General features: G+C 41.8%; 52 protein-coding genes, 1 pseudogene and 1 riboswitch (2 of these 54 cut by a window edge). Of the genes and pseudogenes, 42 read left to right on the top strand and 11 right to left on the bottom strand.

Features of this window, described 5'->3' with window-relative positions:
• A protein-coding gene (locus tag DXB43_RS06995; protein WP_117947172.1) for an ATP-binding protein crosses the window boundary here: on the bottom strand, positions 1 to 875 show its 5' portion. Its footprint begins 1,318 nt before the window's first position; only the first 875 of its 2,193 coding nucleotides appear in the window; the start codon lies at positions 873 to 875; its stop codon lies off the left edge, out of view.
• Entirely contained in the window at positions 862 to 1,692 is an 831-nt protein-coding gene (locus DXB43_RS06990) for a substrate-binding periplasmic protein (protein WP_117947171.1), read from the bottom strand. The genes DXB43_RS06995 and DXB43_RS06990 overlap by 14 nt, the downstream gene beginning before the upstream one ends.
• A 215-nt stretch (positions 1,693 to 1,907) precedes the next feature.
• Between DXB43_RS06990 and DXB43_RS06985 the strand changes: the two genes are divergently transcribed.
• Positions 1,908 to 2,204: a hypothetical protein gene (locus tag DXB43_RS06985; protein WP_117697786.1), complete on the top strand. Its 297-nt coding sequence runs from the start codon at positions 1,908 to 1,910 to the stop codon at positions 2,202 to 2,204.
• 208 nt (positions 2,205 to 2,412) lie between these two features.
• Here DXB43_RS06985 and DXB43_RS06975 read toward each other — a convergent pair whose 3' ends face one another.
• The 3 genes and pseudogenes from DXB43_RS06975 to DXB43_RS06965 form a co-directional block, all read right to left on the bottom strand.
• Positions 2,413 to 2,841: a hypothetical protein gene (locus DXB43_RS06975; RefSeq protein WP_334294239.1), complete on the bottom strand. Its 429-nt coding sequence runs from the start codon at positions 2,839 to 2,841 to the stop codon at positions 2,413 to 2,415.
• Positions 2,838 to 3,296: pseudogene (locus DXB43_RS06970) on the bottom strand (DUF3990 domain-containing protein); the annotation flags it as partial. The pseudogene DXB43_RS06970 and the gene DXB43_RS06975, both read right to left, overlap by 4 nt.
• Positions 3,297 to 3,366: 70 nt before the next feature.
• A complete protein-coding gene (locus DXB43_RS06965) occupies positions 3,367 to 4,227 on the bottom strand; it encodes a class I SAM-dependent methyltransferase (protein ID WP_117947169.1) in 861 nt (286 codons plus the stop codon).
• 312 nt (positions 4,228 to 4,539) lie between these two features.
• Here DXB43_RS06965 and DXB43_RS06960 point away from each other — a divergent pair, with 312 nt between their 5' ends.
• Positions 4,540 to 4,767 (top strand): hypothetical protein, encoded by a 228-nt coding sequence (locus DXB43_RS06960; protein WP_147343672.1) that lies wholly within the window; start codon positions 4,540 to 4,542, stop codon positions 4,765 to 4,767.
• 100 nt (positions 4,768 to 4,867) lie between these two features.
• Here the strand turns inward: DXB43_RS06960 and DXB43_RS06955 are convergent, their stop codons facing one another.
• Together DXB43_RS06955 and DXB43_RS06945 are read right to left on the bottom strand one after the other, a co-directional pair.
• Entirely contained in the window at positions 4,868 to 6,046 is a 1,179-nt protein-coding gene (locus DXB43_RS06955) for an SLC13 family permease (protein WP_117947167.1), read from the bottom strand.
• Positions 6,047 to 6,583: 537 nt separating this feature from the next.
• Positions 6,584 to 7,417 (bottom strand): AraC family transcriptional regulator, encoded by an 834-nt coding sequence (locus tag DXB43_RS06945; RefSeq protein ID WP_117947165.1) that lies wholly within the window; start codon positions 7,415 to 7,417, stop codon positions 6,584 to 6,586.
• 207 nt (positions 7,418 to 7,624) lie between these two features.
• Between DXB43_RS06945 and DXB43_RS06940 the strand changes: the two genes are divergently transcribed.
• From DXB43_RS06940 to nrdD, 5 genes are all read left to right on the top strand, one after another.
• Positions 7,625 to 8,809 (top strand): trans-sulfuration enzyme family protein, encoded by a 1,185-nt coding sequence (locus DXB43_RS06940; protein ID WP_117947164.1) that lies wholly within the window; start codon positions 7,625 to 7,627, stop codon positions 8,807 to 8,809.
• Positions 8,810 to 8,845: 36 nt separating this feature from the next.
• Positions 8,846 to 9,706: a diaminopimelate epimerase gene (gene dapF / locus DXB43_RS06935; RefSeq protein ID WP_117841586.1), complete on the top strand. Its 861-nt coding sequence runs from the start codon at positions 8,846 to 8,848 to the stop codon at positions 9,704 to 9,706.
• Between the two features lie 17 nt (positions 9,707 to 9,723).
• Complete coding sequence (locus tag DXB43_RS06930) at positions 9,724 to 11,193, top strand: UDP-N-acetylmuramoyl-L-alanyl-D-glutamate--2,6-diaminopimelate ligase (protein ID WP_117947163.1); 1,470 nt, start codon at positions 9,724 to 9,726, stop codon at positions 11,191 to 11,193.
• Between the two features lie 88 nt (positions 11,194 to 11,281).
• A riboswitch (cyclic di-GMP riboswitch) is annotated at positions 11,282 to 11,357 on the top strand.
• A 108-nt stretch (positions 11,358 to 11,465) separates the two neighbouring features.
• On the top strand, positions 11,466 to 13,388 hold the full coding sequence (gene pulA, locus DXB43_RS06925) for a type I pullulanase (RefSeq protein WP_117947162.1): 1,923 nt from the start codon (positions 11,466 to 11,468) through the stop codon (positions 13,386 to 13,388).
• Positions 13,389 to 13,482: 94 nt separating this feature from the next.
• A complete protein-coding gene (gene nrdD, locus DXB43_RS06920; RefSeq protein ID WP_117947161.1) occupies positions 13,483 to 15,645 on the top strand; it encodes an anaerobic ribonucleoside-triphosphate reductase in 2,163 nt (720 codons plus the stop codon).
• A 111-nt stretch (positions 15,646 to 15,756) separates the two neighbouring features.
• Here the strand turns inward: nrdD and DXB43_RS06915 are convergent, their stop codons facing one another.
• Positions 15,757 to 17,115 carry an MATE family efflux transporter gene (locus DXB43_RS06915; RefSeq protein WP_243006649.1) on the bottom strand — a complete coding sequence of 453 codons (1,359 nt, stop codon included), beginning with the start codon at positions 17,113 to 17,115 and terminating at the stop codon, positions 15,757 to 15,759.
• A 682-nt stretch (positions 17,116 to 17,797) separates the two neighbouring features.
• Between DXB43_RS06915 and DXB43_RS06910 the strand changes: the two genes are divergently transcribed.
• Genes DXB43_RS06910 through DXB43_RS06895 form a run of 4 tightly spaced genes read left to right on the top strand, consistent with a single transcriptional unit; the run spans position 17,798 to position 19,622 of the window.
• Positions 17,798 to 18,301, top strand: a complete 504-nt coding sequence (locus DXB43_RS06910) for an RNA polymerase sigma factor (RefSeq protein ID WP_117947160.1) — start codon at positions 17,798 to 17,800, stop codon at positions 18,299 to 18,301.
• Position 18,302: 1 nt separating this feature from the next.
• The gene (locus DXB43_RS06905; RefSeq protein ID WP_117947159.1) at positions 18,303 to 18,761 is read left to right on the top strand and encodes a hypothetical protein; all 459 of its coding nucleotides are present in this window, start codon (positions 18,303 to 18,305) and stop codon (positions 18,759 to 18,761) included.
• Position 18,762: 1 nt separating this feature from the next.
• Positions 18,763 to 19,299, top strand: coding sequence for a hypothetical protein (locus tag DXB43_RS06900; protein WP_117841592.1), 537 nt, complete (start codon positions 18,763 to 18,765; stop codon positions 19,297 to 19,299).
• Positions 19,300 to 19,304: 5 nt separating this feature from the next.
• Positions 19,305 to 19,622, top strand: a complete 318-nt coding sequence (locus tag DXB43_RS06895; RefSeq protein WP_117697767.1) for a LiaF transmembrane domain-containing protein — start codon at positions 19,305 to 19,307, stop codon at positions 19,620 to 19,622.
• Positions 19,623 to 19,646: 24 nt separating this feature from the next.
• On the opposite strand, the gene DXB43_RS06890 is transcribed toward DXB43_RS06895, so the two are convergent.
• Entirely contained in the window at positions 19,647 to 20,543 is an 897-nt protein-coding gene (locus DXB43_RS06890) for an AraC family transcriptional regulator (RefSeq protein WP_117947158.1), read from the bottom strand.
• Positions 20,544 to 20,696: 153 nt separating this feature from the next.
• Here DXB43_RS06890 and DXB43_RS06885 point away from each other — a divergent pair, with 153 nt between their 5' ends.
• The 13 genes from DXB43_RS06885 (at position 20,697) to DXB43_RS06825 (ending at position 36,886) form a co-directional block, all read left to right on the top strand.
• A complete protein-coding gene (locus DXB43_RS06885) occupies positions 20,697 to 21,632 on the top strand; it encodes a glycoside hydrolase family 113 (RefSeq protein WP_117947157.1) in 936 nt (311 codons plus the stop codon).
• Between the two features lie 195 nt (positions 21,633 to 21,827).
• Positions 21,828 to 22,073 carry a hypothetical protein gene (locus DXB43_RS06880; protein ID WP_117947156.1) on the top strand — a complete coding sequence of 82 codons (246 nt, stop codon included), beginning with the start codon at positions 21,828 to 21,830 and terminating at the stop codon, positions 22,071 to 22,073.
• A 67-nt stretch (positions 22,074 to 22,140) separates the two neighbouring features.
• Positions 22,141 to 23,736 carry a GH1 family beta-glucosidase gene (locus DXB43_RS06875; protein ID WP_117947155.1) on the top strand — a complete coding sequence of 532 codons (1,596 nt, stop codon included), beginning with the start codon at positions 22,141 to 22,143 and terminating at the stop codon, positions 23,734 to 23,736.
• 300 nt (positions 23,737 to 24,036) lie between these two features.
• On the top strand, positions 24,037 to 24,696 hold the full coding sequence (locus DXB43_RS06870) for a response regulator transcription factor (protein WP_022243011.1): 660 nt from the start codon (positions 24,037 to 24,039) through the stop codon (positions 24,694 to 24,696).
• Positions 24,693 to 26,147: a sensor histidine kinase gene (locus DXB43_RS06865; RefSeq protein WP_117947154.1), complete on the top strand. Its 1,455-nt coding sequence runs from the start codon at positions 24,693 to 24,695 to the stop codon at positions 26,145 to 26,147. The genes DXB43_RS06870 and DXB43_RS06865 overlap by 4 nt, the downstream gene beginning before the upstream one ends.
• 23 nt (positions 26,148 to 26,170) lie before the next feature.
• Positions 26,171 to 26,935 carry a hypothetical protein gene (locus tag DXB43_RS06860; RefSeq protein WP_147422399.1) on the top strand — a complete coding sequence of 255 codons (765 nt, stop codon included), beginning with the start codon at positions 26,171 to 26,173 and terminating at the stop codon, positions 26,933 to 26,935.
• 71 nt (positions 26,936 to 27,006) lie between these two features.
• Positions 27,007 to 27,444, top strand: a complete 438-nt coding sequence (locus DXB43_RS06855) for an EAL domain-containing protein (RefSeq protein WP_158567202.1) — start codon at positions 27,007 to 27,009, stop codon at positions 27,442 to 27,444.
• Positions 27,445 to 27,737: 293 nt separating this feature from the next.
• A complete protein-coding gene (locus DXB43_RS06850; RefSeq protein ID WP_117947151.1) occupies positions 27,738 to 29,192 on the top strand; it encodes a DUF6034 family protein in 1,455 nt (484 codons plus the stop codon).
• Between the two features lie 9 nt (positions 29,193 to 29,201).
• A complete protein-coding gene (locus tag DXB43_RS06845; protein WP_117947150.1) occupies positions 29,202 to 30,188 on the top strand; it encodes an efflux RND transporter periplasmic adaptor subunit in 987 nt (328 codons plus the stop codon).
• Positions 30,185 to 32,455, top strand: coding sequence for a biotin/lipoyl-binding protein (locus DXB43_RS06840; RefSeq protein ID WP_117947149.1), 2,271 nt, complete (start codon positions 30,185 to 30,187; stop codon positions 32,453 to 32,455). The genes DXB43_RS06845 and DXB43_RS06840 overlap by 4 nt, the downstream gene beginning before the upstream one ends.
• Before the next feature lie 11 nt (positions 32,456 to 32,466).
• Positions 32,467 to 35,298 (top strand): ABC transporter permease, encoded by a 2,832-nt coding sequence (locus DXB43_RS06835; protein ID WP_117947148.1) that lies wholly within the window; start codon positions 32,467 to 32,469, stop codon positions 35,296 to 35,298.
• Positions 35,298 to 36,017 (top strand): ABC transporter ATP-binding protein, encoded by a 720-nt coding sequence (locus DXB43_RS06830; protein ID WP_117947147.1) that lies wholly within the window; start codon positions 35,298 to 35,300, stop codon positions 36,015 to 36,017. Before DXB43_RS06835 ends, DXB43_RS06830 begins: the two co-directional genes overlap by 1 nt.
• Positions 36,014 to 36,886 carry an ABC transporter ATP-binding protein gene (locus DXB43_RS06825; protein WP_117947146.1) on the top strand — a complete coding sequence of 291 codons (873 nt, stop codon included), beginning with the start codon at positions 36,014 to 36,016 and terminating at the stop codon, positions 36,884 to 36,886. Before DXB43_RS06830 ends, DXB43_RS06825 begins: the two co-directional genes overlap by 4 nt.
• Here the strand turns inward: DXB43_RS06825 and DXB43_RS06820 are convergent.
• A complete protein-coding gene (locus DXB43_RS06820) occupies positions 36,883 to 37,461 on the bottom strand; it encodes an alpha/beta hydrolase (protein WP_117947241.1) in 579 nt (192 codons plus the stop codon). The two genes, DXB43_RS06825 and DXB43_RS06820, sit on opposite strands and share 4 nt — an antisense overlap.
• Positions 37,462 to 37,655: 194 nt before the next feature.
• Positions 37,656 to 38,366 carry a GntR family transcriptional regulator gene (locus tag DXB43_RS06815; protein WP_117947145.1) on the bottom strand — a complete coding sequence of 237 codons (711 nt, stop codon included), beginning with the start codon at positions 38,364 to 38,366 and terminating at the stop codon, positions 37,656 to 37,658.
• 164 nt (positions 38,367 to 38,530) lie between these two features.
• Here DXB43_RS06815 and DXB43_RS06810 point away from each other — a divergent pair, with 164 nt between their 5' ends.
• The 18 genes from DXB43_RS06810 to DXB43_RS06725 form a co-directional block, all read left to right on the top strand.
• Entirely contained in the window at positions 38,531 to 39,541 is a 1,011-nt protein-coding gene (locus DXB43_RS06810; protein WP_117697739.1) for an SIS domain-containing protein, read from the top strand.
• On the top strand, positions 39,541 to 40,170 hold the full coding sequence (locus tag DXB43_RS06805) for an HAD family hydrolase (protein WP_117947144.1): 630 nt from the start codon (positions 39,541 to 39,543) through the stop codon (positions 40,168 to 40,170). Before DXB43_RS06810 ends, DXB43_RS06805 begins: the two co-directional genes overlap by 1 nt.
• 296 nt (positions 40,171 to 40,466) lie before the next feature.
• Entirely contained in the window at positions 40,467 to 41,780 is a 1,314-nt protein-coding gene (locus tag DXB43_RS06800; RefSeq protein WP_117697735.1) for an anaerobic C4-dicarboxylate transporter family protein, read from the top strand.
• A gap of 234 nt (positions 41,781 to 42,014) precedes the next feature.
• A complete protein-coding gene (locus DXB43_RS06795) occupies positions 42,015 to 42,920 on the top strand; it encodes a fructoselysine 6-kinase (protein WP_117697733.1) in 906 nt (301 codons plus the stop codon).
• Between the two features lie 22 nt (positions 42,921 to 42,942).
• The gene (locus DXB43_RS06790) at positions 42,943 to 43,362 is read left to right on the top strand and encodes a cupin (protein WP_199535027.1); all 420 of its coding nucleotides are present in this window, start codon (positions 42,943 to 42,945) and stop codon (positions 43,360 to 43,362) included.
• A 42-nt stretch (positions 43,363 to 43,404) separates the two neighbouring features.
• Positions 43,405 to 44,388 carry an SIS domain-containing protein gene (locus DXB43_RS06785; protein WP_117697731.1) on the top strand — a complete coding sequence of 328 codons (984 nt, stop codon included), beginning with the start codon at positions 43,405 to 43,407 and terminating at the stop codon, positions 44,386 to 44,388.
• 142 nt (positions 44,389 to 44,530) lie between these two features.
• Positions 44,531 to 45,232, top strand: coding sequence for an aspartate/glutamate racemase family protein (locus DXB43_RS06780; protein ID WP_117947143.1), 702 nt, complete (start codon positions 44,531 to 44,533; stop codon positions 45,230 to 45,232).
• Between the two features lie 234 nt (positions 45,233 to 45,466).
• Positions 45,467 to 48,796 carry a tetratricopeptide repeat-containing diguanylate cyclase gene (locus tag DXB43_RS06775; RefSeq protein ID WP_117947142.1) on the top strand — a complete coding sequence of 1,110 codons (3,330 nt, stop codon included), beginning with the start codon at positions 45,467 to 45,469 and terminating at the stop codon, positions 48,794 to 48,796.
• A gap of 22 nt (positions 48,797 to 48,818) precedes the next feature.
• The gene (locus tag DXB43_RS06770) at positions 48,819 to 50,153 is read left to right on the top strand and encodes a CCA tRNA nucleotidyltransferase (protein ID WP_117947239.1); all 1,335 of its coding nucleotides are present in this window, start codon (positions 48,819 to 48,821) and stop codon (positions 50,151 to 50,153) included.
• A 50-nt stretch (positions 50,154 to 50,203) separates the two neighbouring features.
• Positions 50,204 to 51,211 (top strand): phosphotransferase, encoded by a 1,008-nt coding sequence (locus tag DXB43_RS06765; protein ID WP_158567201.1) that lies wholly within the window; start codon positions 50,204 to 50,206, stop codon positions 51,209 to 51,211.
• 66 nt (positions 51,212 to 51,277) lie between these two features.
• Positions 51,278 to 52,540: a hypothetical protein gene (locus DXB43_RS06760; RefSeq protein WP_117947140.1), complete on the top strand. Its 1,263-nt coding sequence runs from the start codon at positions 51,278 to 51,280 to the stop codon at positions 52,538 to 52,540.
• Positions 52,541 to 52,634: 94 nt separating this feature from the next.
• Positions 52,635 to 54,371 carry a phospho-sugar mutase gene (locus DXB43_RS06755; protein WP_117697716.1) on the top strand — a complete coding sequence of 579 codons (1,737 nt, stop codon included), beginning with the start codon at positions 52,635 to 52,637 and terminating at the stop codon, positions 54,369 to 54,371.
• 134 nt (positions 54,372 to 54,505) lie between these two features.
• Positions 54,506 to 54,781 carry an HU family DNA-binding protein gene (locus DXB43_RS06750; protein WP_022242343.1) on the top strand — a complete coding sequence of 92 codons (276 nt, stop codon included), beginning with the start codon at positions 54,506 to 54,508 and terminating at the stop codon, positions 54,779 to 54,781.
• Between the two features lie 612 nt (positions 54,782 to 55,393).
• The gene (locus DXB43_RS06745) at positions 55,394 to 55,633 is read left to right on the top strand and encodes an RNA-binding S4 domain-containing protein (protein WP_022242342.1); all 240 of its coding nucleotides are present in this window, start codon (positions 55,394 to 55,396) and stop codon (positions 55,631 to 55,633) included.
• Between the two features lie 82 nt (positions 55,634 to 55,715).
• Positions 55,716 to 56,003, top strand: a complete 288-nt coding sequence (gene yabP / locus DXB43_RS06740; protein ID WP_022242341.1) for a sporulation protein YabP — start codon at positions 55,716 to 55,718, stop codon at positions 56,001 to 56,003.
• Positions 56,000 to 56,476 (top strand): spore cortex biosynthesis protein YabQ, encoded by a 477-nt coding sequence (gene yabQ, locus DXB43_RS06735; RefSeq protein ID WP_117947139.1) that lies wholly within the window; start codon positions 56,000 to 56,002, stop codon positions 56,474 to 56,476. Before yabP ends, yabQ begins: the two co-directional genes overlap by 4 nt.
• Before the next feature lie 14 nt (positions 56,477 to 56,490).
• A complete protein-coding gene (locus DXB43_RS06730) occupies positions 56,491 to 56,793 on the top strand; it encodes a septum formation initiator family protein (protein WP_022242339.1) in 303 nt (100 codons plus the stop codon).
• Between the two features lie 170 nt (positions 56,794 to 56,963).
• On the top strand, positions 56,964 to 57,671 hold the start of the coding sequence (locus tag DXB43_RS06725; protein ID WP_243006648.1) for a SpoIIE family protein phosphatase. It continues 1,128 nt past the right edge of the window; 708 of the gene's 1,836 nt are visible here — the first part of the coding sequence; its start codon is at positions 56,964 to 56,966; its stop codon lies off the right edge, out of view.

The raw sequence follows: 57,671 nt of genomic DNA, 5'->3' as shown, positions 1-57,671 counted from the left end.
GTTTCAAAAACTGCATGCTCAGGCAGATAGACGTAGATATAATAATTCTGTCCCTGATCTAACATACCAAAGACATGCTTTGGTGAGGAGACTGTATTATGAACATGAACCATCTGTCCACTTACCGCTTTTTTGTTTATATTCTGTAGTACTTCAATATCATTAATATCTGTTCCTTCGAGTTTTTCTTCATTTGAGGCAATCACTTTATCACCACTGGTAATGACAATGGTGCTGTTACGGCTGATACTGTAGCCGGACAGCAAATTCTGAAAAGAGATACTGTAACTTTCAATATAATCAAGTGGTGTATGGTAATAAGTTACAATAATACCAGAGGTATCGGTACGTCCTACCGCTGCCAGGTCGATATAAGAGCCATCTTCACAGTTGATTCTGGAAGAGTATGTTTTTTCCGGATGTATGGCAACATCCAGAAGAACTTCTTTTTTCAGCGTATCGGTTAGGCCGGCACTGCCAATGGAATCAGTACAATATTCAGAGGTTACAGTTCCGGTTTCATCCAGAAAAATAATGCCGGTAATATAAAACTCTTTTGTAAATTCTTCCATGGAAGCTTTTTCCATGGATGTTGTGCCATGCAGACAGTTATCCGTAGAAATATTGTGGGCAGCCTGCTGACAGCATTCAATAATACGCATCAGGCTCTTGGTTTCGGAGGCTAAATTTAAATTGCTGTAGGTGGAGCATTGTTTCTTCAAATAATTAACCGTATCTGCAAGGTGTTCTTCTGTGGATTCGATATCATCGTTTGCGGAAGTAAAAAATACCAGAAGGAAGAACAGGATGCCAAGAAATATTGAAAAAGGCCAGAAAAAACGCAGTCTAAAGGGTTTGTTCTTATTTGACTTCATAATTTTCTACCTCCAGATAAGTACTTGGATGTGCTAAGTATTTTCCGATGATTTTCTCAGAGGTTCCATCTTTTTGCATTTCCTCTAAAGTATCAGACAGTTTTTCGTTAAGCCCGCTGGTATCATCAAGAGAGAAAGCCACACCCAGTCCGACAGTAAGAAGCGGTTTATCCAGAATGCGGTATTCCACATGATAATCAGACATATATTGTAAAATAGAAGTTTCATGGGCAGCAACCGCATCCACATAACCTTTGCTTAACATTGGGTAAATCAGCTCACGATTCTGCATGGCGAAAAGCCCGTTAATTTTTGGAATGTCGGGGTCGGTCTGGTTGAGAAAAATATCTTCCGGTTTCGTGGTAGCCTGAACGGCGATGTTTTTACCGGCAAGATCCTGCAGGGTGTAAATATTGCTGTCCGGACTGACTGCAACCACCTGCTGGCTGATCATATAAGGTCCCGCCCATTTGTATTCATCCATTCGTCCGTCCATGCTAAAGCAGCCCCATGCACAGTCGATACTGCCATCCTGCAGAAGAGCTTTTTTATTTTCCCAGTCGATGGTGACAAATTCAGCCTGATAGCCCATTCTGTGGAAGGCTTCCGTGGCAAGTTCCACATCAATGCCGGTTGGTCTGCCGTCTGTTCCGCTATAATTAAAAGGCGGATAATTGTCGCTGCCGATTACAATAGTTGGCAGCGAAGTTTCCTGTTTTGTGGAAAGAGTATTTTCCGCTTTTCTGCAGCTACATAATAAAAATGTAAAAATACAGAGAACAGCCAATAGCTGTTGTAGTTTTTTCGAACCATTCATATAATAGAGTCACTCCTGAAAAAAATCTTTTTACTGTGTTACTATTATAAAGTAAGAAAGGCGCAGATACAACAGATTACAACAGATTGCAATAGAAAATCACTTGAATTTTCGACAAAAAAATTGTATATTTGATATAGAAATGTAAATTTTTATCTGAAAAGTTTAAGCAAGTAGAAATGCTAAGGGATATGTTAGAGAAGAGGGGAATTAGGATGAAAGAAGTTACAAAACAGGCAGAGGAAACACAGATTAGCCATAAAACACTGAGACTGATGATCGGAACACTCTGTTCTGTCATCGGAACGCTGCTAGCCCTTTATGTGGGAGGCTGGCTTATGTTATGTAAACCGATACAGGGGGTGGTTTCTGCATACTTTGCAGGAAATCTTACAATTGGAATCATCGCACTGGCGGTATTCAAGTGTCTGTTGTCCGTAACAGTGGCAGGAGCCATCTGGTGTGGTGGATATATTGCTAAGTGCAAGTTTATTGGACATGAAGATTATTAATGAGAAGATTCGAAAAGGATAGGAATGAAAAGGCATGACGGATTAACGTCATGCCTTTTTGACGTTTAATGGAAATGCAAATTTGTATCTGATTTATATATAAAAAACTTACGCTGATGAAGGGTGATATTATTCATAATAAATTGACTGGGATACCAATTACTTAGATAACCATTTTCTTCTTCTGGATTATGAAAACAAACAATTTTCAATCTACTTTACCTACTTTTTTTACCGCCAGTTCAAGTTCTAAATCATGTAACCCGCTATAAGCCTTTATCAAAAAATCTAATGGAACTATTTTTACCACATCACTACTCGGGAGATTATAATACCATTGATAATAAGCATAAAACTCCCCTATCCAATCTGGTAGAAATCCTTCAAGTGCCTTTCCATCTTTAAGTTCATATTTATCTGTTTTTTCAAAATAATCCCACAATTCATTGGCATTCATAGTATTCACATAAGCTTGGGCTTCATCAATACTTTTTCTTGTCTTACTTACCATATAAGCATGAATAAAATCCACTGTATCTTTTTGAGGATATTTTTGAGAAATAAAACCAAATAGTTTCCCCTGATTTTCAACTACATCATTTAAATATACATCTGAATATGCTCTCAATTCAATCACCTCTCAAATAATGTGCTAAACACATTGGTTACTTTATTTGCATCTGAGTTAACAAGCTCACGCATATTTTTCCTTGCGACTATGTCTCTTTGATTATATTTATCATTGAATTCATTATAATTAACACTCATCAACTCTGCGTCTATTTCTTCTAACTTTGAATATGCTAACTCTGATTTTATACAATATTGAATACCAAGACCGCCCAACGACAATAATTCCTCGAGAATTTCAATATCAATATTATCACGGACAAACTCTTTCGCTAAAATTCTATAACGATTGGTGCCTGCCGCTTCTCGATGCTTCATTAATTCTGCTAACCAGGCTAATACATTGTATTGTTGAAAATCTAATATTTTCAAATTAGTAATATCCAATTCGTACTTATGAACCCATCCATTCTTTTCGTCCGGTTTACAAACCGCCCACTCTTTTGCAAGTTCAACATTTTTCAATTTTCCCAGCTTACGCTGATGAAAGTAATGAGAAAAGCTGCCGATGGCAGCTTTTCTTGCATTAAATTTAAATCCCCTCGAACCGTCCGGAAGCCCCACAAGGAAGTGTAAGTCCGTTGGAACTGACCGGAAGACCGATTTCGTCGGCTGTGACTTTGCCAGGGAAACGTTTTAGCTCTGTTCCGATAAGGTAAGAGAGAACCGCCGGCTGTAAGCCTGTAGTATAGGAATTAATCAGGAAGAACAAAGGTCTGTCCACCAGAAGCTGTGCACAGAGTTTGACCAGTGGATGGATGGATTCTTCGATTTTCCAAATTTCACCCTTGGGACCTCTGCCGTAGGATGGAGGGTCCATAATAATAGCATCGTAGTGGTTGCCACGGCGGATTTCACGTTCCACGAATTTGACACAGTCATCTACAATCCAGCGGATTGGTGCATCTGCAAGACCGGAAGAAGCAGCATTTTCCTTGGCCCAGGTAACCATACCCTTTGAAGCGTCTACATGGGTAACGGATGCACCTGCTGCTGCGGCAGCAATCGTAGCACCACCGGTATAGGCAAAAAGATTTAAGACTTTAACTGGTCTTTCTGCTTTTTTAATAAGTTCAGAGAACCAGTCCCAGTTAGCAGCCTGCTCCGGGAAAAGACCGGTGTGCTTGAAGCTGAAAGGCTTTAACTGGAAAGTAAGGTTGCGGTAGTGGATGCTCCACTGCTGTGGCAGGTCAAAGAATTCCCATTCGCCGCCGCCCTTTTTACTGCGGTGATAGTGGGCGTTCATTTTATGCCAGCCTTTTTCTTTGCGTGGTGTATCCCAGATGACCTGAGGATCCGGACGAACCAGGATATAGTCACCCCAGCGCTCTAATTTCTCACCTTTTGAACAGTCTATTACTTCATAATCTTTCCAGTTATCTGCAAGCCACATAGTATTTCCTCCAATATTTTCTGGTATCAAATATTTTCCGTTTTGTCTTAAGACATCTGCATCCTATTATATAAGGGGGAAAATGTTCCGTCAACTTATTCCTGCTTAAAAATCACAGGCAGTTGTGAAAAGGGAATAGATTACCGCAATTGTATTTCACTGATTCACAGGGGATTTTCTTTCGCTACGAAATACCATAGTTCTAAAATGCGTGTTTTTCTTTAGAGGATTAAAACAGTCTTTCCAATGTTTGTCAGAATAACTGCACGGTCCGCCGAAGTACAGATGCCTGATAAGGGCTGTTAGGGGCACTTGGAATTTCGTCTGGCAACAGGCAACGCTGGTACAGGGATGTACCAGCGAGGCGCATTTGAACATGGACGTGAATTTGTGCCGGTTGCCAGAAGAAAGTATAATTATGCCGAAATTCCCTGTGCCCCTTGCAGCCCTTATCAGGCATCTGTTCTCGACGGACCGTGCAACTATTCAGTCAAAGCAACCGGAAAGACAGTCTATCAGCATGAAAAACATGCATTCTAAGAACTGTTGGCATTTCATATCGGATAAAGAAAATCCCCTGCGAATCAGCGGAATATGATTCGGGTAAAAGTTCTATCTTTTTCACAACTGCCTGTGAAAATCAGCAGAGAATAAGTGAAAGAACAAAGAGGACTCCAAGAAAAATCACATTGTAGAGGGTGAAAATCCCAAGAAACCGTCTTGTATCGCGTCCATTACTATTGGCATAGAACTTAAAGGAAATAAGGCTTGCCAGGGAAGCAATAAGAGTACCAAGGCCGCCGAGATTTACCCCAATCAGCAGGGCAGAATAATCATCGGTGAAGCCGGAAAGCAGGATGGCAGCAGGCACGTTGCTGATAATCTGGCTGGCACCAATACCCATCAGAACTTCATGGTGGACCAAAAGCTTTGAAATCAGTTCGTGTACCAGAGAAATCTGCTTCATATTTCCGATAAAGATGAAGAAGCAAAGAAAGGTAAGCAGCAGGAAATAATCCACATCCTTTAATACGCGGTAATCCAGAAGCAGAAAGCCTGTGATGACAAGAAGAAACATAATCTGGTAAGGCAGAATATGAAGCACCGTCAGAAGACACAGAAGAAATAGTATCAGATAGGCGGTAAAAAGAATCCGGGGATTTTTACGTGCTTTTACAGCTTCACAAATTACATTGGAAGTATTGGAAGCAGTTACAGTATTTGTAGAATTTGCAGTGTTTGCAGCAGTTGCAGTGGAAACCGTATCCTTTGGGAGAAACAGAATAAAAATCAGCAGAAGGATAGCAGATACAAAAGAGTATGGCAGCATAATCCGGACAAAAGCTCCAATGGATAATCCGGAAATCGTATAGAGATAAAGATTCTGCGGGTTGCCAAGAGGCGTCAGCATGCTGCCGAGATTGGCGGCAATGGTTTCAAGAACGATAACTGGAATCAGAAACTTCTTTTGCTCGGCCATGGACAGAACCAGTATGGTAAACGGTACAAAGGTAATCAGCGCCACATCATTGGTGATAAGCATGCTGAAGAAAAAGCACAGGAAAATGAAAAGTGCCGACAGCATCCGAAGGGAATGCACATGGGTTAAGAGCATGGTTCCAAGCCGGGTAAAAACGCCAATGGAAGAAAACCCCCTTACCACAGCCATCAGGGAGAATAAAAGAGCCAGTACCCGGAAATCAATATAAGAAAAGTAATTTACGGATGGTGGAATAAAAAACATGGATACAACTGCCAGCAGGAAAGCAATGCAGCAGACGGTTTCTTTTTTGAAAAAATCTTTTACTTTTGTAAACATACGGGTCTCCTTCTATGAAATCATATCTTAGGCAGTTGCGAAAGATAATAACATTTTGCTAATAATTTCTTCGCTATGTAAAGTATCTTTGTTTTGCATCGAAATACCGTAGTTCTAAAATATTAGTTTTGCTTTTGGCGATAAAACCAGTCTTTCCAATGTTTAACAAAGATAGCGCCACTGTTCGTCAAAGTGCGGATGCCTGATAAAGGCTGTTAGGGGCACTTGGAATTTCGCCTGGCATCCGGCAACGCTGGCACAGGACGTGCCAGCGAGGCGCATCTGAACATGGATGTGAATATGCGCCGGTTGCCAGACGGACTTCTTAATTATCCGAAATTCCTAGTGCCCCTTGCAGGTGTTATGTGGCATCCGTATTCGACGGACAGTGGCACTATCTTATGTCAAAGCAACGGAAAGACTGCTTGCAGACAAGCAAAACATAATATTAAGAACTACTGGTATTTTGACGCACATAAATACACCTACTTCAAATAGCAAAGAAATTTCTGCTAAAATGTTATTCTTTCGCAGCACCTAAATCATTTCCCGCGGGGATTTTCCAAACTGCTTCTTATAGGCACGAAGAAAAGTAGAATAATTGTGAAAGCCGCAGGCAAAGCAGGCATCGGTTACCGCAGTGCCGGAGCTGATTAAATCCCTGGCAAAGAGAAGCCGTTTCGTGGAAAGATAATTTCCGATGGTATACCCGGTCTGCTCCTTAAAAGAGTGCATCAGATAATAGCGGCTGGTAAAAAAGTGCTCTGCTAAAGAATCCACCGTAATATCTTCCGTCAGATGTTCATTCATATAGGTAAGAACCGACAGAATCTTTTCATTTGCCTGAAAGGAATCTTCATATTGCAGGGTGCCGGATAAGGCAGCCCGGTTTAAGTGAATCATAAATTCTAAGAAAAGCGTATTCTGGTAAATCTCATTGGCAAAGCTGTCTTCGGAAAAAGAGTGGACAAGCTCTGTCATGGTATCTAAGAGCCGCCGTTCCTTCATGCCGGATAAATGCAGGACATTGGACGGCATGGCAGCGTCCGGAAGAAAGCACTGGTTTAAGAAAATAGTCTTATCGGATGATGTAACTGCAAAATCCGGAGAGACATAAATAATCATCCGCTCGTAGGGGGTGGTATCATGAATGACCGGGCGGTGGACTTCACCGGCACGGACAAGAACCAGATCCCCCGGGGTAAGCTGGTAGGATTTTCCTTCAATACAATAGGTGACATTGCCGCTTAGGAAAAAGAGCAGTTTGTGAAAATCGTGATAATGAAAGTCGTAGGCAGACATTTCGTGGTCAGTCAGGTGAAATATCTTAAAATCATGATGAAGATATCCGGTTTTCTCATATTTTTTCATAAAAATCACATCCTATATACAAAGTCAATCTAGGAACAGTATAAAGCACGATTTGCAATAAGGAAAGCATTATTTTACTATCAATTTCAATAAAATGTTGGTATAATGATTAATATATGAAAAAGGACAAGTGCGTCAATAGACGGTTGTCCTGTTAGAAACGAAAATATCTGGTGGGTAATTAAGACGAAGAAAGGCGGTAACAATATGAAAAACTTCAGCAACTATACCGATTACAGTGCAAAAGAGGATTTACATTTTGAATCCAAGGCAGTACATGGAGCATTAGGAACGGAACCATTAACCGGCGCAGTCAGCATGCCAATCTTTCAGGCAGCAACCTTCCGTCATCCGGAATTAGGACAGACAACAGGATTTGCCTATAGCCGTCTTGAGAATCCGACCAGACAGGAATTAGAGCGTACCATGGCAATTTTAGAGGGCGGTATCCAGGGATTTGCATTTTCTTCCGGACAGGCTGCGAATATGGCAGTATTTTCCTTATTAAATCCGGGCGAGCATGTAATTCTTTCCGATGATATTTATGGTGGAACCTTCCGTATCATTGGAGATGTATTTGGAAAATATGGAATCGAGCATACTTATGTAGATATGTCTGAATTAGACGAAGTAAAGGCAGCTATTCGACCGAATACAAAAATGTTCTTCGTTGAGACACCGACCAATCCGATGATGAAGGTGGCAGACATTCATGCCATTTCTGAAATCGCAAAATCCATCGGAGCATTAACCGTTGTAGATAATACATTTTTAACACCATATTTCCAGAAACCGCTGCAGTTGGGAGCTGACATCGTAACCCACAGTTCAACAAAATATCTGGGGGGACACAATGACACCATTTCCGGAATCGTAGTGGTAAAGGATAACAAAGAAATCGCAGATAAGATTCACATCCATATCAAATCCCATGGAAGCCAGCTGGCACCGTTAGACAGCTGGCTGGTATTAAGGGGAATCAAGACCCTTGCAGTCCGTATGGACCGTCACAATGAGAATGCCAGGAAGGTAGCAGAGTGGCTTCGTACACAGCCGAAGGTAAAGAAAGTATATTATGTTGGCTTTGAAGACCATAAGGATTACGAAGTAACCTGCCGTCAGACCACCGGATTTGGCGGAATGATTTCCTTTACCGTAGACAGCTATGAGACCGTTAAGAAGATTCTTAAAAATGTAGATATGATTATGTTTGCAGAGAGTCTTGGTGGAACAGAGACCTTAATCACATATCCGACCACACAGACTCATGAGGATACACCGCTTGATGTAAAAGAGAAGCTTGGTATTACAGACTGCTTCCTTCGTATGTCAGTAGGAATTGAAAATGTGGATGATATCATTGCAGATTTAGACCGGGCAATGAATGCTTAAGAAAAATAAAGGAAAGAGAAAGCAAGGAGAAAATAAATGAAATTTACAAAGATGCAGGCATTTGGAAACGATTATGTATATATCGATGCCATTCATCAGCATCTTGACAATCTGCCGGAGCTTGCGAGATTCGTAAGTGACCGGCATTTTGCCATTGGTTCTGACGGAATGGTATTGATTTGCCCGTCCGGGAAAGGGGATTTCCGGATGCGGATGTTTAACCCGGATGGAACAGAAGGCGAGATGTGTGGAAATGCATTGCGTAGCGTAGGAAAATATGTATATGACCACAGACTGACGGATAAGACAGACCTTGTAATTGAAACCTTAGGAGGCATGCAGCATCTGAACTTGACTGTGACGGACGGCCTGGTAAGTAATATCAGAGCAGATATCGGAGCACCGAGAATGTCTGCAAAAGTGATTCCGGTCAACACAAAGCTGGATGAATTTGTAGAGCAGCCGGTACAGGTACTGGATAAGACCTTCCACATTACTGCGGTATCCTGGGGCAACCCGCATTGTGCCATGTATGTAGACAGTGTGGCAGACCTTGATGTGGAAAAATACGGAAAAACCATTGAACATATGACAGAGCTTTTTACCAATAAGACCAATGTAACTTTTGTGGAATTTGTGCGCAGGGATTATGTGAAAATCCGGGAATGGGAAAGAGGAACCGGAGAGACTATCGGATGCGGAACCGGATGCTGTACTGCAGTGGTAGCCGGCGTATTAACCGGACGCTTAGACCGGAAAGTAACGGTAGAGCAGATTGGCGGACCGCTCTATATTGAGTGGGAGGAAGAAAGCGGACATATGTTTATGACCGGACCTTCCCATACGGTATTTGAATCGGAAATTGATGCAAGCCACATTATCGGAACAGCGGAATAATACATTAGGAGAGAAGTATGAAATTAGCAGAAATATGTGAAGAATTGACCTATACCTGCCTGCAGGGAGAGATGGAGAAAGAAATCAGTGATATTATCTATGATTCGAGAAAAGTAGAAAAAGACACCGTATTTGTCTGTATGGTAGGAGCTGTTGTAGACGGACATGACTTTGTTGAAGATGCGGTAAAGAAAGGTGCTTCCGCCCTTGTAGTAGAGCATGCAGTAGAAGTCGATATCCCGGAGAGTTGTACGGTTCTTCAGGTAGAAGATGCCCGTTATGCCCTGGCAATTATGTCGGCTGCTTTCTTTGGACACCCGGACAGAGAGCTTACCACCATTGGACTGACCGGAACCAAAGGAAAGACCACTACTACTTATATGATAAAGAGCGTTTTAGAGGAAGCCGGCAGGAAAGTCGGACTGATTGGAACCATCGGTGCCCTGATCGGCGAGGAGAAGCTTCCGGCAAAGAATACCACACCGGAATCTTATGAATTACATAAGATGTTCCGTGCCATGGTAGATGCCGGCTGTGAATATGTAGTAATGGAAGTATCCTCCCAGGGACTTAAGATGCACCGCGTGGCAGGAATTGTATTTGATTATGGAATCTTTACCAACTTATCACCGGATCATATCGGACCAAATGAGCATGCCAGCTTTGAAGAATATCAGGAATGCAAGAGTCTCTTATTCCGTCAGTGCAAAGAGGGAATTGTAAATGCAGATGATGAGCACGTAGCTGGAATAATCAAAAATCATACCTGTAAGCTTCATACCTTCTCATGTAAGAAAGACGCAGACCTGATGGCGGGAGCTGTTGGATATCTGGATGAAGAGGGACAGATTGGAATGCATTTTACCACTACCGGCTGTATGAATGTTTATGCAGTGGTTCATATTCCGGGAAGCTTTTCAGTATACAATTCACTGGTAACCATGCTGACCTGTCATCTGGCAGGAATTTCCGATGAGGCAATTTTACGGGGATTGGATAAAGTAAAAGTCAGAGGCCGTGTGGAATTAGTTCCGGTTTCCAAAGATTTTACGGTAATTATAGACTATGCCCATAATGAAGTCAGCACAAGAAGCGTGCTTACCACATTAAAAGAGTATCATCCGAAACGTTTAATCTGTGTCTATGGTGGCGGTGGAAACCGTTCCAAGCTGCGCCGCTATGACATGGGAGAAGTGACAGGAGAACTGGCAGATTTAAGTGTGTTGACCTGTGATAACCCAAGAGATGAAGAAATCCGCGACATTAACAACGATATTAAGATTGGCCTTGCAAAGAGCAACGGAAAATATATCGAAATCGATGACCGCAAGGCAGCCATCAAATATTGTATCGAAAATGCCAGAAAGGGTGATATGATAGTACTACTTGGAAAAGGTCATGAAGATTATCAGGAAATCAAAGGTTTAAAATATCATTTTGATGAAAGAGAAGCCATTGCCGAAATCAAAAAAGAGTTAAATTTATAATTCACATATGTGAATTATACTGAAATATAAGAATTGCAATAAGTAACCGGAGTCATTGACTTATAATTATGCCACCATTATAATAAAGATTATGTATCAGCAAAACAGGTGAAAGCCTGTGACGCAAAGCTATAGGGTCTTTGAAATGACAGCCAGTTGCAAGAAGGAAGCATCCGTGCATTGGCGGAAGCTTCCTTTTTTCGGTTATGCGGGAAATGCGCAAAGTGTGTTTCCTGTAGCCGTACGCAGGTAACGAGGGAAAGGAAACAAATATGCAGAAGTTTGATTATGAAGTATACACAGGAAATGATTTAGGAGCGGTATACTCACCGAAAATGACAAGATTTAAGGTCTGGGCACCGGAGGCAGAATCCGTGAAGCTGAACCTTTATAAACAGGGCGAAGGAGATAATCTCATAGAACAGCATGTTATGAAGAAGTCAGTAAACGGTACTTACGTTTTTGAAAAACAGGGCGATTGCAATGGAATCTACTATACCTATACAGTAGTAAATCACGGGGAAGAGCAGGAGGCAGTAGATCCGTATACAAAAGCTGCCGGGGTAAACGGGCAGCGCGGTATGGTTATCAATCTGGCAAAGACAAACCCACAGGGCTTTGAACTGGATGGGTACCGGAATCCGGAGCATATCACAGATGCCATTATCTATGAAGGCAGTGTAAGGGATTTTACCATGGATGAATCCAGTGGTGTGTTCCACAACGGTAAATTCTTAGGACTGACAGAGGCAAATACCACCAATCATTTCGGAGAGGCAACCGCACTGGATTATATCAGTGACCTTGGCATTACCCATGTGCAGATTCTTCCGGCATTTGATTTTGAGACCGTAGATGAGAAAAATCAGAAAGCACAGTATAACTGGGGATATGATCCGGATAATTATAATGTTCCGGAAGGCTCTTATGCAGTCAGCCCATATGATGGAGCGGTGCGGATTCAGGAAATGAAACAGATGGTGCTGGCATTGCACAGCAGAGGAATCGGAGTGATTATGGATGTGGTCTTTAATCATACCTATCGAAGGGATGATTCCAACCTTCAGAAGATTGTGCCGGGCTATTATTATAGAAGTGATGAGACCGGATATACTGACGGATCCGGCTGTGGCAATGAAGTGGCCAGTGACCGTCCGATGGTGCAGAAATTAATCGTAGATTCCCTGATTTACTGGGCAAAGGAATATCATATCGATGGATTCCGCTTTGATTTGATGGGAGTTCTGGATATTGATACAATGAATGTTATTGCAGAGCGTTTAAAAGAAATCCGTCCGGATATTTATCTTTATGGGGAAGGCTGGAACGGTGGCCCATCTTCTCTGGCAGAGGAGAAACGTGCATTTAAAGCCAGTGCGAAAAAGATGCCGGGAATCGGCATGTTCAATGATGACATCCGTGATACCATAAAAGGAAGCGTATTCTATGATGATCATCTGGGTTTTGTTAATGGCGGCATCCATCTGGAAAATGCATTGCGCTATGGCATTACAGGAGCAGTCGCACATCCACAGGTAGATTATGATGCCTATGGCAGTAAGCCGTGGGCGAAAGAGCCGGGACAGAGTATTAATTATGTCTCCTGTCATGATAACTATACCCTGTGGGATAAATTATCCGTCTCCTGCCCGGAGGCATCGGAAGAAAAGAAGAAAGCCATGAACCGGTTGTGCGCAGCCATTGTATTTACTTCCCAGGGCGTGCCTTTTATCCAGGCAGGTGAAGAATTCCTCCGCAGCAAACCGCTGCCGGAGAAAAAAGGTTTTGCAGAAAACAGCTATAATATGCCGGATGCGGTAAACAGCATCAAGTGGGATAATATACATGAATATCCGGATATGATAGCATACTATAAGGGCTTGATGGAACTGCGGAAAGCCCATCCGGTATTCCGTATGCAGAGTGAAGCGGAAATGACACAGAATCTCTGCTTCTTATCAGATACACCGGAAAATGTTGTGGCATATCTTTTAAAGGGAAAAGGTGCAGATGATACACCGGAAAACATTTTGGTAATATTCAACGGAAATGATGAAGAGATTTTGTATAATTTGCCGGAAGGAAAATGGAAAATTCTGGTGGATGACAAAACGGCAGGTGCAGACGGCAAAAAAATTATTTCCGAAAAGACCGATGTAGAGCCGCTTTCCGCTCTTGTATTAGAAAAAGAATAAACAATTTGGCACAATACCTTGAAAAGATAATTTAATCTGATACAATATATAGTATACGCGTTGAAAATGAATTATTTTGAATAGGGGTGCGAATATGAAAATCATAAAGAGAAGTGGGACGGAAGTTATATTTGATAAAGAGAAGATTTTAGCGGCTGTGTGTAAAGCCAATGAAAGTGTGGTAGACAGCGAGCGTATGACAGAGGCACAGATTAATGCTATTGGTGAAAATGTGGAGAAGGCATGTAATACCATGAACCGTGCATTAACCGTAGAAGAGATTCAGGATCTGGTGGAGAACCTGATTATGAATCAGCGTGCGTATACGGTAGCTAGAAATTATATCACTTACCGCTATAAACGTGCTCTGGTAAGGAAGACCAATTCTACCGACGACCAGATTCTGACACTGCTTGCCTGCAAGAATGAGGAAGTAAAGCAGGAAAACAGCAACAAGAATCCAACTGTAAGCAGTGTGCAGCGTGATTATATGGCAGGAGAAGTCAGCAAGGATATTACCAAGCGTTTCCTGCTGCCGCAGGATATTGTAGAAGCCCATGAGCAGGGAATTATACATTTCCACGATTCCGATTATTTTGCACAGCATATGCATAACTGTTGTCTGGTTAATTTAGAGGATATGCTGCAGAATGGTACGGTAATCAGTGAGACCATGATTGATAAGCCAAAGAGCTTTGAGACTGCCTGCAATATTGCAACCCAGAGCATTGCCCAGATTGCAAGTTCACAGTATGGGGGACAGAGTATTTCACTGGCACATTTAGCACCATTTGTCAATGTGAGCCGTCAGAAATTCCGTCGTCAGGTAGCAGCGGAATTTGAAGCAGCAGGACTGGAATTAATAGAGGAACAGATTAATAAAGTAGCAGAGATTCGAGTAAAAGACGAAATCAAGCGTGGCGTCCAGATGATTCAGTATCAGGTGATCACATTGATGACCACCAATGGACAGGCTCCGTTTGTAACAGTCTTTATGTATATTGATGAAGTACCGGAAGGACAGGTAAGAGACGACCTTGCAGCGATTATTGAAGAAGTCTTAAAGCAGAGAATTCTTGGTGTGAAAAATGAGCAGGGCATCTACATTACACCGGCATTTCCAAAGCTGATTTATGTGCTGGAAGAGGATAATGTTGAGCCGGATTCCAAGTATTATTATCTGACAGAGCTGGCTGCAAAATGTACCGCAAAGCGTCTGGTACCGGATTATATTTCAGAAAAAATTATGAAACAGCTGAAAGAGGGCAACTGCTATCCATGTATGGGCTGTCGTTCTTTCTTAAGCGTATACAAGGATGAAGAAGGAAAGCCGAAATATTACGGACGGTTCAATCAGGGTGTCGTAACACTGAATCTGGTGGATATTGCATGTTCCTCCGGCGGAGATATGACCCGTTTCTGGGAAATCTTCGATGAGCGTCTGGAATTATGCTATCGGGCATTGATGGCAAGACATAACCGCCTGAAGGGAACACCTTCTGATGTGGCACCGATTCTCTGGCAGTATGGTGCACTGGCCCGTCTTAAGAAGGGCGAGACCATAGACAGGCTTTTATATGGCGGCTATTCCACTATCTCTTTAGGCTATGCAGGATTGTGTGAATGTACCCGTTATATGACCGGTAAATCCCATACTAATCCGGAAGCAACACCATTTGCACTGGCAGTGATGCAGCATTTAAATGATGCCTGCGATAAGTGGAAGACAGAGACAAATATTGCTTTCAGTGTATATGGGACACCACTTGAGTCTACGACCTATAAATTTGCAAAATGTTTGCAGAAGCGTTTCGGAATTATTCCGGGCGTTACGGATAAGAGCTATATTACCAACAGCTATCATGTTCATGTGACAGAGCATATTGACGCATTCAAGAAGCTTGGTTTTGAAGCAAAGTTCCAGGAGCTTTCCCCGGGCGGCGCAATCAGCTATGTGGAAGTGCCGGATATGCAGGATAATATTGAGGCGGTACTGTCTGTCATCCGTTATATTTATGACCATATTATGTATGCAGAACTGAATACCAAGAGTGATTATTGTATGGAATGTGGTTACAATGGCGAGATTAAAATTGTAACAGACAAATACGGCAAGCTGGTGTGGGAATGCCCAAGCTGTGGTAACCGTGACCAGGATAAGATGAACGTGGCAAGACGTACCTGTGGTTATATCGGAACCCAGTTCTGGAATCAGGGAAGAACTCAGGAAATCAAAGACCGTGTATTACATTTGTAAAGAAAATTTAGAAAAAGAAAAAGGAGTACGTTAAAGTTGGCTCCATAAAAATACCCCGGAAACAGAAAGATTCATTCTTTGGAAGAAGGAACCATCTGCTTCCGGGGTTTTCTATACTGCACTTTTTCGGAATAACTTCCTGCGCAGCAGGTAATAGGCAAGAAGCATCATGCTTCCGGTCAGTACCCAGGAAATCGGATAGATAACCATAACTACCCAGAACTCATGGAAATACCGGCAGACGGTAGATACCCAGATGAGCCGTAGGACACAGGAACCGAAAACGGTAATCAGTGCAGGCGACAGGGAATGTCCCAGTCCACGCATGGCGCCTCCGCTGATTTCATAGGTAGAAGTCAAAAGCTCTAAGGTTGTTGCAATTAACAGGCGCTGGACGGCAAAGGTAAGTACCTCCGGGTCGTTGCTGTAAAGGTGCAGGAAGAAGCCCCGTCCTAAGATGAAGACACCGGAAAGGAGTCCGCAGAAGATAAGGGAAAATATCATATTTAAACGGAATACCTTTTTGCAGCGGTCATATTTACCAGCACCGTAATTCTGGCTGGTGAAAGTAACAGTAGTCTGGGCAAAAGCATTTACCACAAAATAGGAAAAATATTCAAAGTTTAACGATGCGGCAGAACCAGCGACAGCATCAGAGCCGAAGCTGTTAATGGTGCTCTGGATGCAGACATTGGCAATGGAAAAGACCATACCCTGCAATCCGGCAGGAACGCCGATGACAAGAATCTTCTTTAATTCATGCCAGGAGATGGCAAGTGCCTTTGGCTCTAAACGAATCGGATCATCCTCATGCAGCAGGATGTAAATCAGGATTCCGGAGCTTACAATATTCGAAACCACGGTAGCGATAGCAACACCGGATACGCCAAGGTGGAAGGCAATGACCAGAATAAGATTCAGCCCGGTATTGATAACACCGGCTGCAATCAGTGCATAAAGCGGCCGTCTGCTGTCTCCAGTACTCCGGAGAATCGAGGAACAGAAGTCGTATAACAGAATGAATGGCATACCAAGGAAGTAAATCCGAAGGTATAAGACCGCAAGGTCAATGACATCATCCGGCGTTCCCATCAGTACCAGAACCGGTCTTGCAATAAACTGTCCCAAAACCAGCAGGAAAATGCCGCCAGCCAGAGCCACAACAATGGCAGTGTGAATGGCTGCTTTGATATTCTTATGGACACCCTGACCGATATATCGGGAAATAATAACATTCGAACCCAGTGAAATACCGATAAAAAGGTTAATCATCAAAGCAATCAGGGAACTGTTGCTTCCCACGGCAGCTAAAGCCTGGCTGCTGGCAAAGTTGCCGACGACAGCGGTATCCACAGAGTTAAAAAGCTGCTGTAAAATACTGCTGGCAGCCAGCGGCAGCGCAAAAATCAAAATTTTATTCCATAAAGGTCCATGTGTCATATCAATGGAGTTTTTCTTCTTTTCTATCATTTAAATCCCTCGTATATTAGATGTATTGGCAATCGCGAAAGAAAAAGATTCTAAAATATTTTGAGAAATAAATCTTTTGTTTCTTTTTCTTAATAGGAAATATTATGTAATTCCTGCTTCGCATTTTTCCTGATTGCCGGCTGTCTTTCCGTTTGCTTTGATAAAAGACGCTTGTGCTGTCCGTCGATTACGGATGCCGCCTGAAATCTGCAAGGGGCACTAAGAATTTCGATGGGATTCTACTTTCGTCTGGCAACCGGTGTATATTCACATCCATGTTCAGATACACCGGTTGCCAGACGAAATTCCAAGTGCCCCTAGGCAGATTTCAAAAGGCGTCCGTATTTCGGCGAACAGCCCAAGTGTCTTATCAAACATTGGAAAGACAGGCGGAATAGCAAAAAGAAAAATGCGGGGGATGGAATTACAATATTTCCTATTTAAAAAGAAACAGAAGATTTATCGGCTAAAATAGGTTATATATGTTTTCTTTCGCAATTGCTCTATCATTCATGATAACCACAGTGATTATAGTTTCACGGAAAAGAAAAGTCAATAGAATGGATTCCGGATAGAATAAATTAAAAAAAATATTGATTTTTTGAAAAAATTGAAGACAATAGAAAAAGATAATCGTTATATAGTATGAGAACGTTCTTAAAAGACAAGGAGGTGGATAAAAATGTGTCAGGAACCATTTACGCAGATGGTTCATAAATATCAGAATCTGGTATTTTCTATTTGCGTTAAGATGACCGGAGATTACTTTGCAGCAGAAGATTTGACGCAGGAAACATTTTTATCTGCCTACCAGCACAAGGAAGAGTTCGACGGTAAGAATGAGAAAGCCTGGCTTTGCAGGATTGCTTCGAATAAATGTATCGATTACAGCAGACAGGCGGCAAGGCGGATGGTACCCACCGAAGACGAAGTCTTAGGAAGTCATCCGGCGAGAGCAGGGGGACCGGAAGAGCAATGCATCGAAGAGGTGGTCCGGGAAGAACTGAAGGAAAAATGCAGACAGTTGAAACCACCTTATGATGAAATCGCAAAGCTGTACTTCTGTGAAGAACATCCTGCCGGCGAGATAGCAGAGTTAAAGCAGAAGAATTTGAAAACCGTGCAGACACAGATATACCGGGCGCGGGCAATGCTTAGAAAACTATATGGAAAGGAGCGGAGCTGATATGAGAAAAGAAGATACACAGGAGTATTTAAGTGACGAAGCGTTAGAAGCACTGATCCGGGAAACAGAAGAAGGACCGATGATAAAAGCACCGGAATATTTAGAAGAAAATATTCTGCATAAAATTGAGCAGCAGCAGAAGATTATTGTATACAAAGAAAAAGTGTCAGCGAAGCGGAAGCTCCTGACTTATAGCATGAAAGTAATGGTTGCGGCGGCAGCGGCAATCGCCTTTCTGATTGTAGTTCCTACGGTGGAGCAGCAGAGCAGACCAAACATGGAAACTTATGTGGCAGAAGCAAAAGAGCAGGCAAATAAGGACTTACAGGAACAGAAAGAGAAAGCGAAAAAGCGTAGTGAAGAGCAGAATTTCTTACAGAGTGTAAATGATGCGTCCAGTGCATTTTGCGATTTTATTACTGAGACGACAAATGGATGGTTTTTAAAGGAGGAAAGATAACATGACGAAAAAGAGAAATGGATTTTTAAGATTTTGCTGTTCCCTTTTACCGGGAGCAGGGGAAATGTATATGGGATTTATGAAAATGGGCTTAAGCCTGATGTCGATGTTCTTTGGCATTATTGTAGCAGCATCTATTTTTGAACTTGGACCGCTGGCAGTGCTTGCAGTAATTGCATGGTTTTACAGCTTCTTTCATGTACACAATTTAGCAGGCTTATCAGATGAAGAATTCTATGCCGTGGAGGATGAGTATTTATTCCATTTAAGTGGAGAAGGCGGGAAAGATAAATCCTTTGTAAAGCGTTATCATACCATTATTGCAGTCGTGCTGATTCTGCTTGGTATTATGTTAATCTGGAACAGTTTCTATTGGATGATTGCAAATTTAATTCCGGATGAAACGGTCTGGGTACTTCAGGAAATCAGTTACCGGCTTCCAAGACTGCTGGCAGGAATTGCAATTATAGCAGCAGGAATTTATCTGGTTCATGGTAAGAAAAAATCCCTTGAGGAAGAAGAGAAAAAGGAGGCATAAGGAAAATGGATGAGAATGTGAAAGAAGTACGCACCCACAGAGTGGGCAGCATTACCTTAGGCAGTGCACTGGTTTTATTTGGAATCCTGTTTCTGGTGCATCTGTTTGTGCCGGTATTGACCTATGAAATCATTTTCCATATCTGGCCATGTATCTTTATCCTGCTTGGAATAGAAATTCTTCTTGCCAACCGGAAGAAGAATGTGGAATTTGTCTATGATGGTAAGGCGGTATTCCTTACCATCACATTAACCTTCTTTGCCATGCTGATGGCAGGAGCAGATGTGGCAATTCAGCAGGCAGATATCTACATGCACCTTTAAGAATGCAGCATTAAGAATGTACCTTTAAGAGGAATGCTCCTTCCGGTATTGCTTTGGCGTCATTTTGTGCTTGTTTCGGAAAGCCTTAATAAAATGGCTGCAATCGGAAAATCCGGTTTCCTGACTGATATAATTCAAGTCAAGATTGGTAAAGAGCAGCAGATCCTCAGCCTTGCAAAGGCGGATAAATTCAATATATTTTTTACAGGACTGGCCATAGAGTTCCCGGAAGCTTTTGGCAAAATAGGAATAACTCATATTACACATTCTGGCAAGGTCTTCCACCTTTAATGGCTCCTGGGCATGAGCGTCGATATATTCCGTAATGGAATGTATGGACGCTTCTTCTGTATTTTGCGGAATAGCCAGAGATTTATCCGTATTAAAACCCTGTGCCCGCCAGATACGCAGGATAAAGGTTAAAAGGGAATTAATCTGGGACTGTACCAGAATCCGGTAACCGTATTCCTGCTGCTGCATTTCGTGTTCACAGGAGGAAAAGATTCCGGCAATGGGATAGCCTGTTAACATCGCTTTGGAAAAATATTTCGGAGCATGGGAATCACCCTTCGCCAGATTAAAAAGTGATACAAAATTAATCCCAGAAAAAGTGGTACTTAATGCATTGCCGGATGGTGCAAGCTGGTTTAAGTCAAATTTCATGACATAATAAACCAATGGCTGCTCTGTGGCAGTATAGATAGAATGGATTGCCTGCGGAAGAAATAATGTCATATCACCTTCTTCTAGTACATAAGTATCATCATCACAGTTGATGATGGCGGTGCCCTCTAACATATACAGAATTTCAACAAAATAATGCCAGTGGGACCGGATAGGAAAAGAATGGATTCTCGTATTAAATAAGAAACATTCAAAAGGAGCATTCAGCCGGTCGCTGTATTCAAAAAGTGAATTCATAAAGTCGTCCCCCAATATATCTGAAATAAATGAATTCCTGTTATAAGAGATTTTTACTATTTTTATAATAAATCATTATAGCAAGATTCCAGGGTGAATGCTATAGTTTCCATCATAAAAAGTCATTGAAAGAGGAGAACGGAAACACTTACCATGGAATATATCTGCGGCATGACATATGCACCATTTGCAAGAAAAGGGAGCTATCAGGAGAAGAGTGCTTTTGACAGCTTAAAGAAAATGAAAGAAAATACCAACAGCAATTTTGTTATTTTAGCACCAAACGGCTTGCAGGATACGGCACAGTCGGAAGAGATTGGTTATACTTCTGAAGCAACGGTGTCAGATGATGAATTAAAGGGCATGATTGATTATGCGAAAGAGCTTGGCATGCGTGTGGCATTAAAGCCTACGGTAAACTGCAAAAATGGAACCTGGCGTGCCCATGTCAATTTCTTTGATGAAGACGTAGTCTGTGAACCAAAGTGGTGTAACTGGTTTGAATCCTATACAGAATTTCAGCTTCATTATGCAAGGCTGGCAAAAGAAATGGGTGTGGAAATGCATATTGCAGGCTGCGAAATGGTTATGGCAGAGCGCAGGGAAGCAGAGTGGCGGAAGCTGATCGCTGATATCCGGAGTGAATTTGACGGACTTGTTTCCTATAATACCGATAAATATCAGGAGCATAATGTGAAATGGTGGGATGCAGTAGATGTGATTTCTTCCAGTGGCTATTATCCGTTGGAGGACTGGGAGAACCAGCTTGACCGGATTGAAGCGGTGGTAAAGAAATTTCAAAAACCATTTTTCTTTGCAGAGGCAGGATGTATGTCTATCGTGGATTCTAATAAAGTGCCAAATGACTGGACGGTGCAGGGAGAAGCAGATGCTAAGGGACAGGCAGACTGGTATGAGGCAATGTTTGAAGCCTGCTTAAAAAGAGAATGGGTGAGGGGCATGGCATTCTGGTCCTGGAACAGTCATCTCTACACGAAGAATGCTGCCCTAAAGAGAAAAGATTATGAAATATATGCAAAACCAGCGGAGAAAATCGTGAAAAAATACTACGATTCTATTCAAAAGTAACAAAAAGTCAAATGACTTAAAACAAACTGTTATGTCATATGGAATCCGTACATTCTGATTTTTTTTAATAAAATAGATTTCTACCATTTTTAAGGTAAAACACTCTATCCCGGAACAGTTGTTTCGTGGTAGAGTGTTTTTATAACGAAATCGATTGAGAAATCCTTCTGCAATTGTGAAAAATGATATATTTTTATGATTAGAATATATCTGAGAGGTTTGCCGAAGTACGAATGCATTTTAAGGGCTGTTAGGGGCACCTGGAATTTTGTCCGACATCTGGCAACGCTGGCACAGGGAAGTGCCAGCGAGGCACATATGAACATGGAAGTGAATTTGTGCCGGTTGCCGGAAGAAAGAACAGGTCTCGCAAAATTCTTAGTGCCCTTTGCAGTTCTTATGCGGCATCCGTGCTCGGTAAACTGCGCAGATATTGCATAAAAAAATAAATGTCATTTTTTACAATAGCAGAAGAATAACACAAGAAATAGAATCAGGAGGAAAACAAATGTTTCGAAAAGATTTTGTATGGGGCGTTGCCAGCAGTGCCTATCAGGTAGAAGGAAGAGACAAAAACGATGGCGCAGGAACCTGCATCTGGGACACCTTTACCGAAGAGGGAAGAACTTTCGAACATCATAATGCCTATGTCAGTGCCGATGACATGCACCGTTATAAAGAGGACTATGCGCTGATGAGAGAACTTGGTGTGAAGGCATACCGTTTTTCCGTAAGCTGGGCGAGATTGATGCCGGAGGGAACCGGAAGAGTCAATGAAAAAGCGGTGGCACTCTATCGTGATATGATTCTTGAAATGAAGAAAAACGGCATTGAGCCATATATGACACTTTATCACTGGGAACTTCCGCAGGCATTGGAGGATAAAGGCGGCTGGCTCAATGAAGAAATCATAGATTGGTTTGCAGAATATGCAAAAGTAGTAGCAGAGAATTTTACTGATATCTGCGACAAGATTTTTACTTTGAATGAGCCACAGTGCTTTATCGGACTGGGATATTACCGTGGTATTCATGCACCGGGAAAGAAAGTCACACCAGAGGAAAGCTTCCGGATTGCGCATAATGCATTGCGGGCACATGGAAAAGCAGTTATTACTCTCCGGAAATATGCAAAGCAGCCGATACAGATTGGCTATGCACCAACCAGTGGGGTGGCATATCCAGCAAGTAATTCCCCGGAAGATATTGAAGCTGCAAAGAAGGTATATTTTGGCTTTTATAATGATGTCGACAACTGGACCTGGAATGTATCCTGGTATTCCGACCCGGTTATTTTAGGACATTATCCAAAGGAAGGCCTTGAGAAATACAAGGAGTATCTGCCGGAAATCACGAAAGAAGATATGGAACTGATTCACCAGCCCATTGATTTTTACGGACAGAATATTTATAACGGATATCCGGTTCGTGCAGGAGCAGATGGAGAACCGGAATTTGCAGACCGCCCTGCAGGATTTCCAAAGACTGCCGCAGAATGGCCGGTGACACCGGAATGTCTCTACTGGGCAGGAAAATTCCTCTACGAACGTTATCAGCTTCCGATTTATATTACGGAAAATGGAATGTCCTGTCATGACAATGTGGAAGCAGATGGCAGTGTACATGATGCCAACCGTATCCAGTTCTTAGATGAGTACCTTGGCAATCTGCAGAAGGCGGCGGATGAAGGAGCAGAGATTGCTGGTTATTTCTTATGGACTTTTTTGGACAATTTCGAATGGCATGAGGGCTATTCCGAACGGTTCGGAATTATTTATGTGGACTTTGCAACCCAGCAGCGTTATGTAAAGGATTCAGCATTCTGGTATAAGAAAGTCATGGAAAGCAATGGAGCAGCGTTATCCTGCAACCAGCCGGATAGAAAAATCCGGATAGAGCGTGGTGCTGCAGAAGTAACAGGTGCAGGATTTAAGGTAGAGAGGGAAATGGATCTGCTGCTTTCTGACAGCACAGATGTCATTTATGTGGCATCCGGCAGCGGTTTAATTGGCAGCATCTGGGTAGATGCCGGAGACAGGCTTACGATACCGGAGGGCATCCGGAAGATGCATTGCAGTGGAAAAATGACACTGGTGCAGGCGTAGCATGAAAAAATAATTGTTTCTTCTAGACCAGAGAAAATGAGAATAAAAAAAGTTTCTTTTATTCCGATGAGCAATCAGAAGGAATAGAAGAAACTTTTTTTGCTTTACGGGAAATTGCTTTCCTGTAAAGCAAAAAACGCTCCGCGAGGATGCGCACTGCGGCGTATAAGGTAGATGTCGCAAGCGACCGCCGCAGGCGCGGGAATGTGCAAGGCACATTCTTTTTTAATGTTCAGATACATTTTAGATACAAATATATGTTAAAATAAACATCAAAGAGTAGTAAAAGGAGCGGGCAGCATGATACGGATATTGGTTGTAGAGGATGAAAAGGCAATATCGGATTTAATCCGGCTGAATCTGATGAAGGCAGGCTATCAGTGTGTCTGTGTATACAATGGAATGAAAGCTGCAGACCTGTTGGAAACAGAAAATTTTGATTTGATTATATTGGATGTTATGCTGCCGGAATTAAATGGATTTGAATTGATGGAATACATCCGTCCAATGGGAATTCCGGTGATTTTTCTGACTGCAAAGGATTCCCTAAAAGACCGGATGCAGGGGCTGACCTCCGGGGCAGAGGATTATATGGTAAAGCCTTTTGAAGTGGTAGAACTTTTGGCACGGGTTAATATTGTGCTGCGCCGCTATCATAAGATGGAGCAGAAGATTACTTTTATGGATATTGAATTAGACAGTGAAAATCAGGTGGTGACAAAGGCAGGAAAAGAAGTGGAGCTTACGCCAAAGGAATTTGAACTCTTAGAAATTCTGATGCGCAACCGGAATATTACACTGTTCCGGGAAAGAATCTATGAAGAAATCTGGGGAACGGAATATTCCGTAGAGTCAAGAACCTTAGACCTTCATATCCAGAGATTACGGAAAAAACTGAATCTTGGAGCGGAGCTTAAAACAGTATTTAAGGCAGGATACCGGTTAGAGGATAAAGCATGAAATTTCGATATAAAGTATTAATTACAAATTTAATCCTGCTTTCAGTCAGTCTGGGACTGGTGGGCTATCTGATGATACATAAGAATTTTGAGCTGGCGAAGGAAACACAGATTTCTAATGCAGTCATTCAGAATAATCTGGTGCAGTCCTCGGTGGAATATGAAGTACTTCAGGCGTTGAACCGGGAAGAGTCGGTAAAGGGCGCACTTCCAGACATTGGAGCACAGGTCAGCAGCGGTATGCGGGCAGAAAATGTGACATTTTTTATTTATTATGGGGATAAGCTGGTTTATAACGAAACAGAAGAAAATGCCAATTTAAAGAAAGTCTGGGAAGCACAGCAGGAGGATGGAAATAAGAACTATGCCATCTTTGAAGAGGACGGCCATTATTATATTTATGTGACGGCAGCCAGTAAGGTAGGGGATGAGAACCTCTGCATCATCAGCAGAAGTGATGTGTCTGATGCCTACGTATTAAGAGACCGGGAAATCCGTTATTTCCGGCTGATTCTCTCCATTGGTCTTATGATAGAATCTCTGCTTATTTATGTTATCAGCCGGTATCTGACCAGGCCATTGGAGCAGTTGAACCGGGTGGCAGAGGAGATTACCGATGGCTCCTATGAAGCGAGGATTGCAGTAAAGAGTCAGGATGAGGTAGGACTTCTGGCAGAAAACTTTAACCGGATGGCGGAAGCGGTTTCGGAAAAAATCGAAGAGCTTCAGAAAATGGTGCGCAAAAGAGACCAGTTTGTGGCAGATTTTACCCATGAGATTAAGACGCCGATGACTTCTATTATCGGTTATGCAGATACCATGCGTTCCATGGAGCTTCCAAGAGAAGAACAGTTGCTGGCATTAAGTTATATCTTTTCCGAAGGCAAACGGTTGGAGCGGATGTCGGGAAAGCTCTTTGATTTGATTTATTTAAGAGAACATGAAATGGAAAAGGAAGCAGTTCAGGTTGAAAATGTCAGCCATGAAGTACTTGAGGTAGTCACACCGTCCCTTGATACAAAGAAACTTGTATTAAAAGAAAATATCGAGCCGGCAGTACTCTACGGCAATAAAGAACTTTTAGTTACAGCGCTGGTAAATTTATTGGACAATGCAAGAAAAGCTTCCATGGAGCATGGAATCATTGAATTTACCGGAAAGAAAATAAAGGAAAAGGAATCACCGTTTTATTATGAACTTTCCGTAAGAGATTATGGAATCGGCATGACGAAGGAAGAGGCAGAGCGGATTTGTGATGAATTCTATATGGCAGATAAATCCCGGGCGAGACAGGAAGGCGGAGCCGGAATCGGAATGTCATTGGTGGCATTGATTTTAGAACATCATCAGGCGGAGCTTATCATAGAAAGTGAGCCAAAGAAGGGAACGAAGATGCGGATATGTTTCAGAAAAGAAGGACAGGAAAACGAAAAAGAAGAAGAACAAAAATAAAGATAAAAGGAAGTGTCTGCGGAATGATAGCAGGGACATTTCTTGTGGTACTGACAGGAATTTTTCTGCCGGGAATTCTGATTGAAGGACAGGAGCGTAAAGCAGTGGGAGAAGTGCAGGCAGTTCCGGCGCAGTACATAGCTTCCGATTCCCTGCTGGCAAAGGAAGCATCGGAAAGCCTTAAGTTAAGCGAACGCATCCAGTTGATTACCGGGCAGTGGGAGAGTGAGACGCAGGAAGCTTATTCTTATGAAATGACTTTGACGGATTATGAGGCAGCGGCACTGGCAAGAGACAGCATGGAAGTCATTTATCAGAATGGACAGTATCCTTCTGATTTAGCTTCTTCTTATGCCAACTGGTATACCTGGGAAGCATTTCCGGAGAAAGCAGTGGATACCACATTTCACACCTACAGTGCTTACTACTGGAAGCTTGTTTTTACAAAATATGACGGCACAGAGAAGCATATGGTATTTCTCTTAGAGGATGGCACCGTTTTGCTGGCGGAGGCAGAAGGAAAAGATATTTTATCGGATGTTACAGCTACAGAGGAAGCTTCCTCATCCGTTAAAGACAATGAAGAAGAAAAAACAGTGGATAAAGAGCTGGCAGAACAGCTTTCCTACACGGGGTTGGACGTAGCCGGACTGAGGATAAAATCCGATAACATACAGGAAGAAAAGGATGCCACATACCGGTACTTTGAACTCTTTGATAAAACAAGATTTATCTATGGAATCAGCACAATATCAGATAGCCAAACGAAGCGTAACATGGTAAAATAAAAAAGAAGGCAAGGTATTTTCAGTGGCATAGATGGTCACCTGCAGTTATTGCGAAAATGATCCTTCCATGTATGATTTGGGAAATTTTGTTCTGGAACAGGCTTTGTGGGACAGTAAAAGCTTTTTACAGCAGAAGCCTTCCGGTATCGGTAATCAATGAGCGGATGGCAGTATTAAGAGGCTATGGAATCAAATTTGCCATGGATGATTTTGGAACAGGAAGTTCATCTTCTGCCATGGCACTTGAGATGCTGATTGATGAGATTAAGATTGATATGAGCTTTATCCGGAAGATTCTTGTAAATAAAAAGAATAAGGCGATTGTCCAGAGCATAGTGGATTTTGCCAATGCAGCCAATATCAAGAGTTGTCTGGAGGGCGTGGAAAATAAGGCATTAGAAGATTATCTCCGGACTGTGGAAGCCACCTGGTTTCAGGGATACTATTATTCCAAACCGGTTGGAGCAGATGAACTGGAGATACTTCTTTCGAACAGCTGGAAAAAATAAGAAAAGACAAAAAATAAAAGTAAAAATAGAATGATCAAGACCGGCAGTTTTGTGGCGATAAGAAATACAGCCATAGAATTGCCGGTTTTATTTACGCGAGCAACGAGCCAAAGTCCGTGCTTGTACGAGACCTTGGCGACTGCCGCGATAACTTGAGAAACTCGCGGAGCGTGTTTCTCATAGTTGTAATGATAAGATACAAAAAGTTTACATCTTCATGTTAAAGTAACACCAGAAACGAGGAAAATGGAAAGGTAAACAGAAAATAAAAGATGGAAAACGGAGGGGACAGCATGAAACATCCAATCTTACGAAAAATGATTCCGGCAGGTGTGGTGATGGTACTTCTTGCCGGATGTGGTGAGAAAAAAGTAGATTATGAGATGGAAACAGAACAGGAAACCAAAGGGGTGGTTGGTACACTGGATGAATTCCGGGAAGCGGATAACTGGGATGACAGCTTTACGGTAACAACCTCTGACGGAGATGTGAAGGTAAGAATCAATGCATCTATTGATGTGCCGGAAGCAGATGCCATGTCTGTGGTAGCGGCAGAAGAATTAAAGATAGATGTCGATTATAAGAAAAAGTTCCTGAAAGCATATTTTAAAGATTCTGAAATTTATTACCATGATTTTGAGCATCTGACAAAAGAAGAATTACAGACTGCCGTTGACAGCATGGATGGAACGATTGTTGCTGTCCAGTCTCAAATCGATGATTTGGAGAATAATGTACATCATCAGGATGTAGAAAGACATAAGGAAATGCTGAATGACTGGAAGGAAGAAACCGAAGAACAGAAAAAACAATACGAAAAAGCATTAGAGACTGCAAAAGATACCTATACTGCAGCAGAGGATTATGACAGCTGCAATGAATATGCAGGGTATTGTGGAGACCTTTTATGCAATGTGCGATTTGAAGTAAAAGAAACAAACAAAAATGCAATTGCCTACATTGTGGCATCACCATTGGTGAAAAACAAGACTGACATTTATGTGGATCAGTATTATGGCCCACAGTCTCTAAAGGATTATGATGCTGTATATGGGAATGATACAGTAACTGCATATATCGACAATTCGGAAAAGGAAAATGGATGCAGTATTTCCCAAGAAGATGCAAAGCAGTTAGTGGAGCAGTTCTTAAAAGAAACAGGACGTGATAATCAGGTGCTTTACGGGCAGCAGGATTATTCCTGGGATGGCGCAAATGAGATAGAAGTGGATGGAGAACAGTATACCGATTATGCGGAGGTCATCGACTGGGGCTACCTCTTTGGTTATGGAACCGGTGTCAATGGACTGGCATTTAGTGATTCTTTGGATTATAACGACTTTGATATTTCCTGGGTTACGCCGGAAAACAGTGATGTAAATTTTGAATTAGAGGATGAGATACGATTTGCGGTTACGGATAATGGAATTACAGAAGTATTTATGCAGTATCCGGTAAGCGTTACAAAGATTTCAAAAGAAGTGGAACTGCTGCCGTTATCAACGATTCAAAATATAATCAAAGATGAGATTATAAAAAATGGAGACGATTACAAACTGGATGAGTGCAAGAATTTTAATAAGTTAAAGCTTGGTTATGCGCGTATCAAAGATGACCAGAAGGAAGGCTGTTACAGTTATGTGCCGGCGTGGTGTCTTTATATGGCATCCGGAAATGATATGAACCGGCATCCGGTATTTGTCAATGCCATGGATGGTACACTGATTCATCCTTTGGATGAAAGGTAAGGTGTGCCTATGGCAGATAGAAAGAAAAGAACGGGAAAATGGAAACTGTTTTTGTACCTGTCAGCAGGCAGTTTTCTGACGGGATGCGGAAAAGCAGAGCCAGAGCTTGTGTCAACTGCCCGGACACCATATGAGAAGCTGGCTTATGATACCACGGAAGTGAAAAAAGGAAATCTGACGCCGGAAATTACCTTGAAATTAAAAGCAGAGGGTTTGGAAAAGATTACTTATGATGCAACAAATACGGAATTAAAATTAGACAAAGTATATGTGGCAGTAGGCGATAAAGTGGAAAAGGGAGAGTTGCTGGTATCCTTCCGTTCAGACAGTCTGGAAGCAAAAATGACACAGTATCAGGATGAGATTGCGGATAAACAGCTTCTGGTGGAACATTATGTAAACCTCATGAGCTGTGATGCATCCTTGGATTATAATGAAGATATTGCAAATTTAAAGCGGGATATTGAAGTAGCAGAGCTTTATGTGGAAGAGGCAGAAGAAAAGCTGTCCCGCTATCAGATTACAGCAAAAGAATCCGGAACCATTACAGCCATGGACACTTATCTGCAAAAAGGAGGCTTTGTGCCGGGAAATAATCTGATTGCTGAAGTGTGTGGAACCGGTAACTATGAAGCAGACCTGCCGGAAGGCTATGAATTTAACATGGGAGATACTTATACAGCTACACTGGATGCACTGTCCTATGAATTAAAGGTTGCCGGTGTGGAAGAAAATAAAATCATATTTTCACCGGTATCGGATATGACATCACTTTCAGAGGCAGACGTGCTGAGTCTTGTGATTACGAAGCCCACGCTGGAAAATGTCATTTATGTGAAAGCCTCTGCCGTAAAGGAAGGTGAAGAGGGACACTTTGTCTATCTTCTGGATGATAGTGGATATCGTGAGGCGGTGCCGGTAACGGTTGGAGAAAAAGTAGGGAATCATTGGGTTGTTACATCCGGACTTTCCGGTGGAGAGAAGGTGACTCTGTGAGAAAGAAAAAAAGTTACGCAGGAAACGCACAAAGCGTGATTCCAGTAGTCCTGACAGGCCTGTTTTTTGTAATGTTAATTGGTGGCTGTGGCAGTAAGAAAACAGAAACAATACCAGACCTGGAAGAGCCGGCGGCAAGTAATGCTTCTTATCAGCAGGTGACCTATGGAAATATCGGAACCACCAACGTGCTGCTGGGAACGGCAGTGCCAAAGGAGTACGGACAGGCATATGAAGCCAATGTCACGGTGACAAAGATTCTGGTAGAACCGGGCGATACCGTAGAAAAAGGTGATGTGCTGGCATACGCAGATGTAGACGAGGCAAGTGCGTCCCGGAAAGCAAAGCAGCAGGAGCTGTCGCATGAAAATACCGTATACGAATTAAACCAGAAAATCAACCAATTGCAGCAGGATAAATTGGCAAACCAGCAGAAGCAGCAGGATACTGCAGAGAATAACATTCAGGATGCCGCAGAGAATAACATTCAGGAAGAGGATGATATGCAGGAATCTGCAACAGAGAATAACACGCAGGAGACAGAGGCAGAGGACATCACCTCCCAGATAGCCGTCCTGCAGGAAAACAGCCGCTACGATACGAAGCTTCATGAGTACCGGGTGCAGAAGCTGAATGAAGAGATTGCAGCATTGGACGCTCTGATAGCAGATGGAACGTTAAAGGCAAATCACAGTGGTGAAGTGGTTTATACCAAGAGCCTGACCGTAAACCGGAAAGCCGGCGCGGGAGAAAATGTTGCGATTGTGGCAGATACTGAAGACCTTGCAATAGAGCTTAAGGATGTAACGGTGCAGAATTATAAGTATAAAGATGTTTCCGAAAAATATATGCTGCAATCCGGCGAAAGAGTGCCGGTTACTGAGCGGGAATACAGCACCGATGAGCTGGTACTTGCAAAGATAAATAATAATTATCCCAATGTTTTGATAGAAAAGCCGGAGGGCGTGGAGCTGAAAGCCGGAGAGCTATATCCCATTTATTTTGAAGAGAAAAGAGCGGAGCATGTCCTTCTGGTGGGAAACGATTCCCTGTATCAGGAAGATGGGGAAACTTATGTTTATGTGAAAGCCGGGGATGATACCAGAGAAAAGCGTAAAGTAACAGCAGGGGCGGCAGATGACCATAATACCCAGATTACGGATGGATTAGCGGAAGGAGAAGCAGTCTATTATGAGACTACGGAGCGGATGCCTTCGGATTATACCGAGTATACGGTGGAGCGGTCAGATTTTCAGGTGGAAAATCACGGATTAAAATTAAGCAGGGCAGATAAGAATGCCAGGGTCTATCTTGCTGCAAAAGAAGGAGAGATTGTAAAAATAGCGGTAGAAAAGGATGCGGAAGTGAAAAAAGGTGACCTTCTTTATATCATCAATACCGGAGAAGGAAAGGCAGCCATTACAGAAGCCGCCAATGCCATTGAGACAGAGAATACTACTTATCAGAAACAGCAGACAGACTATGATGCACAGCTTATAGAATTGCAGAATGCCACAGATTCTGTCAGTGACTATGACCGGCAGATGATAACCCTTCAAAAAGAGGTTGCAGAAGCAGACCATAGCTATACGCTGCAACAACTGCAGGCAGCTTACGATACGTTAAGCCGCGGAAATGACGGAACCGGAAAATTATCCGTTTATGCAGATGAAGATGGACAGGTTTCGAAAATAACTGTCTGGGAAGGAGACACGGTGGAAGCCGGAGATGAAATTCTTAAGATGAAAGGAGAAGCATCAGACTTACTTCTGGTGCAGATGGTGAGCAGTAAGTCCGTAACGGTGTATACGGATGATATTGCAGAGGCGGGAGAACCGGTAAGTATTACATCCGGGGATACGACTTACACCGGAACCTGTGTGGGATTTGCAGCAGGCAGCAATAATCTGGATGAGGGCTGTCTTTATATCGATGAAAATGGTGCTCATTATACCTTTCAGACAACCTCCGGGTATGATGCACCGGCATTTTATGTACGGATGGACGATGAAATCACAGATGATATGGGAAAGGGCGGAAGCGTGGATTTTCCTTATATTTCCATGGAGGATGTGGTGGTACTTCCGGCAGGAATGATTTACGAAGAGAAGGATGCGATGAACCCGAAGAAGGTATCGTATTTTGTGTGGAAGGTAGAAGAGGGACATCTGGTGAAGCAGTATGTTTTACTGGATGATACGCTTACCGGAAATGGAAAAGTAGTCCTGACCGGAGTAGAGGCTGGCGATGTACTGGCAAGAGAGTAGGAGGAGTTGGAATGTTACATTTTGTCTTTTGCAAGATAAAGAATAAAAAAGGACTGAATTTGTGCCTGCTCATGGGAATTGCACTGTTTGTCGCATTGTTCGTCTGCCATCCGATGTTTGAACGTGGTGCTGGAAATCAGGTGCTAAGAACCGGATTTGAGACTTATGCCAAGGAACAGGAAACATTTCCGGCAGTGATGAACCGCAGTGGCAGCTATTCCACAAAGGATTATGATTCTGCGGAAAAAGTGTTAAAGAAACTGCAGGCATATGAGAAAAAATGGACAGAATATGTGGCGGTGGATACCGTGGCATCGGAGCAGTATTTAAGCCTTTCTGGTGGAAAAGCAGATACCAGTCTGGGCGGAACCAATGAATATTTCACCATTGGATATCTGTTGGAATTATCGAAGAACACAGATATTACATACGGAGAGGGTTTAGACAGTGAAAATCAGACGGAAACAAACGGCTGCTATCCCTGCCTTGTCAGTGAAGAGACGATGGATGCCTATGGACTGGTGACAGGAGAAGTGCTTCATCTGAAATTGCAGAGTGAAGCAGAAGCTTATGAAGTGGATTTTAAGGTAACAGGAATCATAAAGGAAAAGGATATCAATGACAGTTACTGGTATCACACGCTCAGTGATTTTGGAAATACGCTGTTTGTATCGGAAAATACTTTTGATACATTGATTGCTTCCTTCGGGCAGGATGAAATCAGTTACGAAGAAAATCTGATGTTGGACTACCGGCAGATAGATGCAAAGCATGCAGCAGAGTATGCCGATTATATGCAGCAGTTCCGGTTATCGGATACAAAGTATCAGGATAATATGGCAGATACTCTGGCGTCCTTTTTCACAAAGCAGCGAACCATACAGCAGATGCTGTGGGCGTTGGAAATCCCGTGTATTGTATTGTTGCTTTTGTTTATCTACATGGTATCGTCCCAGATACTTTCTTTGGAAGAAGGAGAAATTGCGGTACTCCGGAGCCGGGGCGCAACCAAATTGCAGGTGGGAATGATTTATCTTCTGCAGGCATCCTTTCTGGCATTGATAGGCGCAGTGCTTGGACTTTTGCTGGGATATGGAATGTGCAAAGGAGCAGCTTCCACCGACGGGTTTTTAAAATTTACCGGAAAAGATGTAAGCATGTATACCTTAAATGGGGGAATGATTCTCTACGCTCTGGTGGCGGCGGCTATTGTAATTCTGTTTCTGACCATACCGGCGCTGCGGCGGACAAAATACACCATTGTAAATGAAAGTATGGCAAAAAACGGTGTTGTGAAAAATCCATTTTGGAAAAAATGTTATCTGGATATTCTGCTATTACTTTTATCCGGGTATCTGCTTTATAACTACAACCGGCAGAAGGAGAGTCTTGCAATGGAAATGATTGCCGGAAAGGGAATGGACCCGGTAATCCTTTTGAATACATCGGTGTTTATACTGGCAGCAGGCTTATTGTTTATACGTCTTTTTTATTATCTCCTACTGGCGGTAGATAAAATCTTTAAGAAACGATTCCGCCCGGCAGAATATGCGGCATTTTTACAGTTGAAGCGGACTTGGTACAAAATGGGATTTCTGGCAGTATTTTTGATTATGACAGTAGCCAGTGGAATATTTGAAGCCAATATGGCGCGAACCATGAATCAGAATATGGAAGAGCGGATTGCATATGGCATCGGAGCGGATGCGGTGGTGGAAGAAAATTTCCGGCTGCAGATTTCCAAGCTGGAAGGACAGGACACCAACTGGAATTATATAGAGCCGGATTTTGGAAGATATGAAACCTTAATCGAAGAAAATGTCTGCGAAAATGCCACCAGAGTCCTGATCGATGAAAAGACAGATATTACAGCAGGAAACGGTACTGTTTCCGGTGGAAAACTGATGGCAGTCCATACAAAAGAATTCGGAGAGACCGCAGAGCTTAAGGATGGCGTAAACAAAGAGCACTGGTTTTATGCGCTGAATGCGCTGGCAGAAGAACCGGATGGTGTCATTATTTCTTTGAATCTGGCAGATAAATTAAAATTAAAAACAGGCGATGTCTTAAGTTATACAAGGTATCTTCCGGCGGAAATCGGCGAAGATAAAATGGGCAGCAGCAAGGCAAAGGTCTGTGCAATCATAGACTGCTTCCCTGGTTATGAAAGATATGCTTATGTAAAGGATGAAGAAGGCAATCTTACGGAACAGGAGCAGTATCTTCTGGTGGCAAATTATGCCACGGTAATCAGTGCCTTTGGTCAGACCCCTTACCAGGTGTGGATGAAGCTTTCGGAGGGCGTGAAAGAGGCAGCGCTTACGGACAGTCTTGCGGCAGCCGACATTCAGCCAAAACAGCTTACCTTATTGCAGGAACAGCTTGCCGGCAACCGGAATTCAGCCATGGTACAGGTGACGAATGGAATGTTTACATTAAGCTTTCTTTTATCGTTGGTGATATGTTCTGTAGGATTTCTGCTGTACTGGATCATGACACTGAAAAAACGGGAATTGCTGCTGGGAGTCTACCGTGCAATGGGAATGCGGATGGGAGAAGTCCGGAAGATGATTTTAACGGAACAGCTTTTTGCCTCGGCAGGACCGGTACTGGCAGGTGGAGGAATCGGAGCAGTGACAACGCTTTTGTTTGTACGTCTGCTTATGGTGGTCTATCTGCCGCAAAAGCATAATCTTACCATAGAAATATACATTTATCCTACAGACCTTTTGAAGCTTTTAGCGGTACTTCTGGCAGTGATGTTATTCTGTTATCTGATTATCCGGAAAATACTGCGGAGCATGAAAATTGCAAAGGCACTTCGGTTAGGGGAGGACAGCTGATGGAACAGACGATAGCAATACGCACAGAAAATATAAAAAGATATTTTTCGTCGGGAGATGGCAGCATCGTCCGGGCTTTGGACGGCGTTTCCATGGAGATACCAAGCGGCAGTCTTACTATTTTAAAGGGACGTTCCGGCTCCGGCAAGACAACCCTTCTTAATCTTTTAAGTGCTCTTGATGTACCGACGGAAGGAAAAGTGGAATTTTTCGGAAAAGATTTGGGACATTTAAAAGACAGGGAGCGGGAGGACTTGCGGCGTTACCGGATGGGATTTGTTTTTCAGTCTGTGGCATTGATTCCTGTGATGAATGCCTATGAAAATGTGGAATTTGCCCTGCGGTTATCCGGTGATAAAGAGAAACGGAAGAAGGATAAGGAAGAGCAGAAAAATAGGGGAGAACAGAAGAAGCGTGTAATAGAAATCTTAGAGCGGGTCGGACTGAAAGAACGGATTTATCATATGCCATATCAGTTGTCCGGCGGTGAACAGCAACGGGTGGCAATTGCCCGGGCAGTTGCCCACAGACCACAGGTGATTTTTGCAGACGAACCAACCGGTGCACTGGATACGGCATCGGGGCTTGCAGTCATGAAGCTTTTCCGTGAACTGGTAGAGCAGGAGCATATCACTGTAGTCATGACCACCCATGACCCGAATCTGATGGAACTTGGTGATTTCGTCTATGAATTAAAGGATGGGAGGCTGGTAAAATGATTCAGTGTGACAGCCTGGTAAAGATATATGAGATGGAACAGCATAAAGTCATGGCACTGGAAGGACTGGATCTTACGATAGAAGATGGGGAAATGATGGCAATTATCGGCAAATCCGGCAGTGGAAAGTCGACGCTGCTTAATATCATCGGAGGACTGGAATCACCCACAGCAGGAATCCTTATGGTGGATGGAAAGGACTTATCGTCCTATACGGAAAAAGAACTGGTTTTATACCGCCGTGACAAAGTGGGATTCGTCTGGCAGAAGAGTGCAAGAAATCTTTTCTCTTATCTTACGGCGCTGGAAAATATTGAAGCACCCATGCAGGTTCATCCGGGAACATCCGCCCGGGAGAAGCGGAAGCGTGCCAGAGATTTATTAAAGGCAGTCGGTATGGAAGCACATGCGGATAAGTTCCCTTCCCAGCTATCCGGTGGCGAGCAGCAGCGGATTGCCATTGCCGTTGCACTTTCCAATCAGCCGTCGATTCTTCTGGCAGATGAACCTACCGGCGCAGTAGATACAAAGACTGCAAATCAGATATTTGAGCTGTTCCACAAACTGAATGAAGAATTTAAAATTACAATAATCATAGTGACCCATGATATGGCATTGGCGGATAAAGTGGAGCGGACAGTGCAGATTTCCGATGGCAAAATCAGTACCGAAAAGATTCGGAAAGTATCTTTAGAAGAACTGCAGCGTCTTGCAAATGCAGCGGAATTTACCCATGAAGAATATTCCGTTTTAGATAAAGCCCACCGGCTGCAACTGACAGAAGAAATGTTAGAAGAAGCCGGTATCGATTCCAATAAAGTGCGGATTGAGGTTCAGGATGGCAAAATCCTGATTCAAAAAGGTATTTAAGGAGTAAGAAAACGCTTTGTTTCCTCCATAACATTGCGAAGTGTTTCGATATTGCGAAGTGTATCCTTCGTTTCTAAAGAGTGGTTGGCATCCGGATAGAGGAAAAGAGGAATCTTTTGCCCTCTGCTGATGCCAGTCACTTTTTCAATATCGCCCCAGGGATCGGAAGTGCCGAGAAAAGCAATGGCATTCTGCGGGTGGAAATCATAGGTTTCCCGTAAAGGGGTATAGAGAATCTGGCGGCAGGAAATATTTTCCTTCCTTGCATAGGCAGAGGCAATAACCGTTCCGATGCTCTTTGAGATAAATATAATTTCATCATAATCCTGCCAGTTTACGGAAGAAAGCTGTTTTACAGCCTGTTCATAAAGATAAGAAAAAGCCTGCTGCATTTTCTCCCTATTACCCCGGATATTTCCAGTGATATCGCTGCCGGCAAGGGAATAGCCCAGTGTAAGAGCGGTTTCATAACCTGCTTCGGCAACAAGCTTTCGGCTGTAATAGAGCAGTGGTTTGTCACAGTGATAACCGATGCCCGGAAAAAAGACCGCCAGTTTATTTTTCGATAAATGCATAAGAAATTGTCCTTTCTGTTCCGGCATTTTCAGGTGGCAGAAACCGGAGCTTTTTAACCTTAGAAAATATAGTAGCACAATGGGAAATAATGACTTCTCTAAGGATATAACAAATGCGATAAAGTTAATTGTAATAAGGGACTTTATCGCATTTGTTATTAGATGAGCCGCATTGGAAACAGCACAAATTGTAACTAAATAATAAACTGGAACTTATCACCGATACATAGCTGTTTGCAAAGATTCGTGATAGTGTTGTCAACATCGTGGATGATACTTGATATCCGGAGCAGAGGATACCCCTTACTGATGTTTAAAGTCTTAGCCTCTTGGGCATTAGCGAAAACAATATCAAGTGTTTTACGTGAATGATCCAGAATGATATTGTGTTTTCTTAGTATTTCATACAAAGATGAGTCGTTTAAATCTTCTCCAAATAAAAAAGAAAAGGATTCAGGAAATTTATTGAACTCTAAGATGACAGGGACATTATCCATATAACGGATTCTTTCCACTACGAGTATTTTATCCCCTTCGTGTAGTGACATTTCAGTTAAATCCCGTTCAGAAGGATCTTCCAATGCAATTTTTATGGTCTTAGCTCCAGGTGTTGCGTTTTTCATCCGGCACATATCAGAAAAACTTATGACTTCTGTAATATTACGCTGCAATTTTTTCTCAGCTACAAAAGTCCCTTTTCCTGATTTCCTTTCTAAATATCCGGATTCAGATAAAACGGCTAATGCTTTTCGGACAGTAACTCTGCTCACATGGTATGATTCACTTAATTCATTTTCTGTAGGCAGACGACTGCCGGCCGCCCGTTCTCCGGCGTCAATTTCTTTTCGTATTTTTTCCTCCAATTGTTTGTACAGTGGTGTGGCAATGGTGTTGTTCAGTTCCATATAAATACCTCTCTCCTAATATAACTTTCACAAATATTATAAAACAAAGTTGCAAAAATGTATATATTTTCCTATATTGTATGATATATATTGACAGAATGTATTATATTGTATTATAGTAAACACATAGAACAAATAAATACATTATAAAAAGGAGAGAAAAAATGGGATACGTAAGTAAAGACATTAAAAACATTGTGAAAGAAATTTTAGAAGAAAAAAAAGACATCGGTGGAATTAAAAATATTTATTTTGTGGGATGCGGAGGATCACTTGGCGCACTTTATCCGGCAAAAACATTTATGGAGAGAGAATCACAGGTTTTGAGATCAGCCTGGATAAACAGTAATGAGTTTGTGCATAGCACACCAAAGGACTTTGGAGAAAATTCTATTATATGTCTTGCCTGCCACAAGGGAAATACACCGGAAACGATTAAGGCTGCCAAATTAGGAAAAGAAAAAGGAGCGGCGGTTATTATTCTGACATGGCTGGAGGAATCAGAAATTATAGAATTTGGAGATTATATTATACATTATACATTTGATGCAAGTCCTGATCATCTTGCAGGGGATATTGATTATGCAGGAGAAAAGACGCAGTGTGCATTGCTTGTGGCAGTGGAATTAGTTGCACAGACGGAGGGATATGCTAATTATGATAAATTCTATGAAGCTTTAGGCATGATTAGCAATATCATCAGAAATGCACGTACACATGTGGCTGCCAGGGCAGAGGCATTTGCAGAAGAGTATCAGAATGATTCAGTGATTTATACAATGGGAAGTGGTGCAGCATATGGAGCTGCCTATATGGAGAGTATCTGTATATTTATGGAGATGCAGTGGCTTGATTCAAGCAGTATACATACCGGTGAATTTTTCCATGGTCCATTTGAAGTTACAGATGCAAACCGTCCGTTTATGATTCAGATATCAGAAGGCTCAACCCGCGAACTGGATGAGAGAGCACTTACATTCCTGAAAACATATGCAAAACGTATTGAGGTTCTTGATGCGAAAGAGCTTGGCTTATCCACAATTGATGCAACAGTAGTAGATTACTTTAACCATGCACTGTTTAATAATGTATATCCGATTTACAACCACGCACTGGCAGTAAAGCGTGAACATCCGTTAACAACCCGCCGCTATATGTGGAAGGTAGAATATTAATGAAAAAATTCTGTGAAAAAAAATATGTATTGTTTGACTTTGATGGAGTTATAACAGATACAGAAGAGAGTAATGGTAATTATCTGGGCCTGGCATTGAAAGAGTTTGGAGTGGAACTGACACAAAAAGACAGGGATAGACTAATTGGCTCACATGATTCCCATATTCTACTGGAACTGCTGGAACGCTCGCCGGAGAAAATAACAATGGAACAGCTTTTGCAAAAAAGAAAAGAAATAGGAAATACATATGAAAATGGCTGCATTAAGCCGATGGAGGGATTACTGGAGTTTATTGCCGGTTTGAAAAAACAGGGGAAAAAGCTGGCAGTGGTTTCTTCAACCTCTACACGGCTGATTGTAGTAGCATTGAACCGGATGAAAATGCTGGGTTTGTTCGATGTGCTGGTATGCGGAGACATGTGCCGGAATAGAAAACCGGATCCGGAATGCTATAGAAAAGCAATGCAATATTTAGAAGCAAAGCCGGAAGAATGTATTGCAATAGAAGACTCGTTTATTGGTATACAGGCAGCAAAGGCTGCAAATATAGAGGTAGTTGCGTATACAGGAGCTGGTGAGAATCAGGATGTAAGTCAGGCGGATTATGTTATTTCTTCATACGTTTAACTGCCTGAGTGAAAGAAAGAGAAAACAGAAGAATAAAAAGTATTTAATTGTATGCCCGCCAGTGCTCCTGGCGGGTTTTACTATGCACAATTAAATTGATATTGATGTACAAAAAGTGAAACAAAAAATTGTGCATAATGTCGAAAATGTATTTCTTTATTGACACAAATGTATGGAATCTATATAATACAAATAGATACAAAATAAAACAATACAAATAAAAACAAATTAATACATTTTGGTTTTAAAGTAGTGCACATGCTTTGGAATAAATAAAAAAGAGGAGGTAGATGTCCATGTTTTGGATTGAATTTATTGTTTTAATGCTGATTATTGTGTGGGGAACCAGAAAAGGTGGAAGTTTCCTGGCAATGGCTGGCGGCATCGGAATGTTGATTTTCGTATATATCTTTAGAGTGACTCCATCAGATCCACCGATTACTGTTATACTGATTATGTTGGCGGTAATTACCGCAGCCTGTACGATGCAGGCGACTGGCGGATTGGATTTTATGGTACAGCTTGCAGAAAAAATATTACGGAAAAATCCGAAAAACATTACTTTGGTAGCACCTTTTGTAGCGTATTTATTTACATTCTGTTGTGGAACCGGACATATTGTATATTCGTTACTTCCGGTTATTAATGAAATAGCATTGGAAAATGGAATTCGGCCTGAGCGCCCGATTTCTGTTAGTATTATTTCATCCCAGCAGGCAAATACCGGATCACCAATAACAGCTGCAACAGTAGCTATTGTGGGTTATATGACTATTTTTGAAAAAGTAAATCTGGCAACAATTATGCTGGTAGCAATTCCGGCAGCACTGATAGGAGTATTGGTTGCAGCATTGTCTGTATACAAGAAAGGTCTGGAATTAGAGGATGATCCTGAATATCAGCAGAGGGTTGCAGATGGACTGGTAAAGGATTTTAAAAAGAAAGTAGAAGGAGAAAAACAGGTAACCAAGAAAGCAAAGATTTCTGTTGCTATCTTCCTGGTTTCTATGGTAGTAATTGCAATATGCGGTATTTTCCCGGCACTCCGTCCAACATTTAGCGATGGTACACAGTTAGCAATGACATCTTTAATCCAGATTATTATGTATGTAGCTGCCGCAATTATTGTTATTGTAAGTAAAATTGATAGTAACGACATTTTAGAAGTACCGTTGTTAAAGACTGGATTCTTTGCTGTTATTCTTGCAGCGGGACTTTGCTGGCTGGTAAATACTTTTGTTGGTGCACAGACAAACTTCATTACAGAAAATTTGTCAGCTTTAACAAATGAACATCCATGGATTTATATTATTGCAGTATTTCTGGTAGGTGCACTGACAAGTTCACAAGCGTCTACGACAATGATTATGATTCCAATTGCAATTGCATTGAATCTGCCGGCTTATATTATTGTAGGTGGATGGATGGCATGCTCATCCAACTATTTTATCCCGGATTCCAGCCAGTGTATAGCAGGTCTTGCTTTTGACACGGCAGGTACTACGAAGATTGGAAAATTTATATTTAATCACAGCTATATGCGGCCGGGACTTGTATGTACAATTGTATCAGTATTAGTAGCAACAGGAATAGGATATTTTGTTTTCTGATAAAAACCGGTGGTGGCAAAATAAAGAAAACAGTAACAGCACACAGCCTGTGTTATTCTGACAGGCTGTGGGAACTGCCACCTCATGATGGATTGCCAGATATACATAAATATTAATAATGGCTATCTGAAAAAATGAAAGAGCGAATCTGGAAAAATAATTGCTTGTTGCAAAAAGAAGAGGTGAGGGAGTCTGGGTGAAAGAAAAATTGAAAGAAAGGAGAAAGAAATAAAAATGAGACAGCCTAGAATAATTGCAATTGGAGATGCAGTTTGTGACAAATATCTTTCCAGGGGGAAAATGTATCCAGGAGGTCAGTGTGTTAACACATGTGCATATGCACATATGAATAATGCAGAAAGTGCATTTTTAGGTAAATTTGGAAATGATGAAGTAGCAGAATGCATTCAGGCAGCACTGAAAAATATGAATGTAGACTTTTCACATAGCAGGAATTATGAAGGTGAAAATGGATTTGCATGTGTGACACTGAATCAGGGAGATCGCGTATTTGTCGGGTCCAATCATGGAGGTGTGGCAAAAGAGTATCCTTATGATTTTACGCAGGAAGATTTTTCATATATAAGAAAGTTTGATTTGATTTATACAAATCTGAATGCCTATATAGATGATGACATAGAAGAAATTGCTTCTTTGGGTCTTCCAGTTGCATTTGATTTTTCAAATCGATGGACAGACGAATATCTGAAAAAAATTTGTCCGCATATTAAAGTGGCAATGCTTTCCTGTGCACATTTAAGTGATAAAGAACGCGAAAGGGAAATGAGTAAAGTAAAAGAGCTTGGAGTTCCGCTTGTTCTGGGAACAATAGGAGAAGATGGTTCATACATTTTATACCATGGTGAAATGATGTATGAAAAAGCTGTAAAGGCAGAAAGCATTATGGATACTATGGGTGCAGGAGACTCTTATTTCGCGACATTTTTGACATATATTTTACGGTATAAAGAACCGGAATTTTTTAAAGAAGAAAGTAAAGATGATGGGAATGTTAAAGAACTTTTAAAGAAAGCCATGCAGGCTGGAGCAGAATTCGCTTCAAAGATTTGCGGTGTCGAAGGAGCGTTTGGGTATGGAACGCCAATTGCAGGAAGAATAATTGATAATAGAAATAATTAAAAGGTTTAAGGAGGAACGCTATATGGATATAAAGCCGACAAGTTACAGGTATGATGGAGAAGGAATAGAATGTGCATATCGGAATGAAAAATGGGTTGTTTGTATCAAAAATTGGAAACCGAATAATGACATTGATGGGTTAGAGCATTTAGAGATACATCATACGACAGATGAACAATTCATTTTGATTTCTGGGAAATGTATTATTATTACAGCGGACAGAAAAGATGGAAAGTTTAATATTGAATTAACTCCGGTGGAGAAAGGAACATTGTACAATGTACCGAAAGAGCGTTGGTTTTTTACCATTGTAGAAAAGGATACCAAAATGATGTATGTGCAGGATGCCGGATGTAGTATGGATAATAGTGAGTATTGTAAACTGAGCCAGGAAGAAATTTCATATATTCAGAAATTAGCGAGACCAATGCTTGCAGAATAATATAACAACAATTTATTAAAAATATTTATGGGAGGATTATCAATGAAGCCAACAGAAATCAAGAATGTAATTACAGAAATTTTAGAAAGCAGAAAAGAAGAAGGTGGTATTAAAGCATTATATTTTGTGGGATGCGGTGGTTCTAATGGAGCACTTTATCCAGCGAAAACATTTATGGAAAGAGAATGTGCAAATATTAAGTCAGCACTAATTAATAGTAATGAATTTGTATATAGTACTCCGAAGGATTTGGGAAAAAATGTAATCGTGTGTTTATCGTGCCATAAGGGAAATACACCGGAAACAATTAATGCAGCGAAGCTGGCAAAGGAAAAAGGTGCAGCTGTAATTATTCTGACATGGAAAGAGGAATCAGAGATTACCCCATTTGGTGATTATATTATCAATTATACTTTTGGAGATAATAAGGATATTGCTGGTGAAAAAATTATCTGTGCACTTCTGGTGGCAGTGGAACTGTTGAATCAGACAGAAGGGTATGAGCATTATGAAGAATTTATGGATGGTGTTGGACGTATTGATGGTATTGTGAAACATGCATGTAAGCATGTGGAAAAACGGGCTGAACTGTTTGCCAAGGAATATAAAGATGATAAAATTATTTATACTATGGCAAGCGGAGCGGGTTATGGTGCAGCATATATGCAAAGTATATGTATTTTTATGGAAATGCAGTGGATTCATTCTTCTAGTATTCACAGTGGGGAATTTTTCCATGGACCTTTCGAAATTACAGATAAAGAAGTACCATTTGTGCTTCAGGTTTCTGAGGGAACCAATCGACCGTTGGATGAACGTGCATTGAAGTTTTTGAAGACTTATGCAAAACGGATTGAAGTAATTGATGCAAAGGATTTAGGGCTGTCTACAATTGATGCATCAGTCGTAGACTATTTTAACCATTCCTTATTCACAAATGTATATCCGGTTTATAATAAGGCTTTGGCTGAGGAGAGACAGCATCCACTGACAACACGACGCTATATGTGGAAGGTAGAGTATTAAAAAACTTAAAAAATGATGTAAACATACAGCATGTCAGATTTTGATGGAAAATTTGAAGTACATTACAAGGAAAGCCTGGAAATGATAATGATTTCCGGGCTTTCTGAGCTTTGACACATGACCTGAGGAAGAAGGAACGGAATTGAAAAAAACAATAGGTATTATTGGTGGCATGGGACCGATGGCTACCTGCGATTTAATGAAAAAGATTTTTGAAGTGTCAGATGCAGACTGCGATCAGAACTATGTGCATGTTTGTGTTGATTGTAACACGAATATTCCGGATAGAACGAAAGCTATTCTTGAAAAGGGAGAGGATCCTATACCAGAGATGGTAAAAAGTGCAGTAAGTCTGCAAAATATGGGAGCAGATTTATTGATGATACCTTGTAACACAGCACATTTTTTTTATGATCGGTTAAAAATATTTACTGATATCCCGATATTGCATATGCCCCGCGAGACAGTAAAAGCTTTAAAAGAGCAGAATATATCATGTGCAGCCGTATTGGCTACGGATGGCGTGATAAAGAGTGGGGTTTATGAGAAAGAGCTTCGGGCACAGGGAATCAAAACGATTTATCCGGATGCAGAGCAGCAACAGAAAATTATGGCAGTAATCTATCAATGTATTAAAGCTGGAAAAAAGGATGTAGAAAAGTACGGACTTGACGATATTTTAAAATCCTTGATTAAACAGGGTGCGCAAAGTGTGATTCTGGGATGTACTGAATTACCAATTGCTTTTTCCTTGGCAGGAATCAGAGAAAATATAGTTGACCCAACGGAGATTGCAGCAAGAGCTGCATTAAAATTTCTGCAATTACCAATACATGCATTATAAAACTGCAGTATTTTAATGAAAATAAATGGTATCGGAAAAGTGTGAAAACTCCCTTCAAAAAGCCCCCAAAAAGTCGCAACAAACATTGACAATCCGTGGGTTTGAGGACTATACTAATATATAAATTATAAATACCAGACAGGTTATTACAGAAAGAGAAAGGGAGGTATATGATAACAGGGAATTATCATATATTTTCAGAGCCTTTTTGAATATTTCTGAAGGGGGAAACAGATGATTCAAAAATATTATAACAGTATTCTGGAACAGGTTTTTGCACAGATTGGAAAGAAAGAACACAACATTGTTCTGGCAAAATACAGCAATGATTTTTCATTAAAGCAGTTGGAAATATCAGAGCAGATAACGAATAATAAAGAGGTTCATTTTGTAGCCCACGAATTCCGGGCAGAGAAATTATCGGGAGCATATGAGCCGTTTCTGGATTTGATTTTGGAACTTTTCGACCAGCAGAAGGAGATGACATTTGATGAATTCCTGGACAAGTGTAATGTCTATTCCCTGCAGCGTCCAATTATTGCAGCATACCGGGAGACCGGAAAATGTATCCGGAAAGAGAGTTTATTGTATACAGAAGTTGACTATGAGCGGGAGCGGATGCATGATGCTATTGTGGCAATGCTTGTTGAAGTTTCTAAGATACAGCCGTTTATGCTTTGGATTAACCGCATGCAGTTTGCCGGAATGGGAACCATAGAAATAGTCTATGAACTGTTAAAGGCAGAGCATACAGAGAATATCGGAATCGTTCTCGGCATGAATGAGCAGCAGCGGCTGCCGGAATATATGCTGCCGGGCTGGGAAAGCGTAACGGAGGAATTGGACAATAATGTCGCAATATTCCGCATTGGAAATGCCGGAGAATCCCGGGAACAAAGAGATGAGGTTATTACAGCAGAAAGTATTGCAGATGATATCAGAACATTGCAGAATCTTGTTTTTTTCATGGATTTTGAACAGGCGTTGTTTTATCTGGAAAAAGTAGACCGCAGAATCAGATTTGATAATTTTACAGTATCGGATGAAGTGAAATACGAACTCTGGCAGTTCTATGCATATGTATCGGTATATATGAGGGATTTGCCAAAAGCACTGGAAATAAGTGAGGGTATCTTACAGCTTGCAGAGAAGAAAAAGAACCGCAGGATGCGTTTTTATGCATATTATCTCCGCTCTGTAATTTATATGTATCAGTCAAAACTGCAGGAAGCCACTGAATGTGCAGGTGTTGCAAAAAGTATTGCAACAGAAGGTGGCATGGAGCGCGGTCAGTTTGAAGCAGAGCTGGTAGAAATACAGGCGAAGATGGCAGGCTGGAATAATATTTTCTTTTGTGCACAGAACGTGGAAGTCAGCGATGCCATGATTGAAAAATTAATAAAATATGACTACCGGAATCATCTGGCGTACATTTATGTGTATGCCTATGACAATAAGCCGGAGATTGTAGCAAAGGCATATTATTCCGAATCCCAGCTTATTTATTTCAGTAAGGGAATCAGACTGGCAACAGAAATTGGCAATACACAGCTTATTTACAATGCATACCAGAAGAATATTATGCTGGCGTCTACCAACGGTATGTATCCGATTTCATTGCTGTATTCGGTAAGAACTTTCGAAGCACTGGACAACAAACGTTCTGTGGAAAGTGGACGTATTTTCTCGGGAATCGGTTATACCTTAACGGCATTAAGACAGAATGATCTTGCAAAGCGTTATTTTCAGAAAGCAGTAGAAATTTTATATAATCTGGAATTGCCGGAGGATATTGCGGAAGTATATTACAATATGGCAATTAACTGTATTGCAGCAGAAGAATTCAAGGAAGCCAATGAATATCTGATGCGCTGTATGAAGGCCATTGAACGTCTGCATTTAAATAGTCTGAGGGTCTGTAATTTAAGTAAATTGTATGGACTTCTGGCACTGTGCAGCCAGAAACTTGGCAACCGCTTCAACTGTGAACAATACCTCAATAACTGCAAACAGTTCTTAAATTACATAATTGAAAAAGAAAAGCTTCAGAATGATGTGGGAATCATCCACGATTATGCACGTTGTGATGATGATATGTTCCTTTATCATTTCACACGGGCATTACTTGAAATGGATTCTGGTAATGATTCGTCAGCATTTGAAGATTTTAATTGTGCAGAGACACATCTGGTGCGGACTGAGGGAAACCAGTTCTTCTGTTATCAGCTGTTCCGTAAGGACAGGATCCGCTTTTATGGGCAGACAGGAAGAATGGAACTTAAGAGCAATGAAGAGGCAATCTTAAAACAATATCTTGAGGATAATACCCATTCTCTCACAGATGAAGAAATTAAGGTATTAGAGCCATTAGAACAGTATTTATCAGAAGAACCTCTTCATGTGATATCTTCTCAGGAGATGGAAATGCAGCTGAAGCAGGAAAGCATAAACCGTGCTTACAAGCAGGAACGCCGTCAGATGGATTTTCTGTCGACATGGCAGAAGACCATTGATGTGACGGATGTTTCGGCAGAAGTAATGGTAGAGAATGTGATGCGGACATTCCTGTATCACTTTAATTTGGACCGGGCATTATATATACAGTATCATGGAAGAAAACCAAAGGTACTTTATGATAATACAGAAGCCAGTTTTTCTATGAAGGAGCAGAAGTATTTAAAGGAAGTGTTCGAAAAGACACAGAGAGGGTTTGTTGTATCGAAAATCAGCAGTAACTATTCGGAACATCTGAATGTGGTCAAACTGTTTGGTGAAGATAATGTATGCTCCCTTGTTGCTATTCCATTCTTTGACAATGGAAAAGTAACAAGCATTATGATAGCATATATTCTGATGAAGGATAACTGGCATTCTTCCGTCAGCCGCTATATGTTAGATGAGAGTGATATGCGGATTTATGAGCTTTTGTTCCGGGAAGTGCAGTATGCACTGAATCGTCTCTATGCATATGAGAAGCTCTACGAAATGAATACTGCATTGTATAAATCTGCAGTAACCGACCAGCTGACAGGAATTTTCAACAGGAAGGGATTCTATCAGAACATCGAGGAAATTATCCGGAAGATTAAAAAGGGCCACATGAAGCATGATTTTGGTATTATGTTTATCGATCTGGATAATTTCAAAGGATATAATGATACCTTTGGACATGATGTGGGAGATTTGCTGCTTAAGTCCATGGCAAATATCTTCAGCAGGGTCTGCAGGGACAAGGGCTTTGTGACACGTTTCGGTGGTGATGAATTTATTATTTTCCTCTACACCGGAGAAAAAAAGACCTTAGAGGCTACCGCAAAGGCTATCTATAAAGAGATTAAGAAACAGGATGGGTTCAGGGAACTGATTGCAAAAGAAATCGGACAGCCGGTTGAGATTGATGATAAGAAATTACTTTCCTGCTCTATTGGTATTATTTCTTCCAATCAGGTAAAGAAGGCAGAAGACATTGATGAAATGATTAAAGTGGCAGATGATCTTCTGTATGCAGTAAAAGCAGAATCCAAAGGAACGTATAAGTTCTTTGAAGAACAGGAACAGAAGTAAAGCAAAGGAAACGGGAAAACGTATGGTAATGAAGCTTCCAGAGCATGTTAAGTTTATAATTGAGAAGCTGCAGGAAGCAGGCTTTGAAGGATATGCAGTAGGAGGGTGTGTCAGAGACACCCTCCTTCAACGTGTGCCTCAGGACTGGGATATTACCACTTCTGCTTATCCGGAAGACGTAAAAGAAATTTTTGGGCGCACCATTGATACTGGAATTGAGCATGGAACGGTAACGGTAATGCTGGATAAAAAAGGGTATGAGGTGACAACTTACCGGATTGATGGCGAATATGAGGATGCCAGACATCCGAAGGAAGTAACCTATACAGATAATCTTTTAGAGGATTTAAAACGCAGGGATTTTACCATTAATGCCATGGCATATAATGAACAGCGGGGACTGGTGGATGCTTTTGACGGAGCAGGAGATTTAAAGCGTGGCATCATCCGCTGTGTAGGAGAACCAAAGGAGAGATTTGGGGAAGATGCTTTAAGGATGCTTCGGGCAGTGCGTTTTGCGGCACAGCTGGGCTTTGATATAGAAGAAGAGACAGCAGAAGCAATTCAGGAGCTTGCACCGATGTTAAAAAAGGTCAGTGCAGAGCGTATTCAGGTAGAACTGGTTAAGCTTCTTACCTCAGTCCATCCGGAGGAGATGCATACTGTATATGCCACAGGAATTGCGGATGTGGTACTGCCGGAATTTTCGGTGATGATGCGTACACCACAGAATAATCCCCATCACTGTTATACAGTAGGAGAGCATACCATTGAAGTGTTAAAAGGTGTGGAAGCAGACAAGGTGCTGCGGCTTGCAGCATTATTTCATGATGTGGCAAAGCCCGACTGCCGCAGTACAGATGAAGATGGAATTGACCATTTCTACGGGCATCCGCAGGTGGGGGCAAAGAAGACGAAGACAATTTTACGCAGATTAAAATTCGACAATGCAACCATTGATATGGTCTGCCGGCTGGTGGCAATTCACGATATTAACCCGGCACTGACACCGGAGTCCGTACGAAAGGCAATACAGAAGGCGGGATTAGAGTGCTATCCGGTTATATTTGAATTGAAGAAAGCAGATATTTTAGCCCAGAGTGATTATCAGAGGAAAGAAAAGCTGGAAGCATTGGACGGATATCATAAGATTTATGATAAAATAATCAAAGATGCAGACTGTCTGACACTAAAAGACCTTGCACTTAACGGACGGGACTTAATAGAACTTGGCGTGAAGCCCGGTCCACAGATAGGAAACATTTTGGCAAAGCTTTTAGATGTGGTAATTGAAGAACCGGAAAAGAATACAAAAGAATATCTGACAGGTTATACTTTAAAGAACCTCTTCATATGATAGAAAGACGCATAAAGATTTGTGCGAATTCGTCGTATGGAGGGGTTTTTGTGTATAATTTATCGAGCCAGTTGTTAGAACAGTATCCGTTTGAGGTAACCGCCATCCAGAAAGGAAGGGGAACCTATATCTGCACGACATCAGAGGGCGGAAAAATAATAATAGGATCTTTTCGCGGGTCAAAAGGCAGAGCGGAAGCTATAGAACATGTTTTGCTCCGTCTGAAAGAAAATGGAATAGAAGCAGATGAAATCATACATACCAGGGAAGGAGAAATTTTAGCCCAGGAGGTGGATGAAACATGGTACTATGCCAGAAAATATATGGAGGGCAGGGAGTGTGAGACCAGGAGCCGTGATGATGTACTTGCTGCGGTAGAAGAACTGGCAAAGCTGCATCTTGTCCTGCAGAAGGTGGAGGATGAAAATTTAAAAATTGGCGGACAGGATTATGCCATGGAGGTATTCCGGCACAACCGGGAGCTTAAAAAGGTGCGCAATTATATTCATGGAAAGCATAAAAAGAATGAATTTGAAATGATATTTATGCGCAATTATGAGATTTTCTTAAAACAGGCACTGGACGTGGAACATCGGCTGATGAAACCAAATCCGGGTGAAACGCAGGGGCAGAGCGGAAAACAGAGCCGGGAAGCAGCAATGTATGGAATCTGCCATGGAGACTTTAACCAGCATAATGTATTATTTACCCATGGTAAAATTATAATTACAAATTTTGAACAGGCACATTATGATGTGCTGGTAGGGGATCTGGCGCATTTCTTACGGAAACTGATGGAAAAACATAATTTTAATATCGGGCTGGCAACGGATATGCTGGCAGCTTACGAAAAAAGACGAAAATTATTACCAGAGGAATGGGAGCAGCTTTATGTAAGGATGGCATACCCACAGAAGTTCTGGAAAGTGGCAAATCACTACTTTAATGCCAATAAGGCGTGGGTGTCCGGCAGAGACATTGAGAAGTTGAACCGGGTTATCGAACAGGAAGAAATCCGCCAGCAGTTTTTAAGAATGTTATTTTATTTTGTGGAATAATCATGTATAATCATGTACAGGCAATTGCCGGAAGAAAAGAGCATACAGGAGAAAAAGAGGTGCGAAATGAAGCAATCAGAGAAGCACTGGCTGTTGGCTTTGGTTATTTTCACAGTATTTGTGGCCTTGAGCGGCTGTGGAAGGAAAGACGATGGGCCTGTCAGCATGAAAGGCTATGCATCAGGTGTTGAGGCAGCAACGGAGGAAGAGATACAGGCAGAGGAAAGCAGCCTGTATACGGTAAGTAGTGTTGATACAGCACTTTCAACAATGACATTTCTGAATATTGACACGGGACGTTATGAACAGTATTCTTATACAGACGGGACAATTTTTAAAGACAGACATGGCAGTCTGATTTCGACAGCATCCATGGTACCGGGAAAAGTGGTTACTTTAACACTCCGGGACAAAGACCTGATATTAGAAAAGGTGGAGCAGTCGGCAGATGCATGGGAGATGGACGATATCGGAAAATTTTCCTATAATGAAGAAGACAAGATATTTACCATAGGAGACACAAAGTATTCTTATGATGAAGAATTACAAGTGTTTTCCGGAGATGCAGCCATAGAATTGTCCGTAGTTACCGGACAGGACACCTTAAGAATACAGGGAATTGACCGGAAAGTGCTGTCAGTGTCCGTTACAACAGGACATGGAGTCATCCAGCTTGTAAATACACAGGCATTAGAGGGCGGCTGGTTAAGCCTGAATCATAAGAATTATTATAAGATCACGGAGAATATGCAGTTAGAGGTGCCGGAAGGAACCTATGAATTAACCGTTGCCGGCAATGGCTACGGCGGTTCCACAGAGGTAGCTGTAACAAGAAATGAGCAGATTTCCGTGGATGTAGATTCCATAAAGGGTGAGGATCCGAAATATTGTACTTTAACCTTTGCGGTTGATGTTGCAGGCGCTTTGATGTATATTGATGGTAGTCAGGTTGATTATACACAGCCATTACAGCTGCAGTATGGCATCCATTCCATACAGATTACTGCAGATGGATATGACACCTGGTCGAAGCGGCTATATGTAAATTCGCCGGAAGCGCAGATAGAGATTGCGTTGTCAGGTGATGATACGGGCAGTACAGAGACAGAATCGACGGAAACTGCCGGAAATGAAGAGAACACAACCGTGGAGCATAAGCATTCCGACAGTACATCGAATTCCAGTGGAACGAACAGCTCCAGTGGAAGTTCATCCAGTGACTCTGATGCATATAGGAAGGCATTGAGTGAAATTATTGATACATTAACCAGTAACAATAATTCTTCGACAAGTACATTAAATCAGGTAGTTAACAGTCTTACGAATTAGTGGGAAAAATGAAAGGGCGAGATATCCAAAGGAGGCTGCTACTGGCAGGTTCCTTTGGTAAACAACATAAATGAAAAGTAGGAGGAAATCAGGAATGGGTTACAAGGAAACTTACGAAGCATGGCTTGAGGGAGCGTATTTTGATGAGGCAACCAAGGCTGAACTTCAGGCAATCAAAGACAATGACAAGGAAATTGAGGATCGTTTCTATAAAGATCTTGAGTTTGGTACAGCAGGATTACGTGGGGTAATCGGTGCCGGTACCAACCGTATGAACATCTATACTGTCCGCAAAGCAACACAGGGTCTTGCAAATTATATTTTAAAAGTAAATGCACAGGATAAGGGTGTGGCAATTGCCTTCGATTCCAGACATATGTCACCAGAATTTGCAGATGAATCCGCACTTTGCCTTGCAGCAAACGGAATCAAAGCATATGTATTTGAGTCATTAAGACCAACACCGGAATTATCTTATGCAGTCCGTAAATTAGGATGCACTGCCGGAATTAATATTACAGCAAGCCACAACCCGCCAGAATACAATGGATACAAGGTATACTGGGAGGACGGTGCACAGATTACACCACCTCATGATACCGGAATTATGGATGAAGTAAAGAAAGTAACTGATTACAGCACCGTTAAGACCATGTCCTTAGAGGATGCCAGGGCAGCAGGTCTTTATGAGACTATCGGCGCGGCAATCGATGATGCTTATATTGCAGAACTTAAGAAGCTTGTGGTACATCAGGATGCCATTGATGCAGTAGGCAAAGACCTTAAGATTGTATACACACCATTACATGGAACAGGAAATATCCCGGTCCGCCGTGTGTTAAAAGAGCTTGGCTTTGAAAATGTATATGTTGTTCCGGAACAGGAGCTTCCGGATGGAGATTTCCCAACCGTAAGTTATCCGAACCCGGAGGCAGAGGAAGCATTTGCATTGGGACTTGCACTGGGCAGGAAAGTAGATGCAGACTTAATCCTTGCAACTGACCCGGATGCAGACCGTCTCGGTGTATATGTAAAGGATTCTAAGACGGGAGAATATCATTCCTTAACCGGAAATATGTCCGGCTGCCTGATTGGTGATTATATCATCGGACAGAAGAAAGCAATCAACGGCTCCCTGCCGGCAGATGGTGCGTTTATCAAATCCATCGTGTCTACCAATATGGCAGATGCCATTGCAGAATACTATGGCATTCAGTTAATCGAAGTATTAACCGGATTCAAGTTTATCGGTGGCAAAATCTTAGAGTTCGAAAAGACCGGAAAAGGAACCTACCTCTTTGGTATGGAAGAAAGCTACGGCTGCCTGACCGGAACCTATGCAAGAGATAAGGATGCAGTGGTAGCATCTATGGCGTTATGTGAGGCTGCTGCATATTACAAGACCAAGAATATGACTCTTTGGGATGCAATGCTTGCCATGTATGAAAAATATGGATACTATAAAGACCATGTTGAGTCTATTACATTAAAGGGAATCGAGGGTCTGGCTAAGATTCAGGAAATCATGGATACACTGCGCAGCGAAACTTTAACTGAAATCGGTGGCTATAAAGTTGAAAAAGTACGTGATTACAAGAAGGATACCATTACAGACCTTGCAACCGGAGCAGTAACAGCAACAGGACTTCCAAGCTCTAATGTACTTTACTATGAATTAAACGATGCTGCGTGGTTCTGTGTAAGACCATCCGGTACCGAGCCGAAAGTAAAATTCTACATTGGTGTGAAGGGTTCATCCATGGAAGAAGCAGAGCAGAAATATGAAGTCCTTGGAAAAGCAGTTTTGGACAAAATCAACAAAATGTTATAGACCAAATTGTATGCCTTAATTTACCGTATTTTCCTTGACAAATAAAGGAAAAACAAGTATAAATATATTCGTAGGTAATCTTGGAGAGTGTAGACCTCAAGAAGAATTATAAAATCCAGAGGAGGAATTTTAACATGAACAAAGCAGAATTAGTATCAGCTATGGCTGAAAAAACAGCTTTATCTAAAAAAGATGCAGAGGCAGCTTTAAAAGCTTTCACTGATATCGTAGCTGAAGAATTAAAAAAAGGTGAGAAAATCCAGTTAGTTGGATTCGGTACTTTCGAAGTATCTGAAAGAGCTGAAAGAACAGGAAGAAACCCACAGAGCGGTAAAGAGATGGTTATTCCAGCTTCTAAAGCACCTAAGTTCAAAGCAGGAAAAGCTTTAAAAGATTTAATCAATAAATAAGTTGATAAAATGATTCTGATTAGAGGTGTAACGAAAGTAGAAAACTGCTTTTGCTACACCTTTTTTTATTGAAATTCGAAGGAGAAAAGAATTTTCTATCATTCTATATGCATGAAGACACAGAAACGGAAACTGTTTTTGTGAAACCAGAATGCTGTAATTGCAGCCCTGATTTTTCCTTTTGTTAATTGAGCCTGTCTTTCCAATGTTTGACAAAATGCGGTGGGTGTTCGCCTGTATGCGGATACATGAACGAGACGGTTAGGGTGGCTTGCATTCTGCATAGCAACCGGCAACGCTGACACAGGGAGGTGTCAGCGAGGTGCAATTGGAGCATGGATGCGACTTTGCGCCGGTTGCCAGAATAACCATTTTCTTTAAGCAGAATGCTTAGCCACCCTTGCTGGCGAGTGGTCGTATCCGCAGCAGACGGACAACCGCCGCATTCCGTCAAAGCAAGCGGAAAGACAGCCTTACATCAAGGAAAAATCAGGACAGAAATTACAACGCATTCTGATTAGATACAAAAGCCAGTTTCCGTTTCTTTACTTCATGGAACATAGAAGGATGGACAATGCTCCTTCGAATTTCAAAAAGAAAGAAGGTAAGCAAATGAGATTAGACAAATATTTAAAGGTAACCCGCCTGATTAAACGCAGAACCGTTGCCAACGAAGCCTGTGATGCCGGACGTGTCACCGTAAATGGCAAACCGGCGAAAGCATCCGTCAATGTAAAAGCAGGTGACATCATCGAAATCATGTTTGGCCAGAAGACGGTGAAAGTAGAAGTGGTTGCAATCGCAGATACCACCAAGAAAGAAGAGGCAGGAGAATTATTCCGCTATCTGTAAAAGAGTAAAAACGCATAAAAAGAGAAACAGTCTCATATATTTTGGAAAGGACTAACTTTCGGGTAAAGGAGTATGAGACTGAATGGAAGAATTGAAAACAGCAAAAGCACATAAAGTATTGCTGGCAAACCGGAAAAGTGCAAACTTCAGCGGAGTGCTGGATGTGCTTTCTTTTGATGTAAATGAAATTTTACTGGAAACAGAACAGGGAATGCTTCTGATAAAGGGAAATGACCTTCATGTAAACCGCCTGTCCTTAGAACAGGGGGAAGTGGATGTCACAGGGAAAATTGATGGCTTAACCTATTCGGATGTGGAAACCTATCACAAAGGTGGCGGAGAATCCTTCTTAGGCAGGTTGTTTAAATGATAGAAATCAGCCCGGAAATTTCCGGTGAAGCCTTAAGGTTCCTCCGGTTCATGCTGGTGGGATTTCTGTTAATCTTAGCCTTTGACCTGCTTCGGATTCTGCGCAGGCTGATACCCCATAGAACCGGGATGGTTGCAGTGGAGGATATGCTGTACTGCATCGGCAGTGCCATATTTATATTTATTATGCTCTGCCGGGAAAATGATGGAGCAATCCGGGGCTTTTGCATGCTGGGCATGAGCGTTGGGATGCTGTTATGCAATTATGTCATCAGTCCATGGCTGGTGAAGGGAATCGTAAAAGTATTTAAGAAACTGTTTCAAGTAGTGGGGAAACCATTGCGGGCAGTATTTCGCATGGTGGCAGTACCCTTACGTTTCCTGAAAGGGAAAATCAGAAGATTATTACGAAAATTACAAAAAACGTTGAAAAAAATCCGTAAAACTATTAGAATGGTGTTATGTAAACTATAGATGAGGAAATGAGTATGACAAATAGTCGAAGAAAAAGAAAACAGAAACGAAACGGAAGAATCTGTATCTCTTTGATTGCGATAATGTTCTTAGTGATTATGTCAGTTCAGATTGTTAAGCTCTACCAGAAGGAGCAGGAGTATACTGCCAGAGAGAAGGCACTGACGGAATCTTTAGAAGATGAAACAGAACGTCAGAATCAGCTGGATAATTACGAAGAATATACCAAGAGTCAGGAATATATTGAAGACCAGGCAAAGAGCAAGCTGGGACTGACCCATGAAAATGAGATTATCTTCAAGGAAGACAAGAAGTAGAACAGCTTCGAAAACATAAAGACCATAGAAAAACTTAAAATAGACAAACCATTCCGCTTTTTGCCGAAAACTTTTTTGAAATGAGACAACGGTTTGACAAAGATTTCGGACAAACATTTCTATAATAGCTTCTGCTGTCACAAATGACAGGAGAAGGAGGAACAATGGAAATGAAGAAATTGAGAACGAAACAGGCGGTAATATGTTTTATAGGGGTAGCAGTGTGTAAATTAGGATTTGCAGGCTGCTACCCTTTTATCCCGGCATATTTTGCGGCAGCTTACCTGGAACGGGGCGGACGGCTGCTGCTGGGAATTGGAATGTTTCTTGGAATGGCATTTATGCTGCCGCTGACACTGATGACAAAATATGTAATGACACTGCTGGTAACCATAGTAATCATCAAGCTGGCAGAATGGGTAAATAAAGGCTGCTATACCTGGATAGCTGCCTTTGGCGCAGGCTGTTCGGCAACCTTATTATCCGTATTTGGAGAAATGTTAAACGTAAGAGACGGAATGCGGGCGGAAATGGCGGTCTTAGAAGGAGTCTTTATATTTGCAGCCACCATGGTGTTAAGCCGTATCATACATAGCTTTCTGGAATTCACATTTGTGAATCAACCAATACCGGAGATAAAGAGTAATGAAGAAGAAAAACTACTGACCTATGCAAAGTCCTTTCAAAGCCTTTCAGATATATTCGGGCGGATGAATGTGGAACATACCAGTTTCTCGGCAGAGGAAATGGGCAGGATGCAAAATGAGATAACCGGGAAAATGTGTGTTTCCTGCGACCAGTGCGCTCTTTGCTGGGAAAAGGATGACAGCCCCATGTACGGCTATTTGTCGTCACTGCTGCAATCTATCCGGGAGGCG

It is taken from the genome of Roseburia sp. OM04-10BH (assembly GCF_003462605.1).
GTDB lineage: Bacteria > Bacillota > Clostridia > Lachnospirales > Lachnospiraceae > Roseburia_C > Roseburia_C amylophila.
This window is presented reverse-complemented; position numbering and strand designations above follow the sequence as displayed.

Coding starts and splice junctions, on each gene's coding strand:
- DXB43_RS06990 (WP_117947171.1), bottom strand. CDS start 1,692: ATGAATGGTTCGAAAAAACTACAACAGCTATTGGCTGTTCTCTGTATT.
- DXB43_RS06985 (WP_117697786.1), top strand. CDS start 1,908: ATGAAAGAAGTTACAAAACAGGCAGAGGAAACACAGATTAGCCATAAA.
- DXB43_RS06965 (WP_117947169.1), bottom strand. CDS start 4,227: ATGTGGCTTGCAGATAACTGGAAAGATTATGAAGTAATAGACTGTTCA.
- DXB43_RS06955 (WP_117947167.1), bottom strand. CDS start 6,046: ATGTTTACAAAAGTAAAAGATTTTTTCAAAAAAGAAACCGTCTGCTGC.
- DXB43_RS06945 (WP_117947165.1), bottom strand. CDS start 7,417: ATGAAAAAATATGAGAAAACCGGATATCTTCATCATGATTTTAAGATA.
- DXB43_RS06940 (WP_117947164.1), top strand. CDS start 7,625: ATGAAAAACTTCAGCAACTATACCGATTACAGTGCAAAAGAGGATTTA.
- dapF (WP_117841586.1), top strand. CDS start 8,846: ATGAAATTTACAAAGATGCAGGCATTTGGAAACGATTATGTATATATC.
- DXB43_RS06930 (WP_117947163.1), top strand. CDS start 9,724: ATGAAATTAGCAGAAATATGTGAAGAATTGACCTATACCTGCCTGCAG.
- pulA (WP_117947162.1), top strand. CDS start 11,466: ATGCAGAAGTTTGATTATGAAGTATACACAGGAAATGATTTAGGAGCG.
- nrdD (WP_117947161.1), top strand. CDS start 13,483: ATGAAAATCATAAAGAGAAGTGGGACGGAAGTTATATTTGATAAAGAG.
- DXB43_RS06915 (WP_243006649.1), bottom strand. CDS start 17,115: ATGATAGAAAAGAAGAAAAACTCCATTGATATGACACATGGACCTTTA.
- DXB43_RS06910 (WP_117947160.1), top strand. CDS start 17,798: ATGTGTCAGGAACCATTTACGCAGATGGTTCATAAATATCAGAATCTG.
- DXB43_RS06905 (WP_117947159.1), top strand. CDS start 18,303: ATGAGAAAAGAAGATACACAGGAGTATTTAAGTGACGAAGCGTTAGAA.
- DXB43_RS06900 (WP_117841592.1), top strand. CDS start 18,763: ATGACGAAAAAGAGAAATGGATTTTTAAGATTTTGCTGTTCCCTTTTA.
- DXB43_RS06895 (WP_117697767.1), top strand. CDS start 19,305: ATGGATGAGAATGTGAAAGAAGTACGCACCCACAGAGTGGGCAGCATT.
- DXB43_RS06890 (WP_117947158.1), bottom strand. CDS start 20,543: ATGAATTCACTTTTTGAATACAGCGACCGGCTGAATGCTCCTTTTGAA.
- DXB43_RS06885 (WP_117947157.1), top strand. CDS start 20,697: ATGGAATATATCTGCGGCATGACATATGCACCATTTGCAAGAAAAGGG.
- DXB43_RS06880 (WP_117947156.1), top strand. CDS start 21,828: ATGATTAGAATATATCTGAGAGGTTTGCCGAAGTACGAATGCATTTTA.
- DXB43_RS06875 (WP_117947155.1), top strand. CDS start 22,141: ATGTTTCGAAAAGATTTTGTATGGGGCGTTGCCAGCAGTGCCTATCAG.
- DXB43_RS06870 (WP_022243011.1), top strand. CDS start 24,037: ATGATACGGATATTGGTTGTAGAGGATGAAAAGGCAATATCGGATTTA.
- DXB43_RS06865 (WP_117947154.1), top strand. CDS start 24,693: ATGAAATTTCGATATAAAGTATTAATTACAAATTTAATCCTGCTTTCA.
- DXB43_RS06860 (WP_147422399.1), top strand. CDS start 26,171: ATGATAGCAGGGACATTTCTTGTGGTACTGACAGGAATTTTTCTGCCG.
- DXB43_RS06855 (WP_158567202.1), top strand. CDS start 27,007: ATGATTTGGGAAATTTTGTTCTGGAACAGGCTTTGTGGGACAGTAAAA.
- DXB43_RS06850 (WP_117947151.1), top strand. CDS start 27,738: ATGAAACATCCAATCTTACGAAAAATGATTCCGGCAGGTGTGGTGATG.
- DXB43_RS06845 (WP_117947150.1), top strand. CDS start 29,202: ATGGCAGATAGAAAGAAAAGAACGGGAAAATGGAAACTGTTTTTGTAC.
- DXB43_RS06835 (WP_117947148.1), top strand. CDS start 32,467: ATGTTACATTTTGTCTTTTGCAAGATAAAGAATAAAAAAGGACTGAAT.
- DXB43_RS06830 (WP_117947147.1), top strand. CDS start 35,298: ATGGAACAGACGATAGCAATACGCACAGAAAATATAAAAAGATATTTT.
- DXB43_RS06825 (WP_117947146.1), top strand. CDS start 36,014: ATGATTCAGTGTGACAGCCTGGTAAAGATATATGAGATGGAACAGCAT.
- DXB43_RS06820 (WP_117947241.1), bottom strand. CDS start 37,461: ATGCATTTATCGAAAAATAAACTGGCGGTCTTTTTTCCGGGCATCGGT.
- DXB43_RS06815 (WP_117947145.1), bottom strand. CDS start 38,366: ATGGAACTGAACAACACCATTGCCACACCACTGTACAAACAATTGGAG.
- DXB43_RS06810 (WP_117697739.1), top strand. CDS start 38,531: ATGGGATACGTAAGTAAAGACATTAAAAACATTGTGAAAGAAATTTTA.
- DXB43_RS06805 (WP_117947144.1), top strand. CDS start 39,541: ATGAAAAAATTCTGTGAAAAAAAATATGTATTGTTTGACTTTGATGGA.
- DXB43_RS06800 (WP_117697735.1), top strand. CDS start 40,467: ATGTTTTGGATTGAATTTATTGTTTTAATGCTGATTATTGTGTGGGGA.
- DXB43_RS06795 (WP_117697733.1), top strand. CDS start 42,015: ATGAGACAGCCTAGAATAATTGCAATTGGAGATGCAGTTTGTGACAAA.
- DXB43_RS06790 (WP_199535027.1), top strand. CDS start 42,943: ATGGATATAAAGCCGACAAGTTACAGGTATGATGGAGAAGGAATAGAA.
- DXB43_RS06785 (WP_117697731.1), top strand. CDS start 43,405: ATGAAGCCAACAGAAATCAAGAATGTAATTACAGAAATTTTAGAAAGC.
- DXB43_RS06775 (WP_117947142.1), top strand. CDS start 45,467: ATGATTCAAAAATATTATAACAGTATTCTGGAACAGGTTTTTGCACAG.
- DXB43_RS06770 (WP_117947239.1), top strand. CDS start 48,819: ATGGTAATGAAGCTTCCAGAGCATGTTAAGTTTATAATTGAGAAGCTG.
- DXB43_RS06760 (WP_117947140.1), top strand. CDS start 51,278: ATGAAGCAATCAGAGAAGCACTGGCTGTTGGCTTTGGTTATTTTCACA.
- DXB43_RS06755 (WP_117697716.1), top strand. CDS start 52,635: ATGGGTTACAAGGAAACTTACGAAGCATGGCTTGAGGGAGCGTATTTT.
- DXB43_RS06750 (WP_022242343.1), top strand. CDS start 54,506: ATGAACAAAGCAGAATTAGTATCAGCTATGGCTGAAAAAACAGCTTTA.
- DXB43_RS06745 (WP_022242342.1), top strand. CDS start 55,394: ATGAGATTAGACAAATATTTAAAGGTAACCCGCCTGATTAAACGCAGA.
- yabP (WP_022242341.1), top strand. CDS start 55,716: ATGGAAGAATTGAAAACAGCAAAAGCACATAAAGTATTGCTGGCAAAC.
- yabQ (WP_117947139.1), top strand. CDS start 56,000: ATGATAGAAATCAGCCCGGAAATTTCCGGTGAAGCCTTAAGGTTCCTC.
- DXB43_RS06730 (WP_022242339.1), top strand. CDS start 56,491: ATGACAAATAGTCGAAGAAAAAGAAAACAGAAACGAAACGGAAGAATC.